The organism is Thioalkalivibrio sp. ALJ16 (assembly GCF_000377345.1).
In the GTDB taxonomy this organism is placed as follows: Bacteria; Pseudomonadota; Gammaproteobacteria; order Ectothiorhodospirales; family Ectothiorhodospiraceae; genus Thioalkalivibrio.
Map to the genome: position 1 here is coordinate 1 of NZ_KB898054.1, position 49,887 is coordinate 49,887.

The 49,887-nt window shown below is 67.5% G+C and carries 40 protein-coding genes and 1 tRNA gene; 26 read left to right on the forward strand and 15 right to left on the reverse strand.

The genetic code is table 11. The annotated features are described in order from the left end of the window. From D000_RS0111960 to moaD, 3 genes are all read right to left on the reverse strand, one after another. A partial coding sequence (locus tag D000_RS0111960; RefSeq protein ID WP_018873764.1) for a transposase occupies nucleotides 1-475 on the reverse strand: 475 nt, incomplete at its 3' end. A 504-nt stretch (nucleotides 476-979) separates the two neighbouring features. Further along, complete coding sequence (locus D000_RS0111965) at nucleotides 980-1,417, reverse strand: molybdenum cofactor biosynthesis protein MoaE (RefSeq protein ID WP_018873765.1); 438 nt, start codon at nucleotides 1,415-1,417, stop codon at nucleotides 980-982. Between the two features lies 1 nt (nucleotide 1,418). After that, nucleotides 1,419-1,652, reverse strand: coding sequence for a molybdopterin converting factor subunit 1 (gene moaD / locus D000_RS0111970; protein ID WP_018873766.1), 234 nt, complete (start codon nucleotides 1,650-1,652; stop codon nucleotides 1,419-1,421). Nucleotides 1,653-1,697: 45 nt separating this feature from the next. On the opposite strand from moaD, the gene moaC reads away from it, so the two are divergent. From moaC to D000_RS0111995, 5 genes are all read left to right on the forward strand, one after another. Then, nucleotides 1,698-2,186 carry a cyclic pyranopterin monophosphate synthase MoaC gene (gene moaC / locus D000_RS0111975; RefSeq protein WP_018873767.1) on the forward strand — a complete coding sequence of 163 codons (489 nt, stop codon included), beginning with the start codon at nucleotides 1,698-1,700 and terminating at the stop codon, nucleotides 2,184-2,186. After that, nucleotides 2,183-4,357, forward strand: a complete 2,175-nt coding sequence (locus D000_RS0111980; RefSeq protein WP_018873768.1) for an AsmA family protein — start codon at nucleotides 2,183-2,185, stop codon at nucleotides 4,355-4,357. The genes moaC and D000_RS0111980 overlap by 4 nt, the downstream gene beginning before the upstream one ends. Before the next feature lie 43 nt (nucleotides 4,358-4,400). Further along, nucleotides 4,401-5,459, forward strand: coding sequence for an A/G-specific adenine glycosylase (gene mutY, locus D000_RS0111985; RefSeq protein WP_018873769.1), 1,059 nt, complete (start codon nucleotides 4,401-4,403; stop codon nucleotides 5,457-5,459). Beyond that, nucleotides 5,443-5,718, forward strand: coding sequence for an oxidative damage protection protein (locus tag D000_RS0111990; protein WP_018141223.1), 276 nt, complete (start codon nucleotides 5,443-5,445; stop codon nucleotides 5,716-5,718). Before mutY ends, D000_RS0111990 begins: the two co-directional genes overlap by 17 nt. A gap of 101 nt (nucleotides 5,719-5,819) precedes the next feature. After that, a tRNA-Phe gene (locus tag D000_RS0111995) sits at nucleotides 5,820-5,895 on the forward strand. Between the two features lie 172 nt (nucleotides 5,896-6,067). Here D000_RS0111995 and D000_RS0112000 read toward each other — a convergent pair. Then, nucleotides 6,068-6,685: a hypothetical protein gene (locus tag D000_RS0112000; RefSeq protein ID WP_155999296.1), complete on the reverse strand. Its 618-nt coding sequence runs from the start codon at nucleotides 6,683-6,685 to the stop codon at nucleotides 6,068-6,070. Nucleotides 6,686-7,041: 356 nt separating this feature from the next. Between D000_RS0112000 and D000_RS0112005 the strand changes: the two genes are divergently transcribed. Beyond that, nucleotides 7,042-7,455, forward strand: a complete 414-nt coding sequence (locus D000_RS0112005) for a (deoxy)nucleoside triphosphate pyrophosphohydrolase (protein ID WP_026279970.1) — start codon at nucleotides 7,042-7,044, stop codon at nucleotides 7,453-7,455. Beyond that, nucleotides 7,452-10,652: a DUF3427 domain-containing protein gene (locus tag D000_RS0112010; protein WP_026279971.1), complete on the forward strand. Its 3,201-nt coding sequence runs from the start codon at nucleotides 7,452-7,454 to the stop codon at nucleotides 10,650-10,652. The genes D000_RS0112005 and D000_RS0112010 overlap by 4 nt, the downstream gene beginning before the upstream one ends. Nucleotides 10,653-10,672: 20 nt before the next feature. Here D000_RS0112010 and galE read toward each other — a convergent pair whose 3' ends face one another. Beyond that, entirely contained in the window at nucleotides 10,673-11,653 is a 981-nt protein-coding gene (gene galE, locus D000_RS0112015; protein WP_018873774.1) for a UDP-glucose 4-epimerase GalE, read from the reverse strand. A gap of 41 nt (nucleotides 11,654-11,694) precedes the next feature. Continuing rightward, nucleotides 11,695-12,471, reverse strand: a complete 777-nt coding sequence (locus D000_RS0112020; protein WP_018873775.1) for a YdcF family protein — start codon at nucleotides 12,469-12,471, stop codon at nucleotides 11,695-11,697. A gap of 251 nt (nucleotides 12,472-12,722) precedes the next feature. Between D000_RS0112020 and D000_RS0112025 the strand changes: the two genes are divergently transcribed. The 5 genes from D000_RS0112025 (at nucleotide 12,723) to prsT (ending at nucleotide 21,230) form a co-directional block, all read left to right on the forward strand. Next, on the forward strand, nucleotides 12,723-13,373 hold the full coding sequence (locus tag D000_RS0112025) for an XrtA/PEP-CTERM system exopolysaccharide export protein (RefSeq protein ID WP_018873776.1): 651 nt from the start codon (nucleotides 12,723-12,725) through the stop codon (nucleotides 13,371-13,373). A 155-nt stretch (nucleotides 13,374-13,528) separates the two neighbouring features. Continuing rightward, nucleotides 13,529-14,923 carry a TIGR03013 family XrtA/PEP-CTERM system glycosyltransferase gene (locus D000_RS0112030; RefSeq protein WP_018873777.1) on the forward strand — a complete coding sequence of 465 codons (1,395 nt, stop codon included), beginning with the start codon at nucleotides 13,529-13,531 and terminating at the stop codon, nucleotides 14,921-14,923. 7 nt (nucleotides 14,924-14,930) lie between these two features. Further along, nucleotides 14,931-16,979, forward strand: a complete 2,049-nt coding sequence (gene prsK, locus D000_RS0112035; protein WP_018873778.1) for an XrtA/PEP-CTERM system histidine kinase PrsK — start codon at nucleotides 14,931-14,933, stop codon at nucleotides 16,977-16,979. Nucleotides 16,980-17,040: 61 nt separating this feature from the next. Continuing rightward, the gene (gene prsR / locus D000_RS0112040; RefSeq protein WP_026279973.1) at nucleotides 17,041-18,378 is read left to right on the forward strand and encodes a PEP-CTERM-box response regulator transcription factor; all 1,338 of its coding nucleotides are present in this window, start codon (nucleotides 17,041-17,043) and stop codon (nucleotides 18,376-18,378) included. An 8-nt stretch (nucleotides 18,379-18,386) separates the two neighbouring features. Continuing rightward, nucleotides 18,387-21,230 (forward strand): XrtA/PEP-CTERM system TPR-repeat protein PrsT, encoded by a 2,844-nt coding sequence (gene prsT, locus D000_RS0112045; RefSeq protein WP_018873780.1) that lies wholly within the window; start codon nucleotides 18,387-18,389, stop codon nucleotides 21,228-21,230. 461 nt (nucleotides 21,231-21,691) lie between these two features. Here prsT and D000_RS0112050 read toward each other — a convergent pair whose 3' ends face one another. The 8 genes from D000_RS0112050 to D000_RS0112085 form a co-directional block, all read right to left on the reverse strand. After that, complete coding sequence (locus tag D000_RS0112050) at nucleotides 21,692-22,663, reverse strand: PEP-CTERM sorting domain-containing protein (RefSeq protein WP_018873781.1); 972 nt, start codon at nucleotides 22,661-22,663, stop codon at nucleotides 21,692-21,694. 400 nt (nucleotides 22,664-23,063) lie between these two features. After that, nucleotides 23,064-25,322: an RND family transporter gene (locus tag D000_RS0112055; RefSeq protein WP_018873782.1), complete on the reverse strand. Its 2,259-nt coding sequence runs from the start codon at nucleotides 25,320-25,322 to the stop codon at nucleotides 23,064-23,066. Then, the gene (locus D000_RS0112060; RefSeq protein WP_018873783.1) at nucleotides 25,322-27,262 is read right to left on the reverse strand and encodes a FimV/HubP family polar landmark protein; all 1,941 of its coding nucleotides are present in this window, start codon (nucleotides 27,260-27,262) and stop codon (nucleotides 25,322-25,324) included. The genes D000_RS0112055 and D000_RS0112060 overlap by 1 nt, the downstream gene beginning before the upstream one ends. 82 nt (nucleotides 27,263-27,344) lie before the next feature. Continuing rightward, nucleotides 27,345-28,157, reverse strand: a complete 813-nt coding sequence (locus D000_RS0112065) for an outer membrane lipoprotein-sorting protein (protein WP_018873784.1) — start codon at nucleotides 28,155-28,157, stop codon at nucleotides 27,345-27,347. Then, nucleotides 28,157-29,068 carry a ThiF family adenylyltransferase gene (locus D000_RS0112070; protein ID WP_018873785.1) on the reverse strand — a complete coding sequence of 304 codons (912 nt, stop codon included), beginning with the start codon at nucleotides 29,066-29,068 and terminating at the stop codon, nucleotides 28,157-28,159. Before D000_RS0112070 ends, D000_RS0112065 begins: the two co-directional genes overlap by 1 nt. Continuing rightward, nucleotides 29,065-29,940, reverse strand: a complete 876-nt coding sequence (locus D000_RS0112075) for a PEP-CTERM/exosortase system-associated acyltransferase (protein ID WP_018873786.1) — start codon at nucleotides 29,938-29,940, stop codon at nucleotides 29,065-29,067. Before D000_RS0112075 ends, D000_RS0112070 begins: the two co-directional genes overlap by 4 nt. A gap of 2 nt (nucleotides 29,941-29,942) precedes the next feature. Then, complete coding sequence (locus D000_RS0112080) at nucleotides 29,943-30,659, reverse strand: GNAT family N-acyltransferase (RefSeq protein ID WP_018873787.1); 717 nt, start codon at nucleotides 30,657-30,659, stop codon at nucleotides 29,943-29,945. A gap of 135 nt (nucleotides 30,660-30,794) precedes the next feature. Then, nucleotides 30,795-31,370: a PilZ domain-containing protein gene (locus D000_RS0112085; RefSeq protein WP_018873788.1), complete on the reverse strand. Its 576-nt coding sequence runs from the start codon at nucleotides 31,368-31,370 to the stop codon at nucleotides 30,795-30,797. 362 nt (nucleotides 31,371-31,732) lie between these two features. Between D000_RS0112085 and D000_RS0112090 the strand changes: the two genes are divergently transcribed. The 14 genes from D000_RS0112090 (at nucleotide 31,733) to D000_RS0112155 (ending at nucleotide 49,302) form a co-directional block, all read left to right on the forward strand. Then, nucleotides 31,733-33,283 (forward strand): XrtA system polysaccharide chain length determinant, encoded by a 1,551-nt coding sequence (locus tag D000_RS0112090; RefSeq protein ID WP_018873789.1) that lies wholly within the window; start codon nucleotides 31,733-31,735, stop codon nucleotides 33,281-33,283. Between the two features lie 115 nt (nucleotides 33,284-33,398). Further along, nucleotides 33,399-34,295 (forward strand): XrtA-associated tyrosine autokinase, encoded by an 897-nt coding sequence (locus tag D000_RS0112095; RefSeq protein ID WP_018873790.1) that lies wholly within the window; start codon nucleotides 33,399-33,401, stop codon nucleotides 34,293-34,295. Continuing rightward, nucleotides 34,270-35,793: a TIGR03016 family PEP-CTERM system-associated outer membrane protein gene (locus D000_RS0112100; protein ID WP_018873791.1), complete on the forward strand. Its 1,524-nt coding sequence runs from the start codon at nucleotides 34,270-34,272 to the stop codon at nucleotides 35,791-35,793. The genes D000_RS0112095 and D000_RS0112100 overlap by 26 nt, the downstream gene beginning before the upstream one ends. Nucleotides 35,794-35,796: 3 nt before the next feature. After that, nucleotides 35,797-36,891, forward strand: coding sequence for an XrtA/PEP-CTERM system-associated ATPase (locus tag D000_RS0112105; RefSeq protein WP_018873792.1), 1,095 nt, complete (start codon nucleotides 35,797-35,799; stop codon nucleotides 36,889-36,891). Nucleotides 36,892-36,904: 13 nt separating this feature from the next. Then, nucleotides 36,905-37,810 carry an XrtA system polysaccharide deacetylase gene (locus tag D000_RS0112110; protein ID WP_018873793.1) on the forward strand — a complete coding sequence of 302 codons (906 nt, stop codon included), beginning with the start codon at nucleotides 36,905-36,907 and terminating at the stop codon, nucleotides 37,808-37,810. Further along, nucleotides 37,794-38,861 carry a FemAB family XrtA/PEP-CTERM system-associated protein gene (locus D000_RS0112115; RefSeq protein WP_018873794.1) on the forward strand — a complete coding sequence of 356 codons (1,068 nt, stop codon included), beginning with the start codon at nucleotides 37,794-37,796 and terminating at the stop codon, nucleotides 38,859-38,861. Before D000_RS0112110 ends, D000_RS0112115 begins: the two co-directional genes overlap by 17 nt. A gap of 141 nt (nucleotides 38,862-39,002) precedes the next feature. Then, a complete protein-coding gene (locus D000_RS0112120) occupies nucleotides 39,003-39,374 on the forward strand; it encodes a GxxExxY protein (protein ID WP_018873795.1) in 372 nt (123 codons plus the stop codon). Between the two features lie 45 nt (nucleotides 39,375-39,419). Next, nucleotides 39,420-40,670 carry a TIGR03087 family PEP-CTERM/XrtA system glycosyltransferase gene (locus D000_RS0112125; protein WP_018873796.1) on the forward strand — a complete coding sequence of 417 codons (1,251 nt, stop codon included), beginning with the start codon at nucleotides 39,420-39,422 and terminating at the stop codon, nucleotides 40,668-40,670. After that, entirely contained in the window at nucleotides 40,660-42,219 is a 1,560-nt protein-coding gene (gene xrtA, locus D000_RS0112130; protein ID WP_018873797.1) for an exosortase A, read from the forward strand. The genes D000_RS0112125 and xrtA overlap by 11 nt, the downstream gene beginning before the upstream one ends. Nucleotides 42,220-42,266: 47 nt before the next feature. After that, entirely contained in the window at nucleotides 42,267-43,394 is a 1,128-nt protein-coding gene (locus tag D000_RS0112135) for a TIGR03088 family PEP-CTERM/XrtA system glycosyltransferase (RefSeq protein ID WP_018873798.1), read from the forward strand. A gap of 203 nt (nucleotides 43,395-43,597) precedes the next feature. Then, complete coding sequence (locus D000_RS0112140; protein ID WP_018873799.1) at nucleotides 43,598-45,511, forward strand: XrtA/PEP-CTERM system amidotransferase; 1,914 nt, start codon at nucleotides 43,598-43,600, stop codon at nucleotides 45,509-45,511. A gap of 28 nt (nucleotides 45,512-45,539) precedes the next feature. Continuing rightward, complete coding sequence (locus tag D000_RS0112145) at nucleotides 45,540-46,898, forward strand: phenylacetate--CoA ligase family protein (RefSeq protein WP_018873800.1); 1,359 nt, start codon at nucleotides 45,540-45,542, stop codon at nucleotides 46,896-46,898. Next, entirely contained in the window at nucleotides 46,895-48,097 is a 1,203-nt protein-coding gene (locus D000_RS0112150) for a glycosyltransferase family 4 protein (protein WP_018873801.1), read from the forward strand. Before D000_RS0112145 ends, D000_RS0112150 begins: the two co-directional genes overlap by 4 nt. Next, entirely contained in the window at nucleotides 48,094-49,302 is a 1,209-nt protein-coding gene (locus D000_RS0112155; RefSeq protein WP_018873802.1) for a glycosyltransferase, read from the forward strand. The genes D000_RS0112150 and D000_RS0112155 overlap by 4 nt, the downstream gene beginning before the upstream one ends. 417 nt (nucleotides 49,303-49,719) lie before the next feature. On the opposite strand, the gene D000_RS0112160 is transcribed toward D000_RS0112155, so the two are convergent. After that, nucleotides 49,720-49,887, reverse strand: a 168-nt coding sequence (locus D000_RS0112160) for a hypothetical protein (RefSeq protein WP_018873803.1), incomplete at its 5' end; no start/stop codon positions are given.

A 49,887-nucleotide genomic window follows, 5' to 3' on the forward strand; every position in this document is an offset into this window, starting at 1 on the left:
CCGGTGCGCAGGCACGGTTCTTGGCCTGAACCCGCTGCGCGAGCAGATCCTGGCGATGGCGTACGAGTTCTCCCAGGGCCTCATGCTCCGGACAGGGCGGGTGCCACCGACGCAAGTGCGTATCCCGCTCGGCGGCGTAGCGAGCCAGCCACACCGCATCGGTGGCATCCGTCTTGGCGCGTCCGCCATGGGAGGCGATAAAGGCCTTCACCCGGCTCGCATCCGCACAATGAATCGGCAGGTTCAGTTCCGTTGCGATGTCCAGAACCGGACGTTCGTAGCCACCGGTCGTCTCACACACAGCCAGATCGTGGCCCACGAAGGCTGAGAGAGCCCTGCGCAGAGCATCGGGTCGGTTCTCGACCTTGAAGGTGCGCCCCGCGTGCCGATCATGAATCACGACATGGGCCTTGCCCACGTCGATCCCCAGGCAGCGCAGCGCGTCGGTGTTGGCGTTCCAATGGGTATCAGGCATGATGAAATCTCGGCTTCGGATTGTCTGCGGGCGCGCGGATGCGGCCCCACCAAGTCAACAAGCGAAAGAAGCCGGCCCGCCGCCGGACCGTGATGACGACGGGCGAATGCCCCATCCCGGATCGGTCGCGGAGGCGGGAGCGAGCCTGGGGCCGGCCAGCCCCAGGCTCACATCCGACCACCTCCTTTATCCCACATCTGCAACAGACAATCCCGGCCGCAGCGCAGCGGAGAGCGCGGGATCTTCCGCGCGAGAAAACTCCTGACGACCGGGGCATCCCCGGGGGTGGAGATCCCGGATAACCGCTGCGCGGTTTCCGGGATTGTCTGTTGCAGATGTGGGGGTGTTGCGGCCGGGATGACGAGGGTGCAGGGACTTGTGCGGACGGGAATCCCGAGGCCCTGGCCCGCCCCCTGTGGGAGCCTGCTTGCAGGCGAAGCCCCTGCCAGAGTCGGGCACGGGCAGGAGCATTCGCCTGCAAGCAGGCTCCTGCAGAGGTGGGGTTCAGAAGCCCGGGGTGTTCTTCTCCACCCAGCGCTGGGTGCCGTCGGTCAGGGTCTCGCGCTTCCAGAACGGGGCCTCGTGCTTCAGGCGCTCGAGGATGTCGCTGCAGGCATCGCGGGCGGCCACGCGATGGGCCGACCAGGTGGCCACCAGCACCAGGGCATCGCCCGGACGCACGTCGCCAACGCGGTGCGCCACGTGACAGCCGAGCAGTGGCCAGCGCGCCTCGGCCTCGGCAACGATGCGCTCCAGCTCGCGCTCGGTCATTCCCGGATAGTGCTCCAGGAACAGTGCGGTCACGTCCTCGTCTTCGTTGAAGTCGCGCATGCGGCCGACGAACACGCTGGCGGCCCCGCGCGCATGCGCCGGAATCGCCTGTTCGGCGCGCGCCACCAGCGCCCAGGGGTCGAAGTCCTCGTGGCAGATCTCGACGGCCACCTCAGCCCCCCGTCACCGGAGGAAAATAGGCGACCTCGTCGCCATCGCTGACCGGGGTATCCAGGCTGGCCTGTTCCTGGTTGACCGCGGCCATCAGGCGCTCGGGGGGCGCATCCTGGTGCAGCTGCTGCCACAGTCCGCCAACGGTGGTGCCCCCGGCGGGCAGTTCCGCCTCTTCGTTCGGGCGGCCCAGCTCCTCGCGCAGTCGCGCGAAATAATGAACGCGTACAGTCATTCCGGCCCCTGTAAACATGGCTGCGAGTCAAGCATTATAGCCATCATGAACGAATTCACTCACTTTGATGCCGAAGGCCATGCGCACATGGTCGATGTCGGCGCCAAGTCCGTCACCCATCGGGTGGCGATTGCCGAAGGCCGCATCCACATGCAGCCGGATACCCTGCAGCGCATCCGTGAAGGCCGCCACGCCAAGGGGGATGTGCTCGGCATCGCCCGTGTCGCCGGCATCATGGGGGCCAAGAAGACGGGGGATCTGATTCCGCTGTGCCACCCGATCGGCCTGACCCGGGTGGCCCTGGAGCTGGACACCGAGGACAGCGCCGTGCGCGTGCAGGCCACCTGCGAGGTGCACGCCCAGACCGGCGTGGAAATGGAGGCGCTGACGGCGGTTTCCACCGCGCTGCTGACGGTGTACGACATGTGCAAGGCAGTGGACCGCGGCATGCGCATTGAAGGTGTCCGGCTGCTGGAGAAGCGCGGCGGCCGCAGCGGGACCTGGCGGGCCGACGCGAAAGGAGATTCCGAATGAAATGGATCAAGCGCCTTTTCAGCCTGATCATCGTGCTGCTCGTGCTGGTCGTGGTCGTAGCGGCGTACCTGCTGATTTCCTTCGATGCCAATGACTACAAGGACCGCATCGAGGCCGAGGTGAAGGAGGCGACCGGGCGCGAGCTGACGCTCTCCGGGCCGATCGGCCTGACCCTGTTCCCCAGTCTCGGGCTGCGCCTGGAGGATGTGCGTTTCGGCAACGCCGAGGGCTTCGGTGACGAACCCTTCGCCGAGCTGGACGTGGTCGATGTCGCGGTGGCGGTGATGCCGCTCCTGCGCCGCGAGCTGGAGGTCCAGCGTGTGGAGGCCGACGGGGTGCGCCTGAACCTGGCGCGCGACGAACAGGGCCGCAGCAACTGGGATGACCTGCTCGAGCGTGCCGGCTCGGCCCGGGACGAGGCCGTCGGCGCGAACGACGAGGAGCGCACCGAGACCGAAACCCGACTGGCGCTGCAGCGCATCGATATCGCCGGGATCTCGCTGAGCAACAGTCGCGTGCACTGGGACGACCGCGAGAGCGGGCTCCAGGCCACGCTGGAGCCGTTCAACCTGCAGGTCGGGCGCTTCCGCCCCGGCGTGGAGACGCGTCTGGATATCGAGGCGGTGCTGCGTGCCGAGGGCGGCGACCTGCCGGAACCGCTGGAGCTGGCGCTGGACCTGGGCGGACTACTGAACGCGGACCTGCTCAACGAGCGCTACTCCGTGCGCCGCCTGAGCGCGACCCTGGGCGTGGATGGTGGCGGCCTGCAGCGTGCGGCCGGCATGACCCTGGAGACCGATCTGGCGCTGGAGATGGCCGATGCCATGACCCTGCGCATGGAACGTCTGACCCTGGGGCTCGCGGACGTGCGCCTGACCGGCTTTGCCGAGCTGTCCGACCTCGACAGCGAGGTGCCACAGCTGCGCACCGAGCTGCGTACCAATACCTTCAACCTGAAGGACCTGATGGCGGACCTGGGGCTTGAGGCGCCGGAGACGACCAACCCGGATGCGCTGTCGCGCGTGGCGCTGGACCTGTCTGCTCTCGGCAGCGTGCAGGCGCTGAACATGGATCCGTTCGTGGTCACCGTCGACGACACCATCCTCAATGGTTCCGCAGCGTGGGACGGCCGTGGCGAGCGCCCGCTGATCCGCTTTGGTGTCGCCGGCGAGAACCTGAACCTCGACCACTACCTGCCACCGGCGGTGGAAGAGGCGCGCACCGAGGGCGGTAATGGCGACGGTGACGAGGACATCGCCATCGAGCTGCCGCTGGAGGCCCTGCGCAGCATCGATGTGGATGGCAGTGCGGCCCTCGGTCGCCTCGACGTGATGGGCATGGTCCTGCGCAATATCGAGCTGCAGATCCGCGCCGAGGCCGGGGACTGGAACATCGAGCCCCTGAATGCCGAGGCCTACGAAGGCGAGCTGACCAGCCGCCTGCGCCTGGACGCCCGCCACGACGCCCCGCGCTACGAACTGGCGGCCGACCTCCAGGGCCTGGATATCGGCGCCCTGCTGGAAGACTTTCAGGGCGATGATGCCCGCCTGATGGGGACCGGCAACCTGGAACTGGACATCCGCACCCGCGGCGAGCGGCTGAGCCAGCTGAAAGGGGCCCTGAACGGCTCCGGCAAGATGAGCTTCGAGGATGGCGCGGTGCGCGGCATCAACGTGGCTCAGGTCATCCGCCGCGCCGAGGCGCGGCTGCGCGGCGAGCAGCTGGAAGAGGAAGAGCCCAATCAGACCGATTTCAGCGAGCTGACTGGCAGCTTCACCATCCGCGATGGCGTTGTCCGCAATGACGACCTGGCGGCCAGTTCGCCATTGCTGCGGGTGCGCGGCCAGGGCCAGGCCGATCTGAACGACGAGACCCTCGACTACCGCGTGAACACCACGATCGTCGGCACGCTTGAGGGCCAGGGTGGCCGCGAACTGGACGATCTGCGCGGGGTGAACCTGCCGATCCGCATCACCGGGAGCTTCACCGACCCCAGCTTCCGCCTCGATCTAGCCGATGCGCTGCGCGGTCGCTACGAGGAAGAGGCCCGGGAGCGCGCGCGCCAGGAGCAGGAGCGCATCCGTGAACGCACGGACGAAGAACAGGATCGGTTGCGCGAGCGCATCGACCGCGAGACCGAAGGCCTGATGGATCGGCTGCGCCGCCGCTGATCCGCAGCGGCTGCGAGCGCCAGCCGGCGCCGCAGCTCCGACCATGAACGCGTTCGCCGAGCGCCTGCTCGCCTGGTTTGATCGCCACGGCCGCCAGGACCTGCCGTGGCAGCATCCGCGCACGCCCTACCGGGTGTGGGTCTCCGAGATCATGCTGCAGCAGACGCGCGTGGATACGGTGATCCCGTATTTCCTGCGCTTTATGGAGCACTTTCCCGACGTCGAGTCACTCGCGGCCGCCGACCAGGACGCAGTCCTGCATCTGTGGTCGGGCCTCGGCTACTACGCCCGCGCCCGCAACCTGCATCGTGCCGCGCAGCATGTCGTGAGCGAGCATGGTGGGGGCTTTCCGGACACGCGCGAAACCCTGGAACAACTCCCCGGCATTGGCCGTTCAACGGCGGCTGCGATCATCGCCCAGGCCCACGACCGCCCGGAGCCCATCCTCGACGGCAACGTCAAGCGCGTACTCGCGCGCCATGCCGCGATCCATGGCTGGCCCGGCAGCCCGGCCGTCCAGCGCGAGTTGTGGGCCGAGGCCGAGGCGCGCACCCCCGCCACCCGCTGTGCGGACTACACCCAGGCGATCATGGATCTGGGCGCCCTGCTGTGCACGCGCAGCCGCCCCGACTGCGCCGCCTGTCCGGTGCGTGCGGACTGCCGCGCCGCCGAGCAGGGTCTGACCGCCACGCTGCCCTCGCCGCGGCCGCGGCGTGAGCTGCCGACCCGCACCCGCTGGGCTGCCTGCCTGCAGGCCCCCGAGGGCATCGCCCTGATCCAGCGCCAGTCGGATGGCATCTGGGGCGGACTCTACAGCCTGCCCGAGGCCGAAACGCCCGAGGCCCTGGAAGACTGGGTGCTGGCCCAGTGGCCGGGTGCCGTCCCCGCCGCCGCCGACCATGGCCTGCAGCACTGCTTCAGCCACTACCGCCTGGATCTGCGCATCCGCCCCTTCGACCTCCCTGCGGGTGCGTGTGGGATCATGGAAGGCGAAAGGGTGATTTGGTATAAACCCGGCACATCACGGGCGGTCGGTATCCCGGCCCCCATCCAGCGATACCTGCACGACGACAAGGATCCCGGCAATGGCTCGAACCGTTAACTGCGTGAAACTCGGGAAAGAGGCCGATGGGCTCGATTTTCCGCCCTACCCCGGCGAGATGGGCAAGAAGATCTACCTGAACGTCTCCAAGGAGGCCTGGCAGGCCTGGCTTGGCCATCAGACCATGCTGATCAACGAATACCGCCTCACCCCGGTCGACCCCAAGGCGCGCAAGTTCCTGGAAGAGGAAATGGAAAAGTTCCTGTTCGGCGATGGCTCGGAAAAGCCGGAAGGCTTCGTCGACCCGAACGCCTCCTGAATCAGGCTTTTCTCCAGCGGCCGGCCCGGCATGCTTGACGTGGCGACGCCGGCCCGCTTTAATACCGCCCTTCGTCCGCAGGACGAATCCCCCCGCAGTATGGCCGGGTAGCTCAGTTGGTAGAGCAGGGGATTGAAAATCCCCGTGTCGGCGGTTCGATTCCGTCCCCGGCCACCATTATCTTTGCCCGTGGCATCTCCCTTCCCGTAAGCGTTCGCAATTGTTCTGTTCACGGTACCCTCGGGCTGTCGCGACTGCCTTGCCCGACAGAACTCGTACAACTGGGTTTCGATCCGCTGTCGCCTTGGGCGAGGTCCTGTGCGAGATCCAGTCCAGTCCCGCTGTATCCCTAGCCTGAATCATCCTGGCCATCGCGCAAGATGACCGGTGGCACCCCGGTATCGATTCCGGCCACAGCAAACGCGCTTTCCAGCCGATCCGAATCCGTCATGCGCAGATCCTGCGGCGCAACGATACCGCCCGGGAAATCGCCCGGATCACGAATCACCTCTCGAAGTAGCTCGACATCGCGTGAGTGGTCGCTCTTCGCGTCGCGCGCCTTGAACGACACAAACCCCTCAAATAGCCGAACTTCGGACTCCGCCCGAATAGCCGCGACCGCCTTTGCCAGATAAAGCGCCGCAACCATCACGCTACAGCCCAGACCGACATACCAGTATCGGGTTCGGCCACCCTGCTTCTCGATGGATCGCCCCGCCGGGTTTCCAGTCTGATCAAACGCCACGGAAAGCGGCGCCTCGATCACCAGGTTCACAGGGCCCGGGCTCTCCAGGATGAACCTGCATATCCACTCCACGGCTTCGTTAAACCGAAGTTCAGTCGGATGCTCGTCGTTTACCATCAAGCCGCAACTGCGAGCCTTGTTGGCAAACCCGATATCCAGGATCAGCCATTCGCCTGATGAGGCCGAGATCTCCGTTGGGCTTCCAGAACGAATGGACGTCACGCTAAACGCCCAGCTCTGGCGTGCGGGGTTGCGCAACCCATGGCCTTTGCGCGAAACGCGGTGTTAGAAGAGTGCCGCACGGGTGCTCCCTCGCTTCTGAAAACAGGACGCAATCAAGCGAATGAATGGGTTTGGAAAGTGAATGATTTCCCGATCAATCTGGGTGCGGCCATCGTTATGAGTCAAGCGCCTAGGTCTTTCTGGCGTGCGCAAACCACAGCGTAGGAGGTAGTGGTAGAGGTCACGACTGATCTCGCAATTTGAGGTGCCACGACCTGGCCCATATGAACCTACTACCCCCGGGAATTCCTGCCACCTTCCCTGGTAGCATCCAGTCAAAAGCAGGGGGGTATGGGTTGGATACGGTAACGGTACCGAGCCAAGCGGTGGTGGTCTGCGGCATCCTTGAGGACGCGCATGGCCGGATCTTTTTTGCGCGCCGTGGGCCGGGTCAGGCGCTCGCGGGCTGTTGGGAGTTCCCTGGTGGGAAGGCCGAGCCGGGCGAGAGTCTGGAGGCCGCACTACGACGGGAGTTTCACGAGGAGCTGGCGATGGAGCTCCGGGTGGGGGAGGAAATTGGCCGTACGCCGATTCCCGGGAATGGCGGCCTTCAACTGGTTGCCCTTCGCGCGTGGACGAACGATGCGACGCCGAGGCTAACGGTCCATGACCGCTGGTGCTGGGCATCCGCTAAGGAGGCCCGTGACCTCAATCTCGCGCCGGCCGACGTGCCATTGCTTGAGGCCTTCATTTCTGAGCGTTCCGCATGAGCCGTGACGACGCGGCCAAACCCTTGCCTACCGCCAATTGGATCGGTCTGCATGAGCGGCTGGATACGCCTCGGGTGCGTCAGGCGCTGAAGATGTTGGGTCTGGCGGATCACGCTCGTTGGGGGCAAAGGCTCGAGGGTGATGACCTGCTGATGAGTATGGTTGGCGAGCTGGCACAGCGTCTGGCCGAGCGCGCGGGCGACCTGAGCGAAAAGGGACATGAGGACTGGACGCGAGCCGTGCAGGGGCTGGCGGATGCGCTCGCGGCGGCCGGGCATCCGCTGTCGGGGATTGAGGAGGACCTTCCGCAGCCGCCGTTTCGGCAGTTGCTGGAGGTGCGTTCCCCGTCGGCTAATCAGGTTGGGCAGCAGGAAACGCCACGGCCGGATGTTCCCTTGGCTCTGTCCAGCCTGCTGACTGGATCCGATCGCACACCCAGTCTGGTGACGCAGATCGAGAAGGAGCTGGCCAGTGCGGAACGGGCCGATTGGTTGGTGTCGTTCATCAAGTGGAGTGGCATTCGCGCCCTGCGCGAGACGCTAAAGCGCTTTACCGAGACCCCGACGGCCGACGGCTCTCCCAGGCTGCGGATCGCGACGACCTCGTACCTCGGGGCTACGGATCTCAAGGCGATCGACTTCCTGCTGAGCCTGCCGAACACCGAGATTCGGGTCTCGTACGACACCCACCGCACGCGCCTGCATGCCAAGGCCTACCTGTTCCATCGCAGCACCGGGTTCGGTAGTGCCTACATCGGCTCGGCGAATGTCTCGCGCGTGGCGATGGATGAGGGCCTGGAGTGGACGGCCAAGGTCAGCGAATACGAGCTGCCGCACATGTGGCGCCAGATCCAGACCTCGTTCGAGGCGCATTGGGCAGACCCGGCGGAGTTTGAACCGCTCACCACAGACGACCTTCCCCGCCTGCAACAGGCGCTGGAGTCGGAATCCAGCTCGGGGCCCGGGGCGCAGAAAGACGCCACCGCGTTCTTCGACCTGCGGCCGTACGCCTTTCAGCAGGAGATCCTGGAGGATATCCAGCGCGAGCGCCGTTCGGGGATCGACCGCCATCTGGTGATCGCGGCCACCGGGACCGGCAAGACCATGATCGCCGCGTTCGACTATCGGCGGTTTGCGCGTGAGCAGGCGGATAAGGGGCGCCCGTCGCTGCTGTTCATCGCCCACCGCGAGGAGATCCTGCGTCAGGCGATGGCGAGCTTTCGGCAAGTGCTGCAGGACCACGAGTTTGGCGATGTGCTGGTGGGCGGGGCGCGTCCGAGTCAGGACCGCCACCTGTTCTGCACGGTGGCGAGTTGGAATTCACGGGACCTCGACCGGCTGGCCCCAGAGCATTTCGATTACGTGGTGCTGGATGAGGCGCACCACAGCAGCGCCGGAAGCTACCAGCGCATCCTCGAGCATGTGCGGCCCAAGTGCCTGCTGGGCCTGACGGCGACGCCGGAGCGCACGGATGCCGACGATATTCGCCAGCACTTCGGCCAGCGTTACACCCACGAGATTCGCCTGCCGGATGCGATCGAGCGGCGACTACTGGTGCCGTTCCATTACTTTGGCGTGGCCGACCATGAGTCCGTGGATCTGAGCCGGGTGAGCTGGCAGCGCGGGGGCTATGACGCCGAAGAACTGGAAGGGGTGTTCACCGGCAACCGGGCGCGCGCCGATTGGGTGCTGCGGCAGGCGCATGAGCACGCGACGGATATCAGCTCGGTCAGGGGCTTGGGTTTCTGCATCAGTCGCGCCCATGCCCGATTCATGGCCGAGCATTTCTCGGCCAAGCAGGTGCCCAGCGCGGTGCTGACTGGCGAAAGCTCGGATCACGAGCGGCAGTCGGTGCAGCGGGACCTGCGCGAGGGGCGCATCCGCTTCATCTTTACGGTGGACCTCTACAACGAAGGTGTGGACCTGCCGGAGGTGGACACCGTTTTGCTGCTGCGCCCGACCGAGAGCCTGACGGTCTACCTGCAGCAGATGGGCCGCGGCCTGCGCTTGCACGAGGGCAAGCCGCACCTGACCGTGCTGGATTTTGTCGCGCCGCAGCACCGGCGTTTTCGTTATGCCGCTCGGTTCCGGGCGCTCAGCGCGCGGCCGGAGAAGCGGGTGGATCACCAGATCCAACAAGGCTTCCCCTGGTTGCCCAGCGGCTGCCTGATCCACCTCGACCGCTTGGCCACCCAGCACGTTCTCGACAACATCCGTGCGCAAATCAACCGCCAGCGACCGCAGCTCGTCCGCGAGCTGAAGGACTGTTTCCGGGACGACATCGACTCCGCCAGCCTGCCCAAGATGCTCGACTGCCTGCATATGGATGATGCGGAAGACCTTCTGCGCAAGGACCTGCCCTCCCGCCTGCGCGCGGACTGCGGAGGCGAGTCGACCGAAGCGCTGGAACCCTATGCCAGCGGCCTCAAACGCGGGCTGCAGCGCTTGGCGCGGTGTGACGATCGGCAGTTGCTGGAAACCCTGCAGACCCATCTGGCGCAGCCAGCCGCGAACGTGGAGCAGCTTGCCGAAGAGGATCGGCTCCGGCTGGCCCTTGTCCACAGCACGCTATGGGGCAAGACGCGGCCGGGGGACGGGGACCTAACCGCCGTGGATGCCTTCGTCCGCGAACAGCGCCCCCTGTACCGGGATCTCCAGGAAGTCGCCGCCTGGCGACACGAGCGACTCGTACCCGCCAGCGGCATCACCTTCCCGGAGCAGACGGGCCCGCTGGAACTGCACGCGTCCTACACCCGCGAGCAGATCCTGCTGGCGCTGGGGCTTGGCAGCCTGGAAAAGCCGATCACCCAGCAGGAGGGCGTGCGGCACGTACCAGAGCGGCGGGTCGATGCGTTGTTCGTGACCCTGGAGAAATCCGAGCGGGAGTTCTCGCCCACCACCATGTACGAGGACTACGCCCTCAACGAGCGGCGGTTCCACTGGCAGTCGCAGTCCGGCACCTCCCCCACCTCGGAGACCGGGCAGCGTTACATCCACCACGAGGCGCGAGGCTACACCCCCATGCTGTTCATTCGCCGGGCCAAGCGTGATGCGGCGGGCCTCAGCGAGCCATTCACCTTTTGCGGCCCGGTGCGCTACCAGCACCACGAAGGTAGCAAGCCGATGAGCATCATCTGGGAGCTGGAGTACGAACTGCCCGCCCGGCTCCTGCACCTCGCCCGCCGTACGGTCCTGTAACGCCGCTGGGGAGACGTGGATCAGGCGTTCTGCCGCGCCGTCTTCTGTTCCCAGGCGAGGGCGTGGCGGACGATCTGGTCGAGGTCGGCGTATTGCGGTTCCCAGGCGAGGGTCTGGCGGATGCGGCGGGCGTCGGCCATCAGGGCGGGTGGGTCGCCTTCGCGGCGCGGGCCGAGGGTGACGGGAAAATCCGCGCCGCTGGCGCGTTTCACCGCGTCGATGACCTCGAACACGCTGTAGGCGTGGCCATAGCCGCAGTTGAGGATTTGCGATTCACCGCCGCCGTCGAGGTGTTCCAGGGCGCGGACATGCGCGGTGGCGAGGTCTTCGACGTGGATGTAGTCGCGTTCGCAGGTGCCGTCGCGGGTGGCGTAGTCGGTGCCGAATACGGTGATGCTGTCGCGCTGGCCGGTGGCGGCCTGGCAGGCGACCTTGATCAGGTGGGTGGCGTCGGGCGTGGCCTGACCGAGCCGGCCCTGCGGGTCTGCGCCGGCCACGTTGAAGTACCGCAGGCTCACATAGCGCAGGTCGCTGGCCGCGCCGAGGTCGCTCAGCATGCGCTCGGACATCATCTTGGAGGCGCCGTAGGGGTTGATCGGCTGCAGTGGTGCGTCCTCGGCCACGCTGGCCTGATCGGGGATGCCGTACACGGCGGCGGTGGAGGAAAACACGAAGCGGCGCACGCCGCTGGCGGCGCAGCCCTGCAGCAGGTTAAGGGTGTTGCGGGTGTTGTTGCCGTAGTACTTGAGCGGGTCGGCGACCGATTCGGGCACGACGATGTGGGCGGCAAAATGCAGCACGCCGTCGAAGCCGCGTTCGAGCAAGGCGCCCAGGCGTTCGGTGTCGGCGAGATCGCCCACCACCAGTTCGCTGTCGGCGACCGCCCATGCGTGGCCGGTGCTGAGGTTGTCGTACACGGTGACCTCGTGCCCGGCCTTTTGCAGGTGGTGCGTGACGTGGCTGCCGATGTATCCGGCGCCGCCTGTGACTAGCAGTTTCATGCGTCGCCCCGGTGGTGGTGAATGGGGGCTGGCGCGGTGCGTCAGGCGTCGGTGGGTGGCGATTGACGTCCGTGTTGCCAGCGATACCACAGAATACCGAGGTACTCGTGCATGGCGAGCCAGCTGATGCGCATGGCGTTAGCCTGGGGTTTGAAGGCGCCTAACGAGAGCCCGGGGTCATGGGCGACGAAGGCGCCGGTGGGGGCCGGGATGGCCTCCAGTCCTGCGCGCTCGAACGCGGCGCTGGCGCGCGGCAGGTGGTGGGCGTGGGTTACCAGAAGCACGCGCTGGATGCCGCGCTCTTGCAGCAGCGCGGCGGAGTGCCGGGCATTGCCCTCGGTATCGCGCGCCTGCGGTTCCTCCCAGATCGTGGTGACCCCGAATTCCTCCAGGGCTTCAACCATCCAGCGCGCCTCGGGTTCGCGGTCTTCCGGCCCGCCGCCCGTTGCCACGACGGGCAGGCCCGTGCGCCGATGCAGGGCGGCGGCGTAGCGCAGGCGTACCAGGGCCAGGTCGTTTACCGTCTCGCCGGAAAACTCCACCGCCCCGCTGCGGTATCCGGCACCCAGCACCACGATGGCCTCGGCCGATTCCAGCGCGGTTGCGTCGGGTGGCGTGTAGGGGGCCTGCAGCGGGGCGATCAGGGCGTGACTCACCGGCGGGAGGCTGAGCGCATAGGTCAGGAGCAGCCCGGCGACGAGCAGGGCCTTGCCCGTCCAGGTGCGCAGCAGGATCAGGCCGACCAGGGCCAGCAGCAGGGGCCCGCTGGGTGGCAGCAGCAGCCAGTCAGCGAGGAGTCGGAGCGACAGGAATTCCACGGGTTGCACCTGTTCGGCAGTGATAAACGGCCCGGCATCGCCGTAACGAGAACGTTAGTCCACCGGCGCCGGCAAAGAGGACGTTACGTGGACTCTGTTCCCGGGCGGGGCCTAACATCAAGTTGCTTGTGGAATCCCGTATTGCCGGCAAGCGTGGCCCGAGCCTCGGGTGTTCGCGCCAGAGTGCCGGTCCGGTCTCCGGTCGGGTGAAGCCTCCAATCACTGACAGTAACGTCCAAGGGGGAGTCGTGATGTCCCTGATGAATGCTCCAAAGGTCGGGCCGGGTTCCGGGTCACGCTTCAGCTTGGGTCTTGTCATCCTGATCCCGGCGCTGATGGCGGGCTGTGCCACGATGGATTACCCGGATGCCCCGACCTCCATCGAGCGCACCGTGATCGAGCAGTACATTATCGGCCCCGGCGATTCGCTGCAGGTGTCGGTGCGCGGTAACCCGGATCTTTCCACCAGCGTATCCGTGCGCCCTGACGGGCAGATCACCACGCCGCTGGTCGAGGATGTACAGGCCAGCGGGCAGACGCCAACGGAGCTTGCGCGGGCGATGGAAGAGGAGCTTTCCCGCTTCCTGCGCGACCCGATCGTGACGGTGATGGTCACCGGTTTCGCCGGGCCGTATAGCCGCCAGATCCGCGTGATCGGGCAGGCCGCCGAGCCGCAGGCCCTGCAGTACCGCGAGGACATGAGCGTGATGGACGTGATGATCGCGGTGGGCGGCATCACCGACTTTGCCGCCGGCAACCGCGCGGTGATCGTGCGTACCGAGGACGGCGAGCGCAAGCAGTACCGCGTGCGCCTGGATGACCTGGTCAATGGCGGCGATATCTCGGCCAACGTGGATATGCTGCCCGGCGACACGTTGATCATTCCGGAACGACGCTTCTGATGACCCCGGGCGGGGCGATGGTGGTGCCCGGGGTGCGCTAGGCGGCCCCCCGGGGTCGCCACCCTTCGCGCCGCAGGGTCGGGAGTGGTGGCCATGGCCCCCCTGGCGGACAAGAACAATACCCCGGCGTGCACGCCCCTGCGGGCGGTCTAGCCGTGCGCATCTTCGGCCACTACATCCGTCGCCGCGTCCTGATGCTCGCGCTGGCCGAGCTGCTGGTGGTTTATCTGTGCCTGTATCTGGTGCTCACGCTGCCGCCGTTCAAGCCGGAAATCCTCAGTGTGCTTGATCCCGAACTGGTGGCCGCCACGCTGGTGGTGTTCATGGTCCTGACCCTGGCCGGGCTGTACGAGGCCGATTACCTCGCCACCCGCAGTATCCTGCGCTCCCTTTTGCGTCTGGTGCCGGCGATCCTCGTCGTGGGCGGGCTCCTGCTGGCCTACGCGGCCGTGGTCCCGGCGGCGCTGTTTTCGCCGGTGGCGGTGGGCGGCGGCATTGTGGTCCTGCTGACCGGCCTGGTGGCCGAACGCACGCTGTGGTGCAACCTGTCGGAGGCGGATGCCTTCAAGCGCCGTTTGCTGGTGCTGGGGACCGGCACCCGCGCCTGCTCGATCGAGTCCATCCATGCCGACAAGCCCCCGGAGCAGCTGCCGTACAAGGTGCTCGGCTATGTCGCCACGGAGGGCGAGAAGGACTGCCCGCAGGATGGGCAGCGGCACCTGCGACTGGCGGATGACACCAGCCTCATGGATCTTGTCCGCCAGCACCGGGCGCACGAGATCGTGGTGGCGATCCGCGACCGCCGGGGCAACCTCCCGGTCCGCCAGCTGCTGGACTGCAAGCTGCACGGCGTGGCGGTAACCGACGTCTCCAGCTTCTTCGAACGCGAACAGCAGAAGGTGCAGCTGGAGTCCCTGAACGCCAGCTGGCTGATCTTCGGCGAGGGGTTCCGCCAGCACTGGACCCGCAATGCCACCAAGCGGACCTTCGACGTGCTGGCCAGCTCGACGCTTCTGCTGGCGACGCTGCCGGTGATGCTGGTCACCGCCCTGGCGATCAAGCTGGAGAGCCGCGGCCCGGTGTTCTACTGGCAGACGCGCGTGGGCCAGGGCAACGAGCTGTTCGATGTCTGCAAGTTTCGCAGCATGCGCGAGGATGCCGAGGTGGATGGTGTCGCGCGCTGGGCCGTGCGCGACGACGACCGCATTACCCGAGTGGGGCGTATCATCCGCAAGCTGCGGATCGACGAGCTGCCGCAGGTGATCAACGTGTTTCAGGGCAGCATGTCGTTCGTCGGACCGCGGCCGGAGCGCCCGGTCTTCGTCGCCCAGTTGAGCGAGCAGATCCCCTATTTCCCGGCACGGCACACCATCCGCCCCGGTATCACCGGCTGGGCGCAGGTGCGCTATCCCTATGGCGCCTCGGTCGAGGATGCCCGGCAGAAGCTGCAGTACGACCTGTACTACGTCAAGAACCACACCCTGTTCCTCGATATCCTGATCCTGTTCGAAACCGTCAAGGTCGTTCTGTTCGGGCGCGGCGCGCGCTGAACCCCGGATGATGATTCCCCTCGCCGCGACCAGCTACCTGACGGCGGCAGTGGCGTTTCTGGCCCTCGCGGTCGTGACCCTGCTGCGCTGGCGTAACCGCCCGACCGGCCTGTGGGTGGCGCTGGCGGCGCTGCTGTCGGTGGGCTGGGCCGGCTACCTCGGTTTCCTGTCCTGGCAGTACGGCACCAGCGCCGCCATTTCCGGCGGCGTGATGGAGGTCGCGCGCAACGCCGGCTGGTTCGCGGTGCTGCTCGCCCTGCTGGGTGGTGTGGGCAGTCGGCCGGGCGTGGATCCGCGCGCGCTGCGCTGGTGGGCGGGCGCGGTCGCTGTGTTTCTGCTGGTCATGCTGGTGCCGCTGTGGTGGCCGGGCCTGCTCGGGGATGTCTGGCCGGGGCTTGCGACCCTGCTGATGGCGATCGCCGGCCTGGTGCTGGTGGAACAGGCCTACCGCAATACGCCGCCGCAGAACCGCTGGGAGATCAAGTTCCTCTGCCTGGGGCTGGGCGGGCTGTTTGCGTTCGACCTCTTCCTGTTTGCCGATCTGGTGCTGTTCCAGGCCACCGACAGCCCGTCGTGGCAGGCGCGCGGTTTTGTCAATGCCCTGGTTGTGCCGCTGCTCGCGGTGGCGATGGGCCGGCGCCTGCCGCAGCGCGAGGGCCCCACGGTTTCGCGCCACCTGCTGTTCCATACCGCATCGCTGATCGGTGCCGGGCTGTACCTGCTGGCGGTGGGGGGTGCGGGCTACTATCTGCGCCACCACGGCGGCGAGCTGGGCGCACTGCTGCAGGTCACCCTCCTGTTCGGGGCGGCGCTGCTGCTGGCCATCGTGCTGTTTTCCGGCAGCGTGCGCGCCCAGCTGCGGGTGTGGCTGGCCAAGCATTTCTTCAATTACCGCTACGACTACCGCCAGGAATGGCTGCGGTTCACCGGCACCCTGGCGCAGACCGACCAGCAGACTCCGTTTCGCCAGCGCGCGATCCTCGCCATTGCGGAGCTGGTCGAAAGCCCCGGCGGCCTGCTGTGGGTGCGCCGCGATGACGGCTGCTTCGTACTCGACGGTGTCCTCAACCTCGGCGAGCCGCAGCATCCGCCGCTGGATCCGGATGATTCCCTGATCGCGTTTCTGCTGCAGTCCGGCTGGGTGATCGACATCGACGAATTCCGCCGCGACCCGGATTTCTATCATGGCCTCGACCTGCCCGGCTGGCTGATCGATAACCCGCGCCACTGGGCCGTGGTGCCGCTGCTCAAGAGCGATGGTCTGGAGGGCTTCGTGGTGCTCGCCCAGCCGCGAGCCCGGCACCGGATCGACTGGGAAGAACGCGACCTGCTGAAGACCGCGGGGCGCCAGCTGGCGGTGTACGTAGCCCTGGTGCAGACCGACGAGGCCCTGCTCGAGGCGCGTCAGTTCGAGACCTTCCACCGGCTGGCCGCCTTCCTGGTCCATGACCTCAAGAACGTCTCGGCCCAGCTGTCGCTGATCAGCGCCAATGCCGAGCGCCACCGCGACAACCCCGAGTTTGTGGCGGATGCCTTCCGCACCGTGGGCAATGCCCGCGACCGCCTGGAGCGCACGCTGGCCCAGTTGCGCAAGGCACAGCCCGGCACCGACAGCCCGCGCCAGGCGGTGGCGCTGGACGAGCTGTTGCACGAGGTCGCCAGCGACAGCCGCCAGGCCCGTCCCGAGCCCCGGGTGGTGGTGGAGAGCCCCGCCCGGGTGCTCGGCAACCACGACGCACTGCGCAACGTGCTGTTGCATCTGGTGCGCAATTCGCAGGAGGCGACACCGGATAACGGCGATATAACCTTGACCCTGAAAACCCAGGATCAATGGGCCATCATCGGAATCGAGGACACCGGGGCGGGGATGGACGAGGAGTTTGTCCGTCGCCGGCTGTTCAAGCCGTTCCAGACCACCAAGGGTAACGCCGGGATGGGGATCGGCCTGTACGAGGCGCGGGATCTGGTGGTTCGCATGGGCGGCCGGATCGAGGTTTCCAGCCGCACGGGCGAGGGCACCACCTTCACGCTGCGCCTGCCCCGGTACGACCCGTGAAGCCCCATCGTGCCGTCCTCCATGACGTCCTCCCGGGGGCGGATGCAATGTGATGGAGTCGATGCTCAAGCTTCTGATTGTCGAGGATGATGCCGGCCTGCAGAGCCAGTTGCGCTGGTGCCTGGACGGCTACGAGATCTGCCAGGCCCAGGACCGGGCCAGTGCCATGGCGCACATGCGCCGGCACGAGCCGGAACTGGTCACGCTCGATCTCGGGCTGCCGCCCGACCCTGCCAATGCGACCGAGGGCCTGGCACTGCTGGAGGAGATCCTGGCCTTCAAGCCCGAGGCCAAGGTCATCGTGGTCACCGGCAACGATGATCGCGAAAACGCCCTGAAGGCGGTTGCGCTGGGCGCCTACGATTTCTACATCAAGCCGGTCGATGCCGAACTGCTGCGCCTGATCGTGGACCGCGCAGCGCGCCTGTACGAGCTGGAAGACGAAAACCGTCGCCTCGCCCGCGGGGGCGTCTCGTCGCTCTCCGGCATCATCACCTCGGACCCGCAGATGCTGCAGGTCTGCCGCATGGTGGAGCGTGTCGCACCCTCCGATGCGACCGTGTTGCTGCTGGGCGACAGTGGCACCGGCAAGGAGGTCCTGGCGCGCGCGGTGCATGACCTCAGCAACCGCGCCCAGGAACGCTTTGTCGCCATCAACTGCGCCGCGATCCCGGAAAACCTGCTGGAAAGCGAACTGTTCGGCTACGAGAAGGGCGCGTTCACCGGCGCCACCCGCCAGACCATCGGCAAGATCGAGCACGCCCACAAGGGCACGCTGTTCCTGGACGAGATCGGCGACCTGCCGCAAAGCCTGCAGGCCAAGCTGCTGCGCTTCCTCCAGGAACGCACGGTCGAGCGCCTCGGCGGGCGCAACGAGATCCCGGTGGATGTGCGCATCATCGGTGCCACCAACCAGGACCTCCAGGCGCTGATCCGCGACGGCGCCTTCCGCGAGGACCTCTACTACCGCATCAGCGAGATCGCCATCGACATCCCCCCAGTGCGCGCGCGATCCGGCGATGCCGCCCTGCTGGCGCACGCCCTGCTCGAGCGTTTTGCCCGCGAACAGGGCAAGCCGCGGCGCGGCTTTACCGCCGACGCGCTGCGGGCGATCGAGAACTACAGCTGGCCCGGTAACGTGCGCGAGATGGAGAACCTGATCCGGCGCGCCGTGATCATGGCGGACGGCAACCTGCTGACCGCCGACGACCTGGGCCTGCAGGACTCCACCCAGGACGCGCCCCCGGAACGGCTGCGCGAGGCCCGCGACCGGGCCGAATACGAGTCCGTGATCAAGGCAATGGGCCGCTGCAACGGCAACATCGCCCAGGCGGCCGACACCCTCGGCATTACCCGCCCAACGCTCTACGGCCTGCTCGACAAGTACGGGCTCAGATGAGGCATACCATGGTGACTACCCGACATACCCAGAAAGGCCCCGGGATCGCCCCGGTCCGTCCCGGCGTACCCCCGAACCGGCGGCTGAAGCCGCTGGCGCTCGCCGTGATCCTCGCCACCGGGTTGAGCCTGGCGGGCTGTGACCAGATCGGCTCGGCCAGCGAACAGGACTACCTTGATCGCGCCCAGACCCTGCAGGAGCAGGGCGACTATCGCGCGGCGCGCATCGAGTACCGCAATGCCCTGCAACTGAACACCGATGCCCCGGGTACGCGCCACAGCCTCGGGGTGGTGTACCTCGAACTGGGCAACCCCGAAGAGGCGCGCCGCCAGCTGGAGCGGGCGCAGTCGCTGGGTATCCCCGAGGCCCAGGTGACGCTGCCGCTGGCGGAGGCATGGTTTGCGACCGACCGCTTTGCGCGCATCCGGGACCAGCAGGTTCCGGAGGATCTTGCTGCGGATGAACGATCACGCCTGCACGCGCTGCGCGCGGTGGCGTTCGCCGCCGTCGGCGAGCGCGAGGCGGCGGAAGCCGAACTGGCGCGCGTTGGCGCCGGCGACGAGCAGCCTTTGAAGGCCCTGGCCCGAGCCCACCTGTGGATGGCCGAGGGCGACGCCGAACAGGCCATCGCAGCGCTGGAACAGGCGCTGGACCTGCAGCCGGAGCTGGGGCAGGCGTGGAGCCTGCTCGGCGAATATCGACGGATCACCGGTGACCTCGAGGGGGCCGAAGAGGCCTTCAGCCGGGCCATCGAGGTGCGCCCCGGTTCCGGGCGGGACCACATGGCACGCGCGATGGTGCGCCTGAACACGGGTGACTACGAAGGGGCCCGGTCGGATGTCGATGGTCTGAAGCAGGGGGGCTCCTCGCACCCGGGCGTGCACTACCTGGACGGCATGCTGCTGATGGAACAGGAGCGCTTCAGTGACGCCCGCGCCAGTTTCGAACAGGCCCTCGCCGGCAACCGCTCCTACAGCCCGGCATTGCTGGGACTGGGCCTGGCGCATCGCAGCCTGGGCAATCTGGAGCAGGCCGAACACAACCTGAACCGCCACGTACAGGAGAGCCCCGGCTCGCTGCAGGGCATCCGTACGCTGGCGGCAATCTATCTGGAGCAGGAGCGTGTGCAGGACGCCCTGCGCTTTGTCGACCGCGTGAGCCGCGACTATACGGGCGATGCGGGCGACATGGCCGAATTACGTGGCCGCCTGTTACTGGCCGCCGGCGATGCCGAGGGCGGGGTCGCCGCCCTGCGCGAGGCCGCCGCTGCGCGGCCTGGCTCGCAGGAAATGCAGGAGCTGCTGGCGGTGGCCCTGCTTCAGGGGGGCGAGACCGAAGAGGGGCTGGACGTGATGCGCGCTACCGGTGACGCGGTTACGGCCCAGCAGGTGGACACCACCATGGTGCTGTACCTGCTGCAGTCCGGGCGCTACGACGAGGCCCTGGAACGTGCCCGAGGCCTGCAGGAGCTGCAGCCGGACGAGGCTGCCCCGCTGAGTCTTCAGGGCGCTGCGCTCATGGGGTTGGGTCGGGTTGACGAGGCGCGGACCGCGTTCCGTGAGGGTGTCGAGCTGGACCCGGATGACACCTCCGTGGCAATGAACCTGGCCAGCCTGGAGCTGCAGGCTGGCAACCGTGGCGCCGCCCGGGAGGTCCTGGAGGCCATCCAGGAGCGTCAGCCCGGGCATTCCCGGTCCGCACAGCGCCTGGCCAATATGAGCCTGCAGGACGGTGATCCGCAGGGCGCGGCCCGCTGGCTGCGCGCGGCCATCGAGTCGCAGCCGGAACTGCTCCCGCCGCATCTCATGCTGGCCCAGGTCCAGCTTCAGGGAGGGCAGTCCGAGCGGGCACTGGAGACCTTGCAGGCCGCGCGCGAGCACCACCCGGAAAACGCCGACCTGCTGTACGCGCTGGCGGATGTGCAACAGAGCCTGAACCAGCCGGAGGCCGCGGTGGAAAGCCTCGCGGCGGCCGTTGAACAGGCGCCCGACAATGCAACCCTGCGCCTTGCCCTGGCGCGCGCCCATGCCCAGGCCGGCGACGAGGCCGCGACCGAAAGCACCCTGAGCGAGCTCCTGGAGCGGCAGCCCGATCACTACCAGGCACGCCTGCTGCTGGCGCGTGGCCTGGTCAACCAGGAGCGTCTGGACGACGCCAGTCCGCACCTGGAAAACCTGCAGGAACGGTACGAGGACCGCGCCGAGATCCAGGCCCTGCTGGGACGTGCCGCGGTGCAGCGGGATGATCCGGAAGCCGCGGTCCGGCATTACCGGGCTGCCCTGGCAAGCCCGGATGACCAGCGTCGGGACTGGGTGCACGAACTGGCGCGCGCGCAGCGTGCCGTCGGCGAGGCCGAGGCCGGGCAGGCCACACTGGCCGCCTGGCTGGAGGAGCATCCGCAGGACCTGGCGACGCGGCACCTGTATGCCTCGCAGCAAATGGCATCCGGAGATCGCTCCGGGGCGATCGATTCCTATCGCCTGATCGTTGAACAGGACGGGGAGGACGTGATCGCGCTCAATAATCTGGCGTGGTCACTGCGCGACAGCCACACCGACGAAGCCCTGGGCTATGCGCGCCGGGCGGCGGACCTGGCCCCCGAGGCCGCGCCGGTCTTGGATACGCTGGCCGTGGTACTGATCCACGCGGGCGAGCCCGCCGAGGCCGTGGACCTGCTTGGCCGGGCCAGCGAACTGGCGCCGGAGGACCCGGGTATCCAGTACCACCTGGCCTGGGCGGAAAGTGAACACGGCGCGCGGGATGCCGCCGTCGAGCGCCTGCAGCGCCTGCTGGACGGGCGCGACGAGTTCCCGCAGCGCGCGGATGCCGAGGCGTTGCTGGAACGCCTGTAGGCATTTTCCCAACCCGTGGTCCGAGGGGCTGCCTGGCAGCCCCTTTTTTTGCCGGCGCGCGTGCCCGAACGGCCGGAGCCGCCCTGGGCGCACATGGGTCCAGCGGCGTGATCCCGCATCGTCCCCACGTGGTTGCTTAGCCACTCGCTATGTCATCCCGGGAACCTCGCACCGGTTATCCGGGATCTCCCGGGGCTTGAGCGGTGTTGGTGGCGAGGGTGGGAGATCCCGGCTCTCCGCTTCGCTGCGGCCGGGATGACCAGGTGTGGGAGGTGCGGCCGGGATGACCTGGTTGCGGGGGGGCGGGTGGGATGGCCGGGTGTGGGTGTGTTGAGGTCGGGACGGCGTTGATACGGGTGGCGGGCACAAAAAAGGGGCTCCCGTTGCGGGAGCCCCCAAGCTTGGTGGACCCGGGGGGAGGGCCACCAAGTGGTTGTGGAGAGATCGTGGTGCCGCGTCGCTTACGCCGCCGCCTGGCGATCATCATTGGCGGAGCGGCGGCGCATGCCACCGACGCCGATGAAGCCGGCCAGCATCAGCAGGGACAGACCCATCAGCGCCAGGGTGCCCGGTTCCGGTACCGCGAAGCGCAGGCTGCCGTCGTGGCGGGACTGGGTCTCGCTGAACAGGGTCTGACCTTCGCGTTCGGTGCCGAAGATATCGTTGGCATCACCACCGAAGAAGGTCACTGGCGGCGGCTCCTGGATGGTACCGGCGCTGGCAAAGGCCGAGACCATGAACGTCGGGGCACCGTCCTCGTCCTCGAGCAGGTCGGCGAAGTCGATGCCGTCGGCGGTGAACCAGAAGCCCGGCAGCACGTTCACGACCTGAAATTCGAAGGTGAAGGTCCCTTCGATAAATTGCCCGCCCTGTTCCTGGAACTCCAGAATGCTGTTGCCGGACTTCAGGGCCAGCTCCATCACCTGTTCGCCGGCGCTATAGTGGGCCGCCGCTCCTTCATAATCCTGCCCAAAACCGGGGCTCAGGTCGGACATGAACAGCTGAAAGTTGTCGGTGCCCACCGAGGTGTAGTTGGCGTTGACCACAAAGTTGTCGCCGACGGTATTGGTGCCGGTGACCACCCCGCGGAGTTCATCCCAGAGGAGCCCCATGGAGTATGTAGCGCCAATGAAGTCGGGGCCGGACTGAGGTGCAGCGGCATCGAGCGGGGTACGAAATGCTGATGCATCGCCGTAGCCACGGTCATAGAAGACGTCACCTTCCTGCAATGGGTTGGTCGGGTCCTGTACGTACTGGAAGGTCTGGGTGTTCAGGCCGAACTGGATGCGCTCGACATTTGTGACCGAACCACTGTAGTCCGTAGTGGCATCGAGATTCATGTCGAAAGCAATCACCGAAGCCGTCGCGGTGCTGGCGCCTGTGGCGAAAAGGCCGACGCAGAGCGAAGCGAGAAGCACTTTTTTCGCGTTCATTGGAACTCTCCTGATGCTCAATTAGTGGCGATTCAACCATCGCCGGGGTTGGCCTGGCGGCCCTATCGGTTGTTCTCGCCTGAATACTAAGCAGGCACCGTGCCAGTTTTAAGATCATGAACGGAATGATCATAAGTGACTGTTTTTTCGATTCTAAAAATATGGGATTCGGCCTGAGGAAGGCGGTGTTCGTGACGAGGTATCGAATGAGGCCGTTTGCAGTGTCGAAGTGTAAAGACGCTCGACGCGGATGGGGGTGTCCTGGACTGCCCGGTGGCGATCACGCAAGCCCAGGCGTCAAAAAGTTAGGAAAAACAGCACCTTGAGTGAACGCACGCGCTTGTAAAACATCTCGACAGGATGTCTTTTCCGGGGGTGTTCGCGGCCCCGGGCGGGCGGTTCAGGCCGTGCGACGGCGGCCCAGGCGGTGCGCGGCGACCAGCAGTGCGGGTAGCACCAGCAGGTCGAACAGCAGGGCCGCGATCAGGCCAAAGGCCGTGAGCAGGCCAAAGGCGGCGGTGGGCTGGAAGTCGGACAGGGCCAGCAGCACGAACTGCCCCACCAGTACCAGCGTGGTGGCGGTGATCGCCCGGCCGGTGCGGCGGTAGGTGCGCGCCAGTGCCCAGGCGATCGGGCTCCCGGCCTGCCGGCGCTGGCGATAGCCATGCAGGAGGTGGATGGTGTCGTCGATCGCGATGCCGATGGCGACACTGGCGATCATCGCGGTGGCCATGTCCAGCCAGATGCCGAGCACGCCCATCAGGGCAAAGATCATCGCGACCGGGGCGAGATTCGGCACCATGCTGAACACGGCCACTGGGACCGAGCGCCACATCCACAGCATCAGGACCATCAGCATCGCGGCCACGGTGTAGAGGCTGTGCAGTTGGCCCTGGATTAGCAGGCGTTCCTGGTCTGCAAACAGGCGCGCCATGCCCGCGAGGTCCCAGTCCATATCCGCGGGGGGCTGGGCCTGCAGGTGGGCGCGCAGGTCGTCCATCAGGGCGTTGATCTCGCCGGCGCCGTGGGCATTCAGGTTCAGCAGCAGGCGGCTGCGTTCGAAGTCGCGATCGACCACGTCGTACAGGTCCCGCCCGTCGTAGATGAACAGGTACTGGGCCACCAGGTCGCTGCTGTCGGGGATACTGCGGTAGGCCGGGTCTTCCTCGTTGAAGGCCCAGTGCATCTCGGTCACCAGGTCCGGCAGCGACAGGCTGTAGTCCACCTCGGGGCGGGCATCCAGCCAGGCCTGTAGCCGCTGGATCGCGCGCAGGCGTTCCGGGTCCTGCAGGCTGTCCCAGTCCGGTCCGTGCAGCACCACTTCCAGTGCCATTACGCCGGACAGCGAAGCCTCCACCGCGCGTGTGGACTGGGTGATCGGATGATCGTCCTGAAAAAATGCGTACAGATCGGTCTCCACCTCGACGTGGCGGATCTGCGGCAGCGCCAGTGCGAGCAGCAGGGCGGCGCCCCCGAGTACCCAGCCCGCGCGGCGTATGGCCAGATGCGCGGCCAGACCCGTTACGCGGTCCAGCAGGCGCAGGCTGCGTTGCGGCGTCTTCCAGTCGCCCCGGTCCCAGCGCGCCATCAGCGCCGGCAGCAGCCACAGCACGATGGCCGCGGCCAGCAGCACGCCGATGGCGCCCATCAGGCCGAAGGTGCCGATCGGGCGAATGCTGCTGACGTTCAGCGATGCCAGGCCGGCGGCGGTGGTCAGGGCCATGAACAGGGTGGGGCGGGCCACGGCGGCTAGCGCCGCCCGCACCCGTGCCTCGCCCTGGTGCCCGCGCTGTGCCGCGTGCAGCAGCGCGTTGAAGAAGTGCATCAGCATCGCGATCGTGAGGGCGGTCAGCAGCGGCGGCAGGATGGCCGATATCAGGGTGAAGGGGCGCTCGAGCAGGATCAGCAGGGCAATCGTGGGCCCGGTGACCGCGCTGATGGTGGCGGCGGCTACGCCCACCACCAGCCAGCGCCGGAACAGCCACCACAGCAGCAACAGGCCCACGGTCATGGTACCGGGCACCAGCAGGGCGAGGTCCTTGAGCATGGCGCGCAGCTGCGCCACATCCAGGGCGATGTGCCCGGCGACCGCGTCGAGGTCGTTTTCCAGGCCATGGGCGGCCGCGCTGCGCCGCAGCAGTTGCTCCAGTTGCAGCCGTTGCAGGCTGTTGTCCAGTGCGTAGGGGCGCACGATGAGCGCGAGGGCCTGTCCGTCGCGGCCTGCGACCAGCCCCGGTGCGAAGCGGTCTTCCAGGGTGCGCGCACGCCACTGCTCGGGGCTGCGCGCCGCCAGGTCGCCGGTATCGATCAGGGGTTCCACCGAGAATCCGTGGGTCGTGGCCCGGATGTGGTCGAGCGTCGTTACGGCGAGTACGCGTTCGACCGTCGGGTCGGCCTCGAGGTCGCGCGCAAGTGCGCCCAGGCGCTCCAGGAACTCGGGCTGGAACAGGCCGGGCCCGGCAAACAGGCCCACCAGCACCTGGTCCTGCGGGAAGTGTTCGCGCACCTCGCGATCAAACTGTACCGCCGGTGCGTCGGCCGGGAAGTACGCCTCCGGGGCGTTGTCGAAATCGACCTGCAGCAGGATCGGGCCCGGCACCAGGATCAGCAGGGCCAGCAGCACCAGCGCCAGGGTCGGATGCCGCAGCATCCAGTGCATCAGAACTGCCCCCGCCAGCCGAGGACCAGCATGCGGTTATCCTGGTAGAAGCCGCCGACGGTGCCCTCGGCCCCGTCCAGCCAGTGGAGCCCGAGGTAGAGCTCCATCGGTTCGTTGGCGATCCAGGCCAGTTCCGGATTCAGGTAGATATCGCGCCGGTTGAGGCCCAGCGAGTAGCGCAGGCGTGCGCGCCAGCTGTGGGCGGAGAACGGTGCCTCGAACTCGCCGGTGGCGAAGTAGCTTTCGCGTGCGTCCAGCACATCGCCTGCACTGAGCAGGTGCTGGCCGGCGAGTTGCGTGGTCATGCGGAAGTCGCCATCCCCGGGGAAGCCCTCGACCCCGACCACCCAGTCGACGCCCTCCACCGTCGTCTGGCGCAGATCCGCACGCCGGGTGACCGGCACGTCGCTGAGCCACGCGGCCTCGGCGCGCCAGGTCCAGGCGCCGGTGGTAAAGGCGGTATCACCGCCCACCACCCAGGTCCGCGGGTGTACCGCCTCCAGCGCGGGGTCGTCCGGGGTGGTGCCGGCCGCCAGTGCCTGCCGCGAGGGCTCGTCAAAGCGATAGTACGGCTGCGAATGACGGGCGCGCTGCACGGTCACGGCCAGGTCGGCGCCGCGCCCGGAGCGGCCGAGCCGGATGCCGCCGCCCCCGTCCCCGGAGACGTCGTCCTCCAGCCGCGCCTGCTGGACCACTGGCGCCAGTGCGGGGTCTGCGGGCAGTCCCAGCAGGCGGCCACGGGTACGGTCCACCGGGTGCCAGAGGCTGTCGCGGTCCGGCAGTTCCGCGGGCCGGAACAGGGGCAGGAACACGAGGTCGGCATGCCACGGGCCCTGGAACCACTCGGCGCGGATGGCCGGGTTGGCCCGGCGGCGCTCGGCGTACGGGTCGAGTCCGAAGCGGGTGAGGTCCTTGGTGCTGAGACGGTCGGTGGGCGGGATCTCGTCGACTCGCCCCCAGAGGATGCGCTGGGTACCCACGGTCAGGCGCGCATTCTCGCCCCGGTAGCGCAGGTAGTTCTCGTCGTAGTCGGCGCGGGCGCGGGTCCGCTCGGGAAAGTCGCCGCCCTGCTGCGCCTGCAGGTCGGCGCGCACACCCAGGCGCAGCTCCCAGCGGTCTCCAAGGGGGCGTCCGGCACGGAGCAGCCCGCGGGCGTACTGCGTGGTATCCACCGGGCGGTCGGAGGCGGCGAGAATGCCGGCCTCCAGCAGCAGGTCGTCGAGGCGGACGTCCCAGGCTGTGGCGGGCGCGTCCGCGGCGTCCGGCTCCTCGTCGGGTTCGGGTCGGGCCGCGCCGAAGGTGAAGCCGCGCGCGGGGGACGGGTCTGCGTCCGCGGCATCATCGGCCTCTGTGGTTTCGGGTTCCCGGGGATCACTCGCGCCCGGCGCCGCGCGCTCCAGGGCCTGGGCATCCGGGCTATCCGGGGTGGCGGGCGGCGGGCGTGAGGCAGCGTCCGCGATAGTCGCGGCGCCGCGGGCGAGTTCCGGCGGCACCCGCAGCACGCTGCCGGCCCGCAGCCGGTCGATGCTGCCATCGAAGGCATTCGGGTTGTGTTCGTACAGGGCCTGTGCCATCTGCCGTACCGGCATGTCCTCGTCCGGGCGCAGTCGGGTGGCAATGCTCCACAGGGTCTCGTCGCTGCGTACGCGGTGCGCGCCCTGCTCGGCCGGCAGCGGTTCCGCCGCCTGCACGCGGGCGCGGGCCGCATCGGCAACGTGCTGCTGCAGGCGGTCGGCCGGGGGTAGTGTCAGTGTGGCTCCGGCGCGCAGCCGTTCCAGCGCGCCGTCGAAGGCGTGCGGATTGTGTTCATAGAGGGCGAGCATCATCTGCTGCACGCTGACGTCGGTGCTCGGGCGCAGGCGCTCGGCGATGCTCCAGAGGGTGTCCTGGCTGCGTACCGTGTAGGTGGTCGTGTCGCTGGCCGTGACCAGAGCGGGCACTGCCGGGGTTACGGCCAGGGCAACGGCCAGGGCGATCGCGACACCTGAGGGGCGCCACCGCGCAGGCAGCCGCGGGCCGGGGCTACGGGCGATAGGGGCGCGCACGTTCCGGGTCCGCCAGTCCGCGGGTGGTGAACAGGTCGCGCGGCAGGTCGGTGTCGTAGACGATGTCTTCGACTTCCAGCACGGTCACGCGGCCGCTGCCGAGGTCGGTCATGGTGCTGCGCATTACGGTCCAGTAGCCCTGCACCTCCAGGATCTCCTGGACTTCCACGCGCTTGGCGGGTTCGTCGCCCCCCTCATACAGGTCGATGCGCAGCGGGATCAGGGTCTCCTCGTGCACCCAGCTCAGGCGCTTGCTGTACACCGAATTGCCGGGGTCCACGGGCGTGCTCTCGAGGAGCGTGACCTCGACCCCTTCGAAGGTCTCGGTCCCCAGGATCCGATGGTGATCCTTGTGCGGTTCGCGGTCTTCGAGGTCCTCGAAGTAGAGTTCCGACTGCACGAAGCTCCCGCCCCGGTTCTCGCTGCTGATGCGGCGCTCGCGCTGGGCGGCGGGCAGGTAGAGCCACTGGTCGACATCGCCCCCCGGATGGTTGTGCACCAGGATCGCGGTATCGGCGATGTTGCGTGGCGAGGTAAAGCGGATCAGGTTCCAGCTCTCGCCCGGTTCGTCACCGTCAAGGCGGTATTCGTAGCTTTCGCGGACGCGTTCGCGTCGCCCCGCCCCGGTCAGGGTCATGATGCCGCGCGTGACCGAGTCACGGCCGTCGGGCCGCTGGTGGATGGCCTCGGCCAGCGCGCGACCATCGGTTTCCGCCGCCGCATCGGCCTGGGCGCTGGATGCGAAACCCGCAAGGGCGCCCGCCAGGGCCAGGAGGATCAGGATCTTCATCAGTCGGTTCTCTTGTTCGCGGAGGCCGGACGCGGGCGCTGGTCGCCCAGCCGTGCCAGTCGCCGCCGCGCCACCGCCAGTACCAGGCGCTGCAGCGGGTTGCGGTTGCCACCCGGGCGCCAGGTGCGAGCCAGGCGTTGCCGGTAGGCATCATAGTGAACCCCCCGGGGGGCCCAGGTCACGCGCCCGCGTTCGAGCAGGATGCGGAGGGCCTCGGTGCCGGCCACGCCGGCGCACAGGTCGCAGGCCATCGGGGTCGAGGGACCGCGCTGCGCCGCGAGGTCGACCGTGTCCGGATCGGCCAGATAGCCCATCTGCAGCATCGCCGGGGCCAGGCCCACCATGAATCGCAGTGCCAGATCCTCGTCGTCGAGCCCGTCGCGCAGGTCAAAGTACTGGTCGAAGGACATGCCCGCCGGGTCGAAGTTGAGCAGTGCCGCCCCCATGCCCAGGGGCGCAACGGTGACGGCCGGGATGCCGCGTTCGGCGCAGGCGGCGAAGACCCGGCGGCGCATGTCGAAGGCAAAGAAGTCGAGGCCGTCGACGTAGAGATCCACGTCGGCGAGAAAGGCATCGAGATTGTCGGAGGTCACCCCCTGCGCGAACGCGGTGATGTCGAGTTCCGGGTTGATGTCCCGGGCCATCGCTTCCATCACCTCGACCTTGGAGCGGTCCAGGCGGGACTGCGTGGCGCCGACCTGGCGGTTCATGTTGGCCAGCTCGAAGATGTCCGGGTCGGCGATATTGAAACGGCCGATCCCCAGGCGCACCAGGGTCAGGAGGTGGGCGCCTCCCACGCCGCCGAGCCCGGCGATGGCGACACGGGCCGTGCGCAGCCGCTGCAATTCCGCTGTGGTTACCCAGCCGACCGTGCGTGCGAATGCCGTCTGGTAGTCGAATGCGGAGCTCAATTGTGCAACCCGTGGTGCCCGCGGTCGGGTATGGCCGCCCAGCCGGGCGGGGCCTGAATGATGCGCGCGCCCGGCGCAACAGAGGGCCGCCGCTGCGGGTGTGCGGCGGGACCGGGGCGGATGCCGGGCAGACGTGGCAGGGAGTGCAGCAGGGTCGTCTCCACGTATCGGCTGAGCTCGCTGAGCGCGCTCGAATTGCGGATGCTCTCGTGGGCCTTTCCGGAGTCGATGTAGAACGCGGCGCGCTTGCCATGGTAGTTCACGACTTCTCCGATCTGGGTGAACTCCAGACCGGTGTGGCGCAGGATGCGTGCAAGGGCGGGTTCCATCATCGCGTAGGCGTGCTGCTTGCGGTAGTGCACGCAGACCAGGGTCGCGGCCACGAACAGGCTGACCGCCAGGATCGGGAACACGCGGATCTGGTCGGGCGAGAACTTCAGGGCTTCGACATCGCCGATCGGGGTGGCGGCCTCGCCGTTGCGGCGGCGGAACATGCTGTGCACGGCCAGGCGCGATACCTCGCAGATGCTGTCGCGATCGAGGCGGTCGGGGTGCCATTCGCCGTCGAACAGGCTCTCGCCGCAGTGACGCTCCATCGGCAGTTGCGCGATCGGGTCCTGGGACTCGACATGGACGACACGCACGCACCCGGCGGCCATGCTGCTGGGTCGGTGTTCCAGAAGGCAGTGCCAGGCCTGGGTGTCGTACTCGTCGGCCTCCCGGTGGCCAGGGCAGTCTTCCTCGCGCTCGAATCCGAACTCCTTGCAGTACACCTGGTAGCGAAGATGCTGGATATCCTCGAGATCGCCTCCAGCGCGCTTGGACAGCCGGAAGTACTGCTTGAAGGCGTTGACCACAGAACCACTTTCCATGCCTAGTGTCCTCCTGCCGCAAGCGCCGCCATGTCCAGGGGCGCATCCTCGGGGCGCGCGGGCTGCCTGGGGTGGGGGGCGTGTCCCGGCGCGGGGCCCTCCCATGCAGTGTAGTGGGGAATATCCGGGTGCGTCGGGAGCTGCAGGCGCTGGCGCCAGGCGCGTAGCGCCTCGCCCGCCGCGCGGGTGTGCGCGAGGCAGGGGATGCGGGTCCCGCGATGCCGGTGCGGGGCGCCACAGACCTCGATCGGCAGACCGTGGCGCTGCAGCAGCCGCGTCAGGGCCGGGCGTACCAGGAAGAAGATGCGCGCGTAGCCATGGCGCCGGGCATAGTCCTGCGCCGCCTGGCACAGATGGTAGAGGACCTCGGGCGAGGCCTCGCGCACGATCAGGCGCGACACCTCCAGTGCGGGCACATGCGTGGCGGCAGCCACGTCGGGGAACAGGCGGCAGTGCGCGGTCGTGGGCAAGGGCCGCTTCCCCGGCAGGATCAGCCGCATGGTGCCGACCCAGCATGCCTCGGACGGGTGCCCCTCGCGGTGGATCAGGAAGTGCTCGGCGTGGTCGTCGTAGGCGTCACTTTCGATACCTTCCGGATGTTGCGAGGCCGGCTCGAACCCGGTCTCGCGGCAGTAGACCTCGTAGCGTAGCCGGAAATGTATATGCCGTGCGGCCTCCGAGCGGGCCAGGTAGGTGCGGAACCGGCTGGGTCTAGACACGTGTCGATCGACCCCCTGCAGCGGGCGGGACCCGCGAGCCTGGTGATCCGGGCTTGCCGGCCATCGTGGCCAGACTGGCCATGCAGTGATTCATGCTGCTGTACCTTTCAGGTTGAGAGTGACGGGCCGTCCGCTTCAGGCGGCGGCCTCCTGGAATTCCAGACCGACCCCGCGCGGGCCGGAAAACACGACAATCCCGTCGCGTACACGGCCATCCGGCACTACAACCCGGATCGTCGTGCCCGGCGGTAGCCGCGGCTGGTAGCGCAGTGGCATCACGCGTGCGCCAAAACGCGAGATATCTACCAGCCGACAGCGAGCCGGTCGTCCCTGAATCCACATCTCGGTCAGCAGATTGACCATCTCGCGCGGCCAGCGCCGACGCTCCATCCGCGCGGGTGGAGCGTCGGTATCGGCGTCCTGTTCCACGCCGAACTGCCATGCGAGGGCGCCGCCCCAGTGCCGCTCCTCCGCCGAGCCGGCATAGATGCGGGCCTGCGCCGGGTGGGTCACCGGGGGCGCGCCCAGCCGGTCGATCAGCGCGGCCACGAAGCTGGCGGAGACCTGTTCATACTCCTCGGTGGTCTCGAGGTCCTGGTACAGCTGGCCATGGATCTCGTCGAGAATGCGCAGGCGCTGGTCCCAGTTCTCGTCCGCGATCACCGGGAACCAGAAGTCCGCGAGCTCCAGTGCCAACTTTTCGTGACTCATCAGCGATCCTTGATGGCCGGTGCGGGGGCCGCTGCAAGCTTGAGACTCTACCCGGGGGTGAACAAGCAAACCGTGTGCCGGTGCACAGAAAACACCGGGATTCGCTTGCTGCCGGGAACTCCGGGGGCGCCGTGATCTGCGCGTCAGTTCGCTGGATGTAAACAATCTCGACACCTGTGGACAGGTCTGGGCAAACCCACTTCAATGAACTTGGGATATCCCCAAGTCCGGGCGCACCCGCATGGCGGTGTCGAGCGCCGATAGCTCCGGCGCGAGGCAGGTGCGGCCGGTGACAGTGATCGCTGCAGACCGACCCGCGGGTGCCTTCGCGCTCCCGTGCGTTCGGCGGGAAGCTGGGCAGTATGGAAAAGATCGTTCAAGAGCTCTGGCAGCACGTCCGGGCCACCTGGCGCAAGCGCTGGTGGATCCTGCCGGTCGCCTGGCTGGTGTGTATCGGGGGCTGGGCCTATGCCCACAACCTGCCGGACACCTACCAGGCCGATGCCCGGATCTACGTGAATACCCAGTCCGTTCTGGACCCCCTGCTGCGCGGCATGACCGTGCGCCCCAATACCGAACAGCGCCTGCGCATGATCACGCGCACCCTGCTGAGCCGTGACAACCTCGAGGAGATCGCGCGCGAAAGCGATCTCGACGTACTGACCGGCAACTCCAGCATGGATGCCCAGGTCGCCCTGCTGCGCTCGCGGCTGACACTGGATGGCGGCGAGCGCGACAACATCTACAACGTGCGCTTCCGCCACAGCAATCCGGAGGTGGCCTACCGCGTGGTCCGTGAAACGGTCGACCTGTTCATGGCCCGCGGCATGGGCGACTCGCGCCTGGATCTGACCACCTCCCAGCAGTTCATCGAGCGTCAGCTGGAGAACTACGAGCTGCAGCTGCAGGAGAAGGAGGCCGAGATCGAGCAGTTCAAGCGCGACAACGCCCGCTTCCTCAGTGGTGACGGCAATTTCTACTCGCGTCTGGAGCGCACCCGCGATCAGCTGCAGCAGGCGCGCCTGCAGAAGCGCGAGGCCGAGAGCCGCCTGCAGACCCTGGAGCGGCGCGGGCGCGAGGCCCAGGCCAGCGGTGGCGGCCCGCTCGGCTACCACAACCCCGAGCTCGACCGCCGCATCAGCGATCTGCAGGAAAACATCGATGCCATGCGCCTTCGCTACACCGACGAACACCCCGATGTGGTCTCCTCCCGGCGCATCCTGGCCGAGCTGGAAGAGCGACGTGAACGCGAGGCCGAGGCATTCGCGCAGAACCCGCAGGCGATCCAGCGCCCGGGTGGCAGCAACGAAGCCCTGCAAAATGCCATCAATGAAACCGAAAGCCAGATCGCCTCGCTGACCACGCGCATCGCCGAGTTCGAGGATCGGGTGGCCCGGCTGGAGGGTGACGTGGACCGCGCCCCGGCCGTGGAGTCCGAGCTGACCTCCCTGACCCGCAATTATGATGTCCTGCGCAATTCCTTCCGGCAGCTGCAGGATCGCCGCGAGCAGGCGGTGATGTCTCAGGCCGTCGAGGTTCAGACGGATGCCGTCGACTTCCGGGTGCTCGAACCGCCGCGCCAGCCCACGTCCCCGGCCTCGCCGGACCGTCCGATGCTGGCGACGGCTGTGCTGCTGCTGGGTATCGGCGCCGGAACCGGCTTGGCATTTCTGCTGTCGCAACTGCGGCGCACGGTGGGTAACAGCCAGCAGCTGGCCGCGGTCACCGGGCGCCCGGTGCTGGGGACGGTTTCGCGGGTGCGCACGCCGATGACGCGGCGCCGCCGCCTGTCCGAGCTGGCCGTGTTCAGCGCGGCCCTGGGTACGCTGGTCCTGGTCTACGTGGTGGTCATGGGGTTGTACGCGACCGGTTCCGAGTTCCTGCTGGACGAGCTTATGGGATGGCTGCGATGAGGGTGCCGGGCGGGTTCGCCGGGCACGTTTCCGGTCATCGCCGGGCGCACCGACTATCTTCCAGGAGGCGGCCCGGCTGGGTGCAGCCGGTGGCCGCAAGGGGACGGATCACGCGATGAGCATTATCGAGAAAGCGCTGGACAAGAACCGGGCGCGCCAGCCGTCCCCGGAGCCACCGGTCCAGCAGGAGGCAGTCGCCGAGCCGACCCCGGCCGCACCCGAGCCCCGTCAGGAGCCGGTGTCCCGCCAGGTCACGATCGATTTCGCCTGGCTGCGCAAGCAGGGGATTATCGTGCCGGGCGACCAGCGCTCCAGCGTGGCGGAGGAGTTCCGCATGATGAAGCGCCCGCTGCTGAACAATGCCTTCGGCCGTCATGCCGCGATGCGGGTGCCCAAGGGGCGGTTGATCATGATCACCAGCGCCCTGCCCGGCGAGGGCAAGACCTTCACCAGTGTGAACCTGGCCCTGAGCATGGCGATGGAACTGGAACGCACGGTGCTGCTGGTGGATGCCGATGTGGCGCGACCGGCCATTCCCCGCGCGCTCGGTTTTCAGGCCGATCTTGGTCTGATGGATGTGCTCAGCGAGCCCGACATCGAGATCCCCGATGTGCTGCTGCGAACCAATGTGGAAAATCTGACCGTCCTGCCTGCGGGGCGCCCCCACGGGCGCTCGACCGAGATCCTGGCGAGCGACGTGATGCACAACCTGATTGACGATCTGCACGACCGCTACGAGGACCGGATCATCCTGTTCGATTCGCCCCCCCTGATGGCCACCAGCGAGCCGGGGGTGCTGGCCAATCACATGGGGCAGGTGCTCATGGTGGTGGAGGCCGATCGCACGCCGGTCAGCACGGTGGAGCGGGCGATGCATCAGCTGGATTCCTGCGGCGTCGTGCTGACGTCGCTGAACCGCGCGACGCCCGGGATCGGCATGGGCGGGCAGTACTACGGTGGCAGCTACTATGGCAGCGAGCGTGATCATGCAGCCGGCGCCGCGGCCCGCTAGCGCCCGACGCCAGCGGCGTCCGGCCGCGTGCGGCTGGGGTGCCGGTGCCGTCGCCATCATCGCGCTGGCCGCGCCGGCGAGCGCCCTGGCGGTGGACTGGACCTTCACCCCGCGGGTAACGGTATCCGCGGAGGTGACCGACAACGCCCGCCTGGCGCCGCGCGGCGAGGAGGATTCCGACCTGATCGGTACCCTCGCGCCCGGTTTTACGCTGCGCGGCGAGGGTGCGCGCAGCGATACCCGCCTCGATTACCGCATGAATGCACGCTTCTACGCCGACGATTCCCGCCAGGACCGCACCACCCACAGCCTGCGTGGCGCCAGCAGCTGGGAGCTGGTGGACGACACCTTTTTCGTGGATGTCGGGGCATCGCGCACCGAGCAGGCCGCATCGATCCTCGCGCCGGTCGGCATCGGGGGCAGCACCCCGCGCGAGAACCTGCAGGAGACCACCACCTACAGCATCTCGCCGATGCTGCGGACCCGCTATGGCAGTTTCGCCACCCAGGAAGTCCGCTACACCTACGGCGAGAACCTGTATCACCGCAGCAATCGTCAGGACAGCGACTACCACCGGGCGGAGTATGTGCTCGACAGCGGCGCGGCCTTCAACCGCCCGTTCTGGCAGGTCGCCGGGTTCTACGAGAAGGAGCGCTTCGAGGATGGGCTGGAGGGCGAGTTCGGACAGATCAGTGGAACGCTGGGCTATCGCTTTGGCCGGTCGCTGCGCCTGTTCGGCGTAGCGGGGCAGGACTTTAACGATTACGCCACCACCCGCGAGGACGATGACGGCGGCTTCTGGCAGGTCGGCGCGGGCTGGGCGCCAACCCGGGTGACCAACATCGAGGCCCGCTACGGCGAGCGCTACTTCGGCAAGAACCGGTCGCTGGCGGTGGATCATCGCAGCCGCCGGTCGACCTACCGGATCAGCTACAGCGAGGGCGTGACCTCAACCCGCCAGCGTCGTGACGGCCCCTTCGCCCAGCTGGCCGAGGATGCGCAGTTCATGAGCATGGACGAGCTACTGGAAAACTATACGCTCGAGGAAATCTTCCTGTTTGCCCTGAATCCGGAGCTGGGCGACGAGGCCTTCGTCGAGGGTTTTTACCTGACGCGCAGCTGGCGCGCAGGCTGGAGCTACGACACCGGGCGCAGCGTGTTCGGGATCAACCTGAGCCAGACCGAGCGCGAATCGGAAACCCAGACCAACGTCGGCCTGTTCGAGGACAACCGCACCCAGCGCGGGGCCAACGCGTTCTGGCAATGGCGCTACGGTCCGCGTACGACGACTTTGCTGACCACCGGAATCAGCCGCACCGACTTCGCCGACAGCGATCGCGAGGATGACCTCTGGTTCCTGCGGGCCAGCGTCAGCCGCCAGCTGACGCCGGACACCTCCGCCAGCCTGGCCTACCGGCACCAGCGCCGGGATTCGAACGCCGCGGCCAACGAGTACCGCGAGAACGCGATCATCGGCACGCTGACCAAGGAGTTCTGAGTCATGTACGAGGAATTCTATGGCTTCACCGGCCGCCCGTTCGCGCTGAGCCCAGACCCGCGCTTCTTCTTCGCCAGCAAGGGCCACAGCCGGGCGATGGCGTATCTCGAATACGGCGTGCAGCTGGAGGAAGGCTTCATCGTCATTACCGGCGAGGTCGGGGCCGGCAAGACCACCCTGGTGCGCAGCCTGTTCGAGACCCTGAGCGACAAGCCCCTGGTGGCGGCACAGCTGGTCAGCACCCAGCTCGATGCGGCCGACCTGCTGCGCTCGGTCTGCCTTGCGTTCGGTCTCGAGGATGCCCCGAACCACAAGGCCGGTCAGCTCCGGCGTCTGGAGTCCTTCCTGCACGACACGCGGGCCCGCGGCCAGCGGGCCCTGCTGGTGGTGGACGAGGCCCAGAACCTGGGCCCCGACGCGGTGGAAGAGCTGCGCATGCTGTCCAACTTCCAGGGCGAGGACGGGCCGCTGCTGCAGAGCTTCCTGCTCGGCCAGCCGGAGTTCCGGCGCCTGCTGCGCAGCGAGAACATGCAGCAGCTGCGGCAGCGGGTGATCGCGACCTATCACCTCGGCCCGATGGACGAGGACGATACGCGCGCCTACATCGAGCACCGCCTGGCGCGCGTGGGCTGGAATGGCCGGCCGCGTTTCGATGCCGACATCTGGCCGCGCATCCACGACTACACCAGCGGCATTCCGCGCAAGGTCAACACCTTCTGCGACCGCCTGCTGCTGATGGGCTACCTCGAGGAATGTGCCGACCTGGATGCGGCCCGGGCGCAGCAGGTCATCGACGAGATTGAAGAAGACCTGGAGGGCGTCCTGCTGGAGGAGGCAGCCCCCGCCGCCGCGCCAGACCCGGCCGTGGCCAGCGCGCCCGCAGGCAAGGCCCCGGCCTCCGACGACCAGGCCGTGGCCAGCCAGGTCGCCATGCTGCGGATCGAACACGATATCGAGGCGCTGGAGGAACGGCTGCAGCGGATCGAGCGCAATCTCCTGGTCAACTTCCGGGTGACCCAGGAGGTGCTCAAGATCGTGCGCGACGAGGACTACGCGCCCGAGTCGGTCCCGCCGGTCTCCAGTGCTGCGCGCTCCTAGGCGGAAATCGGTGATGCAGATGCAAGCGGCTACGCGACCCAACGCCCTGACGGTCGATGTCGAGGACTACTTTCAGGTATCGGCGCTGGCTCCCTGTATCCCGCGCGACAGCTGGGATGCCCGCGAGTGCCGGATCGAGCGTAACCTCGACCGCATCCTCGAGCTGTTCGAGCAGAACGCCGCCCACGCGACCTTCTTCACCCTTGGCTGGATCGCCGAGCGCTACCCCCGCGCGATCCGCCGCATCGTGGATGCGGGGCACGAGCTGGCCAGCCACGGCTATGGCCACGAACGCGTAACCGACCTGACGCCGGCGGCCTTCCGCGCCGATATCGAACGCGCCCAGGGTATCCTCGAGGACCTCTCCGGCACCCCGGTCCGGGGCTATCGCGCACCCAGCTTCTCGATTGGCGAGGGCAACCTCTGGGCCCTCGAAGTGCTGCGCGAGGTGGGGCTGGAGTACAGCTCGAGTATCTATCCGGTGCATCACGATCACTACGGCATGCCCCAGGCGCCGCGCCACCCGCATCGACCGGTGTCCGCTGGCGTCCTGGAGCTGCCCCCGGCGACGCTGCGCATGGCCGGGCGCAACCTGCCGGCGGCCGGTGGCGGCTATTTCCGCCTGCTGCCCTACGCGCTGTCGCGCCGGGCGCTGAACCGCATCCGGGCCGTGGATGCGATGCCCGCGGTCTTCTATTTCCACCCCTGGGAAATCGACCCCGAGCAGCCCCGCGTTCCCGGTCTCGCGGCGCGCAGCCGCTTCCGCCACTACGTGAACCTGCATCGCATGGAGGCGCGTCTGGAACGGCTCCTGCAGGACTTCCGCTGGGACCGCATGGACCGCGTGTTTGCCGCGGACCTGGCGGCGAACACCGAACATGCGCAGGTAACCGGAGACGGCGATGTACGAACCGCCTGAGCAGCGGGCCCATGGTTCCGGGGCCCTGCAGATCCACACCCTGACCCCCGCGGACCATGACCGCTGGGATGCCTTCGTGGCGTACTGCCCGCAGGCGACATTCTTTCACCGCGCCGGGTGGTCGACGGTGCTGGAGCAGGCGTTCGGGCACGAGACCTATTTTCTGTATGCCGAGGCGGACGGCATCATCCAGGGGGTGCTGCCGCTGGCGCGCATCCGTTCGCGCCTGTTTGGCCATTCCCTGTCCTCGCTGCCCTTCTGCGTCTACGGGGGCATCGCGGCTGTAAACGAGGCGGCTGCCGAGGCCCTGGATACCCGGGCACAGGCGCTGGCCCGCAGCCTCGGGGTCGATTTCCTCGAGTATCGCCAGCGCGCGCCCCGCCACACGGACTGGCCGACCAAGAGCGAGCTTTACGTCACCTTTCGCCGCACGCTGGATCCGGACGTGGAGGCCAACATGAACGCCATCCCGCGCAAGCAGCGCCGCATGGTGCGCAAGGGCATCAAGGCGGGGCTGGTCAGCGAGATCGAGCGTGACATCGATCGCTTCTACCCCATCTATGCGGCGAATGTCCGCCGCATGGGGACCCCGGTATTCGGCCGCCAGTACTTTCGCACCCTGCTCGAGGTATTCGGCGATGCCTGCGACGTGCTGACCGTGACCCATGACGGCGAGGCGGTCGCCAGCGTGGTCAGCTTCTGGTTCCGCGACGAGGTGCTGCCCTACTACGGCGGCGGGACGCCCCGGGCGCGCGAGGTCGCGGGCTACGACTTTCTCTACTGGGAGCTGATGCGGCGTGCCTGCGAGGCGGGCTATCGGGTGTTCGACTTCGGTCGCAGCAAGCGAGACACCGGCTCTTTCAGCTTCAAGAAGAACTGGGGCTTCGAGCCACAGCCGCTGTACTACGAGTACGACCTGGTTCGTGCCCGCGAGATGCCCGACGTCAATCCGCTGAACCCCAAATACCGCTACTTCATCAAGGCCTGGCAGAGCCTGCCGCTGCCTGTCGCCAACTGGCTCGGGCCCAAGCTCGCCCGCTCCCTCGGCTGAAAAGCCTTCCGACCACCGAGGCCACAGCGAACACCGAGCAGGTCAAGGTCAAGGGCGGATTCACCACAGAGAGCACAGAGGACACAGAGAACTGCGGTATTGAAAAAATCATCGCGCATGGATGGCGCAAAGAGCATGGGAATGGACGCCACGGATTTGACGGGACGTGTGATTGGTGCAGCCATTGAGGTGCACCGGGAGCTGGGCCCTGGCCTGTTGGAGTCGGTCTACGCGAAATGCCTGTTTCACGAGCTCACCGAGAGGGGGGTGGAGTGTTTGATGGAGGTGCCCCTGGCAGTCAATTACAAGGGGTTCCCCATCGACTGTGGTTACCGAATCGACCTGCAGGTCGAGCAGGAGCTGATCGTCGAACTGAAAAGTGTCGATGCGTTGCAGCCCGTCCACCACGCCCAGCTTCTTACCTATATGAAACTGTCGAACGTGCCGACCGGCCTGCTGATCAACTTCAACACCCTGCTTCTGAAGGACGGTATCAAGCGGTTCAGGCTTTGAATTCTCCGTGCTCTCTGTGTCCTCCGTGGTAATACAGGCCCTTTAATGGATGATCTTCTTTATCTGGTGCATCGGATTCCGTGGCCGCCGAACAAGGGCGACAAGATCCGTTCGCACCATATGCTGCGCTACCTGGCGCAGCACTATCGGGTGCACCTGGGCACCTTCATCGACGACCCGGACGATGCCGCCTGGCTGCCCTATGTCGAGTCGATCTGTTCCAGTGTCTGCGCCCGGCCGCTGCCGCGGCGGCGGGCCCAGCTGCGTGCGCTGACCGGCTTCCTGACGGGCGAGGCGCTGACCGTGCCGTGGTATCGCGATCGCGAACTGGCACGCTGGGTCCGCGCGACCCTGACCCGGCACCCGGTTGCCCGCGCCGTGGCCTTTTCCTCGGCCATGGCCCAGTACCTGCCCGAGGGCCGAGGGCGTACCCGGGTCATCGATTTCGTGGATGTCGATTCCGACAAGTGGACCCAGTACGCCCCCACCCGGCGCTGGCCCATGAGCGCGATCTATCGCCGCGAGGGGCGACGGCTGCTGGCCTACGAGCGGCAGGTCGCGCAGACCAGTGATGCGGCCCTGTTCGTGTCGCCGGCGGAGGCGGACAGCTTCCGCGCGCGGGCGCCCGAGGTGGCGGGCCGGGTACACGCCTTGAACAACGGGGTCGACGGTGCGTTCTTCGCACCGGATGCGGTGGCCGCGTCCAACCCCTATCCCGCCACGGCGCGCACCATCGTGTTCTCCGGGGCCATGGACTACTGGCCCAACGTCGATGCGGTGGTCTGGTTTGCCGAACGCATCCTGCCGCGCCTGCGTGCCCGCCACCCGGACGTTGCGTTCTGCATCGTCGGCAGTCGGCCGACCCCGGAGGTGCAGGCGCTGGCCGAGCGGCCCGGTGTCACCGTAACCGGGTTCGTGGAGGACGTGCGTCCGTGGATTGCGCATGCGGATGTGGCTGTCGCGCCGCTGCGCATCGCCCGCGGGGTGCAGAACAAGGTGCTCGAGGCGATGGCGCTGGCGCGCCCGGTGGTGGCCAGCCCGCAGGCCCTGGAGGGGCTGACTGCGCTCCCCGGGCGCGAGGTCATTTGTGCAGAGGCCGAACCGGAGGCCTTCGTGCGGGCGCTGTCCGGCCTCCTCGCCACGCCCGATCCCGCGCTGGGCCCGGCCGCCCGCGCCCGGGTGCTGGCGGACTACGACTGGTCCCGCAATCTGGCTCAGCTCGACGAATTCCTGCGCCCGCCGCCTGGTGGCGCCTTCGCCAATGTCGCTGCCCCGGAGGCCGCCCATGGTCGCTGATGCATCCGCGGTCGGTTCGCCCGCAGGCCGTTCCTCCTGGTGGCTCGCCGCGCCGATCCTGGCGCTGGGCCTGGCGGTCCTGGGCTGGATGTACTACCCGACGTTCGCGTCCATCGTTGCGATCTGGAACCGTTCCGACACCTTTGCCCACGGGTTTTTGATCGTCCCGATTGTGCTGTTTCTGCTGTTCCTGAAACGCGACGAGGTGCTGCCCCTGGAGCCGCGGCCGGCCTGGTGGGCACTGCTGCCGCTTCTGGGGCTTGCACTGCTGTGGGTGGCGGGAGAGCTGGTGGGTGTGTTGTCGGTGCGCCAGTTCGCGGCCGTGCTGATGATCCCCGCGCTGTTCTGGCTGGTGCTGGGCAGCGCGATCACCTGGCGTCTGCAGTTCCCGCTGGCGTATCTCCTGTTCGCGGTGCCGTTCGGTGAATTCCTGGTGCCGCCGATGATGGACCTCACCGCGGACTTTACCGTGACGGCGGTCCAGCTGACCGGCATCCCCGTCTATCGCGACGGGCTGTACTTCGATCTCCCCACGGGCCGCTGGTCGGTGGTCGAGGCCTGCAGCGGTGTGCGTTACCTGATCGCTTCGGTGGCGCTGGGCACCCTCTACGCCTACCTGATGTATCGCAGCCCCTGGCGCCGCCTGGTGTTCGTTGGCGTCTCCATCGTGGTGCCCATCGTCGCCAACGGTCTGCGGGCCTACATGATCGTGATGATCGGCCACCTGAGCGACATGCGTCATGCCGCCGGAGTCGACCACCTGATCTATGGCTGGATCTTCTTCGGGGTGGTGATTGCGCTGATGTTCGCCATTGGTGCGCTGTGGCGCGAGGACATGGATGCGCCGGCGCCAGGTCGGGACGCCGCGGCTTCGGGCGGGCCGCGCGGCCCGCAGCGCGCCGGTGCGTTTGCCGGTGCGGCGGTGCTGGCCGTGGTACTGGCCAGTGCCGCGCCGCTGTACGCCGGCTGGATGAATCAGCGCGATCTGGGGCCGGTCGTGGCCCTGGGCACGGGCCCGCTGGCACCGGCGGGGTGGCAGGCTCTGGAGGATCAGGATGCCGCCTGGGAGCCGGGGTACCGCGGTGCCCGCGACGGGCGCGGCGGACTGGTGACGGCCGCCGACGGCGGCGCGGCGGTGGGCATGCATGTGCTGTTCTACCGCGAGCAGTACCGGCACGGGAACATGGTGGGCTGGGCCAACACCCTGGCCGGGCGCGATCGTGCGGGAGAATGGTCACAGTCGCGTCGCGGCCGCGTCGCGCTGGAAGGGTACCCCAACCCGGAACGCTTCCTGCTGAACGGTCCCGGACAGCAGCTGCTGGTGTGGCGCTGGTACTGGGTGGATGGCCGCCTGACCACCCTCCCGCATGAGGTCAAGGCGCGCGAGGCCCTGAACCGGCTGCTCGGTGGCCGCGACGATGCCGCACTGGTGGTGCTGTATGCGCCGCTCGCAAGCGGACCGGATGCGGCGGAGGCGGCACTGCGGGCCTACGCCGCCGATGCCCTGCCCGAGCTGCTCGAACAGCTCGACCGTGTCGCGCGACAGTGACGGGCGCCCTCGTACCCGCGGCCCGGGATGGCGATCGGCGCCCCTGTGTGGCCCATATCATCCATCGCCTGGATATCGGGGGCATGGAGAACGGGCTGGTCAACCTGATCAACCACATGCCCGGGGAGCGCTTTCGCCACGCCATCATCTGCATGACGGATTACACCGATTTTCGTCATCGGATCCAGCGCGACGACGTCACGCTGCATGCGTTGCACAAGCGCGAGGGCAAGGACCTGCGGGTGCACCTGCGCCTGTGGCGGCTGCTGCGCGCGCTGCGCCCGGATATCGTCCACACGCGTAACTTCGGCACGCTGGAGGCGCAGGCCACGGCGGCACTGTCTGGCGTGCGTGCGCGCGTGCACGGCGAGCATGGCTGGGACGTCGGCGATCTGGATGGCACGCGCAGTCGCAATCGCCGCCTGCGGCGCCTGGTGCGCCCGTTGGTGGGGCATTACATCGCGCTGTCGCAGCACCAGAAGGGCTATCTGCGCGACGCGATCGGAGTGGCCCCGGATCGCCTTTCCCACATCTTCAATGGTGTCGATACCGGCCGTTTCGCGCCCCGTGTCGAGGCTGCCTGTACAACGCCCCTCCCGGAGGGCTTTCGCACGCCGGGGACCTTCGTAATCGGCACGGTCATGCGCATGCAGGCGGTGAAGGCGCCGCTGAATCTGGCGCGGGCCTTCGTCGCGCTGCGCGAACGCATGCCCGCGGACTTCCCGCGCCTGCGCCTGGCCATGATCGGGGACGGGCCGCTGCGCGCGGAGGTTCAGCGCTATCTGGAGCAGTCCGGGGTGGCGCATCAGGCCTGGCTGCCGGGTGCCCGCGAGGACATCCCGGACTGCCTGCGGGCCCTGGATCTCTTTGTGCTGCCCTCGCTCGCCGAGGGCATCTGCAACACCATTCTCGAGGCGATGGCCACGGGGCTCCCGGTGGTCGCGACGGATGTCGGGGGCAACCCGGATCTGGTCCAGCCGGGCGCCACCGGCGTCCTCGTGCCGGCGGGGGATGCGGATGCCATCGCCAGCGCGCTCGCGGGGTACCCCGGCGATGCCGCGCGCACTGCGAGCGAGGGCGCGAACGCCCGTGCCCGGGCCGAGGCGGACTTCAGCATGGAGGCGATGGTCACGGGTTACATGGCGGTATACGACCGGGTACTGGCCCGGCGTTAGTTGTGGCGCTAACGCCAGCGGCCCCGCGGCGCGAATCGCGGGCGCTCGGTGGCGGGGTTGTCGTTTATTCTGGACTTTCCGTGATGGTGCGAGGGGCCCGGCCCGAACCGGTGCCCGTCCGGCGGCTCCGCCCAGCGTCGACCGGGCCGTAGTTCGCCCGAATCCGATCGAAGCCCAGGCAAGGAAGCAATCAGGATCCCTACATGTGCGGCATCACCGGCATCTTCGATCTGCGCGACCGGCGACCGGTAAACCGGTCCCTGCTGGAGGCGATGAACGAGACCCAGTACCACCGTGGCCCGGACGAGGGTGGCGTGCATCTGGAGCCGGGTGTGGGGCTGGCGCATCGGCGCCTGTCGATCATCGACCTGGCCAGCGGGCAGCAGCCGCTGTTCAACGAGGACGAGACCGTTGTCGTCACCTACAACGGCGAGATCTACAACTTCCCCGAGTTGACCACCGAACTGCAGCAGGCGGGCCACCGCTTCCGTTCCCACTGCGACACCGAGGTGATCGTGCATGCCTGGGAGGAGTGGGGCGAGGCCTGCGTGCAGCGCTTTCGTGGCATGTTTGCCTTCGCCGTCTGGGACCGCAACCGGGATACCCTGTTCCTGGCCCGCGATCGCCTCGGGATCAAGCCCCTTTATTACAGCGCGCTGGCCGACGGGCACCTGATCTTCGGTTCGGAGCTCAAGGCCCTGATGGCACATCCGGAGCTGCCTCGCCGCATGGATCCGCATGCGGTTGAGGACTACTTTGCCTTCGGCTACGTACCGGAGCCGCGCAGCATCTTCCGCGGCGTGCACAAGCTGCCACCCGGTCACACGCTGACCCTGCGGCGTGGCCAGGGCCGCCTGAGTGAGCCGCGCGAATACTGGGATGTCCCGTTTGCGGACAACGGCGTCACCCACCTGGACACGGCCGCCGAAGAGCTGACCGCCCGCCTGCGCGAGGCGGTGGATATACGCATGGTGGCCGAGGTGCCGCTGGGGGCCTTCCTGTCCGGCGGGGTCGACTCCAGCGCGGTCGTCGCGATGATGGCGGGTCTGTCCGACGAACCGGTGCGCACCAGCTCCATCGGGTTTGCCGACCCGGCCTACGACGAGTCTCGCTACGCCCGGATGGTGGCCGAGCGCTACCACACCGACCACCATACGCGGGAGGTCGATCCCGACGACTTCGCGCTGCTGGATCGCCTGAGCGGGCTGTACGACGAACCGTTTGCCGACAGCTCCGCACTGCCGACCTACCGCGTCTGCGAACAGGCACGCCGGCAGGTGGTGGTGGCCCTGTCGGGGGATGGTGGCGACGAGAACCTGGCGGGCTACCGGCGCTATCGCCACCACCTGGCCGAAGAACGCCTGCGGGCGCCACTGCCTCTGGGGCTGCGGCGACCGCTGTTTGGCACACTCGCGCATCTCTATCCCAAGGCGGACTGGGCCCCGCGTCCACTGCGCGCCAAGGCCACCTTTCAGGCCCTGTCCAGGGATTCGATCGAAGGCTACTTCCAGGGCGTATCCATCCTGCGCGATGACCTCCGCGCCCACCTGTTTTCGCCGACGTTCCGGCGCTCGCTGCAGGGCTACGGCGCAGTGGAGGTCCTGCGCCGGCACGCGGAACGCGCGCCCACCGAACACCCCCTGTCCCTGGTGCAGTACCTGGACATGAAGACCTACCTGCCCGGCGACATCCTGACCAAGGTCGACCGTGCCAGCATGGCGCATGCACTGGAGGTACGGGTCCCGATCCTCGACCACCAGCTGGTCGAGTGGATCTCGGGGCTGCCGCCGGAACTCAAGCTGCGCGGGCCCGAGGGCAAGTTCGTGTTCAAGAAGGCTATGGAGCCCTACCTGCCGGAGGAGATCCTGTATCGCCGCAAGAAAGGGTTCTCCGTGCCGGTGGCTGAGTGGTTCCGTGGCCCTTTGCGTGAACGCATGCAGGCGCAGGTGCTCGGCCCGCGCGTCGGCGACTCCGGCATCTTCGACATGGACTACCTCAAGACCCTCGTGAACCAGCACGTCAACGGCGCCCGCGATCACAGCCCGGCGCTGTGGTCCGTGCTGATGTTCGACTCGTTCCTGCGCCAGCGTGTCGATGGCGCCACGGCTGATGGCTGACCCGAGCCCCGCAGACGTGGATTCCGGTATGCCCGCGCCGTTTTTGCCCCAGCCCGACTGGCCGCTGCGCATGCCGCAACGGCTGGCGGGGCGGCTCCTGTGGCCGCTGCACGAGCGCCTGCGTGGTCGGGAAACGGCCGCTCATTTGAAGGCCCTGCAGCGAGGTGAGCAGGCCGGGGTCGCCGCTCTCGGGCCCTTGCATCAATCACGCATAGAGGCCCTGCTGGCGCATTGCGCGGAGCACGTGCCCTGGTACCGGGAAGCCCTGGCAGGCCGCGCCCCCGAGTTAGGGAATTTTCCGATTCTCGAACGCGATACCGTGCGCGAGAATGGGCGAGCGCTGGTGGCCGACAACGCTACGGGGCCGCTATTGCCCTCCAGTACCGGGGGCTCGACCGGGCGGCCTCTGGTGTTCTGGACGGATCGCGTCAAGGAGGCACGCCACAACGCGCAGAAGCTCCGGTTTCGGGGCTGGTTCGGCATCCGTCCGGGCGATCGTCAGGTCGACTTCTGGGGTTCCCCCATCGAACTCGGCAAGACTTCGCGCCTGCGCGTGATCAAGGATCGCTACTTCCTCAACCAGGTCGTGCTCTCGGCCCACGATCTCACCCCCGAGCGTCTGCGCGCCTATGCCGGATTCCTCGGGCGCTTTCGACCGCGCCTGGTCTATGGCTACCCCACCGTGATCGTGCGTGTCGCGCAGACCCTGCGCGAGCACCCGGAACTCGCTCGCGGCTGGCGGCCGCAGGCGGTGGTGTGTACCTCCGAGATGCTGTATCCGCAGGTGCGCGGAACGATCGGCGAGATCCTGCAGTGTCCGGTCGCCAACGAATACGGATCGCGCGATGCGGGACTGATCGCGCACGAATGCCCCCACGGTCGCCTGCATATCGCGAGCGAGCATGTGCACGTGGAGGTCGACGAACCGGACGCCGAAGGGATTGGCGATCTGCTCGTCACCAACCTCGACGGGTATGCGATGCCGTTCGTGCGCTATCGCGTCGGCGACCGCGGCCGGCTGGGGGGCGAGGCCGGTACCTGCCCCTGCGGCTCGCCGTTGCCGACGCTCGATCGCCTGGAGGGGCGGCGCAATGACTTCCTGGTAGGCGCCGAGGGGCGGCGGGTTCACGGCTCTGCCGCCAACTACGTGATGCGCGAGTTGCCGCAGGTCGCTCAGTACCGGCTGGTGCAGCGTGCGGACCTCTCCCTCGATATCGAGGTGATCGCCAACGGCGCCTGGGGCGAGGCGCAGACCCGCACGGTTACCGAAGGGATGCACCGCATCCTGCATGCAAATGTGCCTGTGCGCCTGGAACTGGTGGAGTCCATCGCGCCGTCGCCTTCGGGCAAGTATCGCTGGGTCGAGAGCGAGGCGCTGGAGGCGTGAAGATCCTTTACCACCACCGCACTCGCGGCGAGGATGCCCAGGGCATTCATATCCAGTCCCTGTGCGACGCCTTCCGTGAGCTGGGCCATGAGGTTCACATGGTGGCGCCCCTGCAGCGCAGGGCCGAGGCGAGCAACACGCCAGTGCCCGCCAGGAACGAGGAAGGGGACGGCGATGCGAGGCCCACGCTGAAGGGCGTGCCGATCCCCTTCTGGTTCTACGAACTGCTATCGCTGGCCTATAACGGGCCCGCCTTCGTGTTGTTGCTGTGGGCGGTGCTGCGCCACCGGCCGGCCTTCATCTACGAGCGCTACAGTCTGTTCAGCTTTTCCGGGCGCCTGGTGGCCTGGCTGACCCGGCGTCCTCTCGTGCTGGAGGTCAATGCCCCGCTGAGCCTGGAACTGCAAACGCACGGGGATCTCGTGTTGCGGCGCCTGGCCCAGCGCATCGAAGACTGGCTTTGCCGCAGTGCCACCCGCACCATCGTCGTCACCCAGGCCATGGCGGATATCTTTGCCGCGCGTGGCGTCCCGCGCGAACGCCTGATGGTGATGCCCAATGGCGTGGACGGATCCCGTTTCAACCCCGAGGTGGACGGTCGTGCCGTACGCGAGCATTACGTACCCGCGGATGCCCGGGTGGTGGGTTTTGTCGGGTGGATCCGCCCCTGGCACGGCGTGGACGGGCTGATCCACGCCTGCGCGGCGCTAACGGGTGTGCACCCCAGCCTGCACCTGCTCATTGTGGGGGATGGCCCTGCCGTTCCGTGTCTCCAGAAGCTGGTGGTGGATCTGGATCTTGCCGAACGCGTCCATTTCACCGGGCCGGTGGAGCGCGACGCCATCCCGGCCCATATCGCGGCGCTGGATATCGCCGTACAGCCGGATGTCACCGACTACGCATCCCCGATCAAGCTATTCGAGTATCTGGCGCTGGGTCGCGCCGTGGTCGCTCCGGATAAACCGAACATCCGGGAAGTCGTACGCCACGACTCTAGCGCCCTGCTGTTCCCGCCGCGCGACTGGGGTGCTCTCGCCGAGCGTCTGGATACCTTGCTGGCGGACGATGCGGCCCGCGTGCGTCTGGGTCGTCAGGCCGCGACCCTGGTGGAAGATCGTGGCTATACCTGGCAGGCCAATGCGCGCCACGTGATCGCCAGTGTCTGCCCGGCGGATGCGTCGGCACGGGATCCGGCATGAAGCTCCTCGTCCTGTCGCGGGTGTTTCCCAATGCCGTGCAGCCCACCTACGGGGTGTTCGTGCGCGAGCGCATGTTCCGCGTGGCGCGTCATATCCCGCTGGTGGTGGTTGCGCCGGTTGCCTGGTTTCCCGGCCAAGGGTTGATCCGCCGCTTCTGGAATCCGCACTACCGGCCCCCGGTGCCTTATCACGAGGTGCAGGACGGGATCGACGTCTATCACCCCCGCTTCCTCTGCATCCCCGGCATCATGAAGTGGACCGACGGACCACTACTCGCGCTCAGCCTCCTGCGGCTGGTGTGGCAGTTCAAGCGGGACGAGGGTGTCACCGCCATCGATGCCCACTTCATCTACCCGGATGGCGTGGCCGCATGGCTGCTGGGGCGCTGGCTGAATCTGACCCACAGCATCACCCTGCGCGGGACAATCCTGCGTATCTCCCGCACAAGGCTGTCGCGCTGGATGTCCGCGCGCGCCATGCACGCCGCCGCCCGCGTGTTCTCCGTCTCCGGCGATCTGCGACGCGTCGCGCTGGACATGGGCATTGCCGACGATCAGGTGCAGGTGATGCCCAATGGCATCAACCTGGACTACTTCTACCCCGAGGACCGGGCGACCTGCCGCCAGGAGCTGGGCCTCCCGGAGGACGCAAAGATCCTGATCACCGTCGGTGGGCTGAACGAGCGCAAGGGTTTCCACCGCGTGATCGAGCAGATGCCAGCCCTGTTACGGCGTTTCCCCAATCTCCATTACCTCTGCGTCGGCGGTGGCGGACCGGACGGTAATGGCCAGGCCTGGCTGGAAGGGCTCGCACGCGAGCAGGGCGTGCAGGATCACGTGCACTTCACCGATGCTGTCGCGCCGGACCGCCTGCGGTTCTACTACTCGGCCGCCGACGTGTTCGTGCTGGCCACCCGTTTCGAGGGCTGGGCCAACGTCTTTCTGGAGGCGGCCGCCTGCGGCCTGCCCACGGTGACTACGCGCGTGGGGGGCAACCCGGAAGTCATCTGCTCGGATGCGCTGGGCACACTGGTCGAGCTGGGTGATGGCGATGCCCTGCGCGACGCGATCGAAGAAGCACTCACAACCGACTGGGACCACGCGGCGATCCAGGCCTACGCCCGCGAAAACCGCTGGGAGGCCCGCATCCCGATACTGGTGGATGCCCTGCGCTCCGCCCATTCGGCACAACCGCCAGCCGACTAAACAAGGCCAGGGCGTTTTCACCACAGAGGGCACGGAGCACACAGAGGGAAAAGATCGGGTTCACCACGAAGTACACGAAGGCACGAAGAAGGGCTTGTTCACAGGAAGTTAGGGAAGAAGGGAAGATTTTTGAGGGTGTTACGGGGCATGCCGGGTGATCGGGGTAACCCCAGCGCGCCGGATGCAGGCGACCATCGGAGCCCACAAGGACCCGAGTCCGCGCTCCGCCGCTCAGATGTCATCCCGGAAACCGCGCAGCGGTTATCCGGGATCTCGTTGGGGGTTGCGCGGCGTGGGTGTCAGGGCCTGGAGATCCCGGCTCTCCGCTTCGCTGCGGCCGGGATGACAGTGTCTTTTCATCCAGAGCCTTCCCGCACTTCCCGTCTTCCTGTGACCCGCCCTTGCGGTGAAGCTGGCTCAGGCAGTCTGTTTCCACGAACTGAATTCGCGGATTTGTTCCAGATCGGCCTGTTCCGACTGCTGCGCCTTGAATAAATCCCAGCGCACCTGAAGGCTCAACCAGAAATCGGGCGACATGCCGAAAAAGCGCGCCAGACGCAACGCAGTGCTGGGCGTAATGCCGCG

Coding starts and splice junctions, on each gene's coding strand:
- D000_RS0112050 (WP_018873781.1), bottom strand. CDS start 22,663: ATGAACGCGAAAAAAGTGCTTCTCGCTTCGCTCTGCGTCGGCCTTTTC.
- moaD (WP_018873766.1), bottom strand. CDS start 1,652: ATGACTGTACGCGTTCATTATTTCGCGCGACTGCGCGAGGAGCTGGGC.
- D000_RS0112115 (WP_018873794.1), top strand. CDS start 37,794: ATGTACGAACCGCCTGAGCAGCGGGCCCATGGTTCCGGGGCCCTGCAG.
- galE (WP_018873774.1), bottom strand. CDS start 11,653: ATGAAACTGCTAGTCACAGGCGGCGCCGGATACATCGGCAGCCACGTC.
- prsT (WP_018873780.1), top strand. CDS start 18,387: ATGGTGACTACCCGACATACCCAGAAAGGCCCCGGGATCGCCCCGGTC.
- xrtA (WP_018873797.1), top strand. CDS start 40,660: ATGGTCGCTGATGCATCCGCGGTCGGTTCGCCCGCAGGCCGTTCCTCC.
- D000_RS0112075 (WP_018873786.1), bottom strand. CDS start 29,940: ATGGAAAGTGGTTCTGTGGTCAACGCCTTCAAGCAGTACTTCCGGCTG.
- D000_RS0112110 (WP_018873793.1), top strand. CDS start 36,905: ATGCAGATGCAAGCGGCTACGCGACCCAACGCCCTGACGGTCGATGTC.
- D000_RS0112140 (WP_018873799.1), top strand. CDS start 43,598: ATGTGCGGCATCACCGGCATCTTCGATCTGCGCGACCGGCGACCGGTA.
- D000_RS0112085 (WP_018873788.1), bottom strand. CDS start 31,370: ATGAGTCACGAAAAGTTGGCACTGGAGCTCGCGGACTTCTGGTTCCCG.
- moaC (WP_018873767.1), top strand. CDS start 1,698: ATGAACGAATTCACTCACTTTGATGCCGAAGGCCATGCGCACATGGTC.
- D000_RS0112090 (WP_018873789.1), top strand. CDS start 31,733: ATGGAAAAGATCGTTCAAGAGCTCTGGCAGCACGTCCGGGCCACCTGG.
- D000_RS0112055 (WP_018873782.1), bottom strand. CDS start 25,322: ATGCACTGGATGCTGCGGCATCCGACCCTGGCGCTGGTGCTGCTGGCC.
- D000_RS0111990 (WP_018141223.1), top strand. CDS start 5,443: ATGGCTCGAACCGTTAACTGCGTGAAACTCGGGAAAGAGGCCGATGGG.
- prsK (WP_018873778.1), top strand. CDS start 14,931: ATGATGATTCCCCTCGCCGCGACCAGCTACCTGACGGCGGCAGTGGCG.
- D000_RS0112010 (WP_026279971.1), top strand. CDS start 7,452: ATGAGCCGTGACGACGCGGCCAAACCCTTGCCTACCGCCAATTGGATC.
- D000_RS0112025 (WP_018873776.1), top strand. CDS start 12,723: ATGTCCCTGATGAATGCTCCAAAGGTCGGGCCGGGTTCCGGGTCACGC.
- D000_RS0112155 (WP_018873802.1), top strand. CDS start 48,094: ATGAAGCTCCTCGTCCTGTCGCGGGTGTTTCCCAATGCCGTGCAGCCC.
- mutY (WP_018873769.1), top strand. CDS start 4,401: ATGAACGCGTTCGCCGAGCGCCTGCTCGCCTGGTTTGATCGCCACGGC.
- D000_RS0112065 (WP_018873784.1), bottom strand. CDS start 28,157: ATGAAGATCCTGATCCTCCTGGCCCTGGCGGGCGCCCTTGCGGGTTTC.
- D000_RS0112120 (WP_018873795.1), top strand. CDS start 39,003: ATGGACGCCACGGATTTGACGGGACGTGTGATTGGTGCAGCCATTGAG.
- D000_RS0112100 (WP_018873791.1), top strand. CDS start 34,270: ATGCAGCCGGCGCCGCGGCCCGCTAGCGCCCGACGCCAGCGGCGTCCG.
- D000_RS0112125 (WP_018873796.1), top strand. CDS start 39,420: ATGGATGATCTTCTTTATCTGGTGCATCGGATTCCGTGGCCGCCGAAC.
- D000_RS0112095 (WP_018873790.1), top strand. CDS start 33,399: ATGAGCATTATCGAGAAAGCGCTGGACAAGAACCGGGCGCGCCAGCCG.
- D000_RS0112105 (WP_018873792.1), top strand. CDS start 35,797: ATGTACGAGGAATTCTATGGCTTCACCGGCCGCCCGTTCGCGCTGAGC.
- prsR (WP_026279973.1), top strand. CDS start 17,041: ATGCTCAAGCTTCTGATTGTCGAGGATGATGCCGGCCTGCAGAGCCAG.
- D000_RS0112145 (WP_018873800.1), top strand. CDS start 45,540: ATGCCCGCGCCGTTTTTGCCCCAGCCCGACTGGCCGCTGCGCATGCCG.
- D000_RS0111980 (WP_018873768.1), top strand. CDS start 2,183: ATGAAATGGATCAAGCGCCTTTTCAGCCTGATCATCGTGCTGCTCGTG.